56 protein-coding genes, 1 tRNA gene and 1 pseudogene (2 of these 58 running past the window's edge) are annotated in these 56990 nt (G+C 64.1%); 31 read left to right on the forward strand and 27 right to left on the reverse strand.

Annotated elements, in window-relative coordinates; translation table 11 throughout:
* A protein-coding gene (locus RIA72_RS09970) for an acyl-CoA dehydrogenase family protein (RefSeq protein WP_350032029.1) crosses the window boundary here: on the forward strand, positions 1–1095 show its 3' portion. Its footprint begins 69 nt before the window's first position; 1095 of the gene's 1164 nt are visible here — the last part of the coding sequence; its start codon lies beyond the left edge, outside the window; the stop codon is at positions 1093–1095.
* A gap of 174 nt (positions 1096–1269) precedes the next feature.
* Here the strand turns inward: RIA72_RS09970 and RIA72_RS09975 are convergent.
* A tRNA-Ala gene (locus RIA72_RS09975) sits at positions 1270–1345 on the reverse strand.
* A 99-nt stretch (positions 1346–1444) separates the two neighbouring features.
* Between RIA72_RS09975 and RIA72_RS09980 the strand changes: the two genes are divergently transcribed.
* Positions 1445–2458, forward strand: a complete 1014-nt coding sequence (locus RIA72_RS09980) for an NADP-dependent oxidoreductase (RefSeq protein WP_350032030.1) — start codon at positions 1445–1447, stop codon at positions 2456–2458.
* 205 nt (positions 2459–2663) lie between these two features.
* On the opposite strand, the gene RIA72_RS09985 is transcribed toward RIA72_RS09980, so the two are convergent.
* Together RIA72_RS09985 and RIA72_RS09990 are read right to left on the reverse strand one after the other, a co-directional pair.
* Positions 2664–4034: a DEAD/DEAH box helicase gene (locus RIA72_RS09985; protein ID WP_350032031.1), complete on the reverse strand. Its 1371-nt coding sequence runs from the start codon at positions 4032–4034 to the stop codon at positions 2664–2666.
* A 113-nt stretch (positions 4035–4147) separates the two neighbouring features.
* Positions 4148–4663: a hypothetical protein gene (locus RIA72_RS09990; protein WP_350032032.1), complete on the reverse strand. Its 516-nt coding sequence runs from the start codon at positions 4661–4663 to the stop codon at positions 4148–4150.
* Between the two features lie 198 nt (positions 4664–4861).
* On the opposite strand from RIA72_RS09990, the gene RIA72_RS09995 reads away from it, so the two are divergent.
* On the forward strand, positions 4862–6286 hold the full coding sequence (locus RIA72_RS09995; RefSeq protein ID WP_350032033.1) for an FAD-binding oxidoreductase: 1425 nt from the start codon (positions 4862–4864) through the stop codon (positions 6284–6286).
* Between the two features lie 108 nt (positions 6287–6394).
* Positions 6395–7174: a SapC family protein gene (locus RIA72_RS10000; protein ID WP_350032034.1), complete on the forward strand. Its 780-nt coding sequence runs from the start codon at positions 6395–6397 to the stop codon at positions 7172–7174.
* A 54-nt stretch (positions 7175–7228) separates the two neighbouring features.
* Here the strand turns inward: RIA72_RS10000 and RIA72_RS10005 are convergent, their stop codons facing one another.
* Positions 7229–7438 carry a DUF1674 domain-containing protein gene (locus RIA72_RS10005; RefSeq protein ID WP_350032035.1) on the reverse strand — a complete coding sequence of 70 codons (210 nt, stop codon included), beginning with the start codon at positions 7436–7438 and terminating at the stop codon, positions 7229–7231.
* Between the two features lie 52 nt (positions 7439–7490).
* Between RIA72_RS10005 and RIA72_RS10010 the strand changes: the two genes are divergently transcribed.
* A complete protein-coding gene (locus tag RIA72_RS10010) occupies positions 7491–8786 on the forward strand; it encodes an RsmB/NOP family class I SAM-dependent RNA methyltransferase (RefSeq protein WP_350032036.1) in 1296 nt (431 codons plus the stop codon).
* Here the strand turns inward: RIA72_RS10010 and RIA72_RS10015 are convergent.
* Both RIA72_RS10015 and RIA72_RS10020 read right to left on the reverse strand, forming a co-directional pair.
* Positions 8783–10558: an adenylate/guanylate cyclase domain-containing protein gene (locus RIA72_RS10015; protein ID WP_350032037.1), complete on the reverse strand. Its 1776-nt coding sequence runs from the start codon at positions 10556–10558 to the stop codon at positions 8783–8785. The two genes, RIA72_RS10010 and RIA72_RS10015, sit on opposite strands and share 4 nt — an antisense overlap.
* Positions 10555–11736 (reverse strand): TIR domain-containing protein, encoded by a 1182-nt coding sequence (locus RIA72_RS10020; protein ID WP_350032038.1) that lies wholly within the window; start codon positions 11734–11736, stop codon positions 10555–10557. The genes RIA72_RS10015 and RIA72_RS10020 overlap by 4 nt, the downstream gene beginning before the upstream one ends.
* A 114-nt stretch (positions 11737–11850) precedes the next feature.
* Between RIA72_RS10020 and RIA72_RS10025 the strand changes: the two genes are divergently transcribed.
* The 7 genes from RIA72_RS10025 (at position 11851) to RIA72_RS10055 (ending at position 17425) form a co-directional block, all read left to right on the forward strand.
* Positions 11851–13164 carry an MFS transporter gene (locus RIA72_RS10025; RefSeq protein WP_350032039.1) on the forward strand — a complete coding sequence of 438 codons (1314 nt, stop codon included), beginning with the start codon at positions 11851–11853 and terminating at the stop codon, positions 13162–13164.
* Positions 13161–14081, forward strand: coding sequence for a cysteine synthase A (cysK, locus tag RIA72_RS10030; RefSeq protein WP_350032040.1), 921 nt, complete (start codon positions 13161–13163; stop codon positions 14079–14081). Before RIA72_RS10025 ends, cysK begins: the two co-directional genes overlap by 4 nt.
* Before the next feature lie 9 nt (positions 14082–14090).
* Positions 14091–15233 carry a cell wall hydrolase gene (locus RIA72_RS10035; RefSeq protein ID WP_350032041.1) on the forward strand — a complete coding sequence of 381 codons (1143 nt, stop codon included), beginning with the start codon at positions 14091–14093 and terminating at the stop codon, positions 15231–15233.
* Between the two features lie 105 nt (positions 15234–15338).
* On the forward strand, positions 15339–16022 hold the full coding sequence (locus RIA72_RS10040; protein WP_350032042.1) for an RluA family pseudouridine synthase: 684 nt from the start codon (positions 15339–15341) through the stop codon (positions 16020–16022).
* Positions 16015–16416, forward strand: a complete 402-nt coding sequence (gene arfB, locus RIA72_RS10045; RefSeq protein WP_350032043.1) for an alternative ribosome rescue aminoacyl-tRNA hydrolase ArfB — start codon at positions 16015–16017, stop codon at positions 16414–16416. The genes RIA72_RS10040 and arfB overlap by 8 nt, the downstream gene beginning before the upstream one ends.
* 7 nt (positions 16417–16423) lie before the next feature.
* Positions 16424–17011, forward strand: coding sequence for an SOS response-associated peptidase family protein (locus RIA72_RS10050; protein WP_350032044.1), 588 nt, complete (start codon positions 16424–16426; stop codon positions 17009–17011).
* Between the two features lie 84 nt (positions 17012–17095).
* Positions 17096–17425, forward strand: coding sequence for a PilZ domain-containing protein (locus tag RIA72_RS10055; protein ID WP_350032045.1), 330 nt, complete (start codon positions 17096–17098; stop codon positions 17423–17425).
* A 37-nt stretch (positions 17426–17462) separates the two neighbouring features.
* Here RIA72_RS10055 and RIA72_RS10060 read toward each other — a convergent pair whose 3' ends face one another.
* Positions 17463–17888: an EVE domain-containing protein gene (locus tag RIA72_RS10060; RefSeq protein WP_350032046.1), complete on the reverse strand. Its 426-nt coding sequence runs from the start codon at positions 17886–17888 to the stop codon at positions 17463–17465.
* Between the two features lie 131 nt (positions 17889–18019).
* Between RIA72_RS10060 and RIA72_RS10065 the strand changes: the two genes are divergently transcribed.
* Complete coding sequence (locus RIA72_RS10065) at positions 18020–18949, forward strand: isopenicillin N synthase family dioxygenase (protein ID WP_350032047.1); 930 nt, start codon at positions 18020–18022, stop codon at positions 18947–18949.
* Positions 18950–19239: 290 nt separating this feature from the next.
* On the opposite strand, the gene rpsU is transcribed toward RIA72_RS10065, so the two are convergent.
* Positions 19240–19446: a 30S ribosomal protein S21 gene (gene rpsU / locus RIA72_RS10070; protein ID WP_003047635.1), complete on the reverse strand. Its 207-nt coding sequence runs from the start codon at positions 19444–19446 to the stop codon at positions 19240–19242.
* Positions 19447–19723: 277 nt separating this feature from the next.
* Between rpsU and RIA72_RS10075 the strand changes: the two genes are divergently transcribed.
* The 3 genes from RIA72_RS10075 to RIA72_RS10085 all read left to right on the forward strand — a co-directional run bounded on the left by RIA72_RS10075 (position 19724) and on the right by RIA72_RS10085 (position 22078).
* A complete protein-coding gene (locus tag RIA72_RS10075; RefSeq protein ID WP_350032048.1) occupies positions 19724–20488 on the forward strand; it encodes a class II aldolase/adducin family protein in 765 nt (254 codons plus the stop codon).
* A 27-nt stretch (positions 20489–20515) separates the two neighbouring features.
* Positions 20516–21055 (forward strand): (2Fe-2S)-binding protein, encoded by a 540-nt coding sequence (locus RIA72_RS10080; protein WP_350032049.1) that lies wholly within the window; start codon positions 20516–20518, stop codon positions 21053–21055.
* A 111-nt stretch (positions 21056–21166) separates the two neighbouring features.
* Positions 21167–22078: an RcnB family protein gene (locus RIA72_RS10085; RefSeq protein WP_350032050.1), complete on the forward strand. Its 912-nt coding sequence runs from the start codon at positions 21167–21169 to the stop codon at positions 22076–22078.
* Positions 22079–22142: 64 nt separating this feature from the next.
* On the opposite strand, the gene RIA72_RS10090 is transcribed toward RIA72_RS10085, so the two are convergent.
* The 5 genes from RIA72_RS10090 to RIA72_RS10110 all read right to left on the reverse strand — a co-directional run bounded on the left by RIA72_RS10090 (position 22143) and on the right by RIA72_RS10110 (position 25942).
* A complete protein-coding gene (locus RIA72_RS10090; protein ID WP_350032051.1) occupies positions 22143–22547 on the reverse strand; it encodes a ribose-phosphate pyrophosphokinase in 405 nt (134 codons plus the stop codon).
* Entirely contained in the window at positions 22523–23332 is an 810-nt protein-coding gene (locus RIA72_RS10095; protein ID WP_350032052.1) for a DUF1295 domain-containing protein, read from the reverse strand. The genes RIA72_RS10090 and RIA72_RS10095 overlap by 25 nt, the downstream gene beginning before the upstream one ends.
* On the reverse strand, positions 23329–23961 hold the full coding sequence (locus RIA72_RS10100; protein WP_350032053.1) for a 1-acyl-sn-glycerol-3-phosphate acyltransferase: 633 nt from the start codon (positions 23959–23961) through the stop codon (positions 23329–23331). Before RIA72_RS10100 ends, RIA72_RS10095 begins: the two co-directional genes overlap by 4 nt.
* A 183-nt stretch (positions 23962–24144) precedes the next feature.
* Positions 24145–24960, reverse strand: coding sequence for a ferredoxin--NADP reductase (locus RIA72_RS10105; protein ID WP_350032054.1), 816 nt, complete (start codon positions 24958–24960; stop codon positions 24145–24147).
* Positions 24961–25456: 496 nt separating this feature from the next.
* Positions 25457–25942: a YHS domain-containing (seleno)protein gene (locus tag RIA72_RS10110; RefSeq protein ID WP_350032055.1), complete on the reverse strand. Its 486-nt coding sequence runs from the start codon at positions 25940–25942 to the stop codon at positions 25457–25459.
* A 158-nt stretch (positions 25943–26100) separates the two neighbouring features.
* On the opposite strand from RIA72_RS10110, the gene RIA72_RS10115 reads away from it, so the two are divergent.
* From RIA72_RS10115 to RIA72_RS10155, 9 genes are all read left to right on the forward strand, one after another.
* Positions 26101–26508, forward strand: coding sequence for a hypothetical protein (locus tag RIA72_RS10115; protein WP_350032056.1), 408 nt, complete (start codon positions 26101–26103; stop codon positions 26506–26508).
* Between the two features lie 108 nt (positions 26509–26616).
* The gene (locus RIA72_RS10120; protein WP_350032057.1) at positions 26617–27261 is read left to right on the forward strand and encodes a YceI family protein; all 645 of its coding nucleotides are present in this window, start codon (positions 26617–26619) and stop codon (positions 27259–27261) included.
* 112 nt (positions 27262–27373) lie between these two features.
* Positions 27374–27730: a hypothetical protein gene (locus RIA72_RS10125; protein ID WP_350032058.1), complete on the forward strand. Its 357-nt coding sequence runs from the start codon at positions 27374–27376 to the stop codon at positions 27728–27730.
* A gap of 126 nt (positions 27731–27856) precedes the next feature.
* Entirely contained in the window at positions 27857–28342 is a 486-nt protein-coding gene (locus tag RIA72_RS10130) for a rhodanese-like domain-containing protein (protein ID WP_350032059.1), read from the forward strand.
* A gap of 291 nt (positions 28343–28633) precedes the next feature.
* Positions 28634–30310, forward strand: coding sequence for a 2-isopropylmalate synthase (gene leuA / locus RIA72_RS10135; RefSeq protein ID WP_350032060.1), 1677 nt, complete (start codon positions 28634–28636; stop codon positions 30308–30310).
* A 326-nt stretch (positions 30311–30636) separates the two neighbouring features.
* Positions 30637–30843: a cold-shock protein gene (locus RIA72_RS10140; protein ID WP_350032061.1), complete on the forward strand. Its 207-nt coding sequence runs from the start codon at positions 30637–30639 to the stop codon at positions 30841–30843.
* A 2-nt stretch (positions 30844–30845) separates the two neighbouring features.
* A complete protein-coding gene (infA, locus tag RIA72_RS10145; protein WP_350032062.1) occupies positions 30846–31103 on the forward strand; it encodes a translation initiation factor IF-1 in 258 nt (85 codons plus the stop codon).
* Positions 31104–31144: 41 nt separating this feature from the next.
* A complete protein-coding gene (locus tag RIA72_RS10150) occupies positions 31145–31297 on the forward strand; it encodes a hypothetical protein (protein WP_350032063.1) in 153 nt (50 codons plus the stop codon).
* 29 nt (positions 31298–31326) lie between these two features.
* On the forward strand, positions 31327–31524 hold the full coding sequence (locus tag RIA72_RS10155; RefSeq protein WP_350032064.1) for a hypothetical protein: 198 nt from the start codon (positions 31327–31329) through the stop codon (positions 31522–31524).
* A gap of 41 nt (positions 31525–31565) precedes the next feature.
* Here RIA72_RS10155 and RIA72_RS10160 read toward each other — a convergent pair whose 3' ends face one another.
* The 12 genes and pseudogenes from RIA72_RS10160 to RIA72_RS10215 all read right to left on the reverse strand — a co-directional run bounded on the left by RIA72_RS10160 (position 31566) and on the right by RIA72_RS10215 (position 48097).
* Complete coding sequence (locus tag RIA72_RS10160) at positions 31566–31868, reverse strand: hypothetical protein (protein ID WP_350032065.1); 303 nt, start codon at positions 31866–31868, stop codon at positions 31566–31568.
* A gap of 294 nt (positions 31869–32162) precedes the next feature.
* On the reverse strand, positions 32163–33482 hold the full coding sequence (locus tag RIA72_RS10165; protein ID WP_350032066.1) for an RNA polymerase sigma factor: 1320 nt from the start codon (positions 33480–33482) through the stop codon (positions 32163–32165).
* A 68-nt stretch (positions 33483–33550) separates the two neighbouring features.
* A pseudogene (locus RIA72_RS10170) lies at positions 33551–33910 on the reverse strand (YciI family protein); the annotation flags it as partial.
* A 275-nt stretch (positions 33911–34185) separates the two neighbouring features.
* Complete coding sequence (gene rpoC, locus RIA72_RS10175; protein ID WP_350032067.1) at positions 34186–38472, reverse strand: DNA-directed RNA polymerase subunit beta'; 4287 nt, start codon at positions 38470–38472, stop codon at positions 34186–34188.
* A 102-nt stretch (positions 38473–38574) separates the two neighbouring features.
* On the reverse strand, positions 38575–42717 hold the full coding sequence (gene rpoB, locus RIA72_RS10180) for a DNA-directed RNA polymerase subunit beta (protein WP_350032068.1): 4143 nt from the start codon (positions 42715–42717) through the stop codon (positions 38575–38577).
* A gap of 242 nt (positions 42718–42959) precedes the next feature.
* Positions 42960–43340, reverse strand: coding sequence for a 50S ribosomal protein L7/L12 (rplL, locus tag RIA72_RS10185; protein WP_131616269.1), 381 nt, complete (start codon positions 43338–43340; stop codon positions 42960–42962).
* A 59-nt stretch (positions 43341–43399) separates the two neighbouring features.
* Entirely contained in the window at positions 43400–43918 is a 519-nt protein-coding gene (gene rplJ, locus RIA72_RS10190) for a 50S ribosomal protein L10 (RefSeq protein ID WP_350032069.1), read from the reverse strand.
* 353 nt (positions 43919–44271) lie between these two features.
* Positions 44272–44973 (reverse strand): 50S ribosomal protein L1, encoded by a 702-nt coding sequence (gene rplA / locus RIA72_RS10195; protein ID WP_350032070.1) that lies wholly within the window; start codon positions 44971–44973, stop codon positions 44272–44274.
* Positions 44974–44975: 2 nt separating this feature from the next.
* Complete coding sequence (gene rplK / locus RIA72_RS10200; protein WP_131616267.1) at positions 44976–45404, reverse strand: 50S ribosomal protein L11; 429 nt, start codon at positions 45402–45404, stop codon at positions 44976–44978.
* A 143-nt stretch (positions 45405–45547) separates the two neighbouring features.
* On the reverse strand, positions 45548–46078 hold the full coding sequence (gene nusG / locus RIA72_RS10205; protein WP_131617956.1) for a transcription termination/antitermination protein NusG: 531 nt from the start codon (positions 46076–46078) through the stop codon (positions 45548–45550).
* Positions 46079–46112: 34 nt separating this feature from the next.
* Positions 46113–46310 (reverse strand): preprotein translocase subunit SecE, encoded by a 198-nt coding sequence (gene secE, locus RIA72_RS10210; protein WP_109769379.1) that lies wholly within the window; start codon positions 46308–46310, stop codon positions 46113–46115.
* Between the two features lie 1382 nt (positions 46311–47692).
* Complete coding sequence (locus tag RIA72_RS10215; RefSeq protein WP_350032071.1) at positions 47693–48097, reverse strand: hypothetical protein; 405 nt, start codon at positions 48095–48097, stop codon at positions 47693–47695.
* A 107-nt stretch (positions 48098–48204) separates the two neighbouring features.
* On the opposite strand from RIA72_RS10215, the gene RIA72_RS10220 reads away from it, so the two are divergent.
* The 4 genes from RIA72_RS10220 to RIA72_RS10235 are packed head-to-tail and all read left to right on the forward strand — an operon-like array spanning position 48205 to position 52078.
* The gene (locus RIA72_RS10220) at positions 48205–48777 is read left to right on the forward strand and encodes a hypothetical protein (protein WP_350032072.1); all 573 of its coding nucleotides are present in this window, start codon (positions 48205–48207) and stop codon (positions 48775–48777) included.
* Entirely contained in the window at positions 48764–49396 is a 633-nt protein-coding gene (locus tag RIA72_RS10225; RefSeq protein WP_350032073.1) for a hypothetical protein, read from the forward strand. The genes RIA72_RS10220 and RIA72_RS10225 overlap by 14 nt, the downstream gene beginning before the upstream one ends.
* Before the next feature lie 3 nt (positions 49397–49399).
* The gene (locus RIA72_RS10230) at positions 49400–51088 is read left to right on the forward strand and encodes a type IV secretory system conjugative DNA transfer family protein (RefSeq protein ID WP_350032074.1); all 1689 of its coding nucleotides are present in this window, start codon (positions 49400–49402) and stop codon (positions 51086–51088) included.
* A gap of 3 nt (positions 51089–51091) precedes the next feature.
* Entirely contained in the window at positions 51092–52078 is a 987-nt protein-coding gene (locus RIA72_RS10235) for a replication-relaxation family protein (protein ID WP_350032075.1), read from the forward strand.
* A gap of 16 nt (positions 52079–52094) precedes the next feature.
* Here the strand turns inward: RIA72_RS10235 and RIA72_RS10240 are convergent, their stop codons facing one another.
* A complete protein-coding gene (locus RIA72_RS10240; RefSeq protein ID WP_350032076.1) occupies positions 52095–52757 on the reverse strand; it encodes a DUF2971 domain-containing protein in 663 nt (220 codons plus the stop codon).
* Complete coding sequence (locus RIA72_RS10245) at positions 52745–54022, reverse strand: hypothetical protein (protein WP_350032077.1); 1278 nt, start codon at positions 54020–54022, stop codon at positions 52745–52747. The genes RIA72_RS10240 and RIA72_RS10245 overlap by 13 nt, the downstream gene beginning before the upstream one ends.
* Before the next feature lie 61 nt (positions 54023–54083).
* On the opposite strand from RIA72_RS10245, the gene RIA72_RS10250 reads away from it, so the two are divergent.
* Positions 54084–54725, forward strand: coding sequence for an SOS response-associated peptidase family protein (locus RIA72_RS10250; RefSeq protein ID WP_350032078.1), 642 nt, complete (start codon positions 54084–54086; stop codon positions 54723–54725).
* A gap of 244 nt (positions 54726–54969) precedes the next feature.
* A protein-coding gene (locus RIA72_RS10255) for a metallophosphoesterase (RefSeq protein WP_350032079.1) crosses the window boundary here: on the forward strand, positions 54970–56990 show its 5' portion. The gene runs 1081 nt beyond the window's last position; only the first 2021 of its 3102 coding nucleotides appear in the window; it begins with the start codon at positions 54970–54972; its stop codon lies off the right edge, out of view.

The raw sequence follows: 56990 nt of genomic DNA on the forward strand, positions 1-56990 counted from the left end.
GAACGGCTGATCCCTGCCGAAGACCAGCTTGAGGAGCTCGGCCGCGTTCCCGACGATATTCTGGCCGAAATGCGCGACATGGGGCTGTTCGGCGTGACGATGCCCGAAGAGTATGGCGGCGCGGGCATGAACGTCAGCCAATATGTCGGCTTCATCCGCGAACTCGCTTATGCCTCGCCCGCCTATCGCTCGATCGTGTCGATCAACATCGGCATGGTGTGCAAATCGATCCTCGGTTTCGGGACCGAGCAGCAGAAGGCGCATTGGCTGCCGAGGCTCGCAAACGGATCGATCGCCGCCTTCGGCCTGACCGAACCCGACAGCGGGTCGGACAGCGCGGCGATGAAGACGCGCGCGGTGCCCAGCGGCAACGGCTATGTGCTGAACGGCACCAAACGCTACATCACCAACGCGCCCTTTGCCGACGTGATCCTCGTCATGGCGCGCACCAATGCAGAGGCTTTGCCCAAGAACGCGCATGTCAGCGCCTTTCTCGTCCCCCGCGACACGCCGGGCGTGTCGATCGGCAAGCCCGACGGCAAGATGGGCCAGGCGGGGTCGCAGATCGCCGACGTGATTCTCGAGGATGTGCATGTCGACGGCGACGCGCTGCTCGGCGGCGAGGAAGGCATCGGTTTCCGCGCCGCGATGCAGAGCCTCGACAACGGCCGCCTCTCGGTCGCCGCGGCCAGCATCGGCTATGCCAAGCGGATGCTGGACGCGGGGCTCAAATACGCCATGGAGCGCAAGGCGTTCGGCGAACCGATCGCCAATTTCCAGCTGATCCAGGCGATGCTCGCCGACAGCAAGGCCGAAATCTATGCCGCCGACTGTATGCTGAACGACGCCTGCGCGCGCGCCGACCGCGGCGAAAAAATCCTCGTCGAAGCCGCGGCGACCAAGATGTTCGCCAGCGAAATGTGCGGCCGCGTCGCCGACCGGGTTGTCCAGATTCACGGCGGCGCGGGCTATCTTAAGGAATATCTTGCCGAACGCTTTTATCGCGACTGCCGCATTTACCGCATTTATGAAGGGACGACGCAGATCCAGCAGCTAGTCATCGCAAAAAATATGATTCGCGATTACGCGGGCTGAGATCGGGTTGCCGTTCCTGATATTGTCATCGCGAGGACCCCGGACTCGATCCGGGGGACGCGGCAATCCAGAGGGGCGTAAACCGCACCCGGATCGCTTCGCTGCGCTCGCGATGACGCAGTGAGAAATCCGGCGGAGCCCGTCGTTAAAGCTGGGGAAGCGGAAGAAGGTCGCTGGTGGAGCCGAGGGGAATCGAACCCCTGACCTCTGCAGTGCGATTGCAGCGCTCTCCCATCTGAGCTACGGCCCCGCGACCGGCGGGGTCTTAACGGCACTGTCCGGCAGTGGCAACGGCTTTTCTGACCTTGGGCCTCGCCGCTGGGATATTTTGAGGAATGGGGGGATTCCGATGAAAGCCTGGCATTTGACCAGTCGTCCGCAGGGACTGCCGACGATGGACAATTTCGCACTTCGCGACATCGCCGACGCGCCGCTTGAAAAGGACCAGCTTCGCGTTCGCAACCTCTGGCTTTCGGTCGATCCCTATATGCGCGGACGGATGAACGACACCAAAAGCTACGCCGCAAGCTTCCAGCTCGACCAGCCGATGACCGGCGGCGCGATCGGCGAAGTCGTCGAAAGCCGGATGGAAGGGTTCGCGCCGGGCGACCTCATTCTCCACATGGGCGGCTGGCGCGAGGGCGGCGTCATCGGGCTCGACATGATGCCGAACAAGCTGCCGATCGCGCTGCTCGATGCGGGGCTGCCGCCGCAGACCTTCCTGCACAATATGGGGCTGACCGGCGGCACCGCATGGATCGGCCTGCTCCGCGTCGCCGCGGCGAAACCCGGCGACACCGTCTTTGTCTCCGCCGCGGCGGGGGCGGTCGGATCGGCGGTGGTCCAGATCGCCAAGGCGCGCGAGATGACGGTGATCGGATCGGCCGGTGGCAGCGACAAATGCGCCTGGGTCGACGATCTGGGCGCCGATGCGGTGGTCGATTACAAGGCCGGGCCGGTGCTGCCCCAACTCGCCGCCGCGCTCGAACATCTCGGCAAAGCGGGCATCGACGTCTATTTCGACAATGTCGGCGGCGAACATCTCGACGCCGCTTTTGCCGTCGCCAACGACTTCGCACGCTTCGCCATTTGCGGGATGATCGAGGTTTACAACGACGCCAGGCCGCAGGAAATGAAATACCTCATCCGCGCCATCCCCGCGCGTATCCGCATGGAAGGCTTTATCTACACCGACCAGTTCATCGACTGCATGGATGAATTTTACGCCGATATGAGCGGTCTGATCGCCAGCGGCGCAGTGACGATCCGCGAAACGGTGCACGAAGGGATCGACGCCATGCCCGAAGCCTTTCTGGGGCTGTTTTCGGGCGCCAATATCGGCAAGATGCTGGTCCGGCTCTAGGACAGCTGACGGCCGAAATACGACATCCCTTCCAACATCATCCCGGCGAAAGCCGGGATCTCACCCTAACGGTTTGGCGCACCGACGAGATCCCGGCCTTCGCCGGGATGACGGACCTGAAGATGTCCGCTCTCCACCCCAAAGCAGCCGTCGACACAAACCGGCAGCCTTCAAAACAAACCGGATGTCGCCCGGCTGGCCCGGCTCAGCTCCCGAACCCGACCGACAGGAAATCGGGCATCGGGCCGTTCCAGCCGTCATCGGGACCCTCATCGTCCTGCCGCCGCGCGGCGGGCGCCGGCTTGCGGTCCGCATCTTTCTTCCGAGCGGCATCGCTGCGCTTGTCGCCGGGGCGCTTCGTGTCCTTGTCGGCGGCCTTGTCCGACCGGCGCCCGCCGCGCGATGAACGGCTTTCGCCGCGCGACCCGCGCTCTTCGCCGCGATCGGCATTCGCCTCGCCGCCGGCGCCTTCATGGACCGGAATCTGATACCCCGTCAGCTTCTGGATATTGTCGATTGCCTCGTCGTCGGATGGCGTGATCAGCGTGAATGCCCGCCCCTTTGCCCCCGCGCGGCCGGTGCGGCCGATGCGATGGACATAATCGTCGGGATGCCAGGGCGCATCGAAGTTGAAGACGTGGCTGACGCCCTTCACATCCAGCCCGCGCGCCGCAACGTCGGACGCGACGAGGATGTTGATCGTACCGTTCTTGAACCGGTCGAGTTCGGCGATACGGCTCGACTGGTCCATGTCGCCATGAATCTCGCCCGCCTTGTATCCGTGCCGTTGCAGCGATTTCGCCAGCTCGCGCACCGTGGTCTTGCGGTTGCAAAAGATGATCGCGGTTGCCAGATCCTCGGCTTCGATCAGCGACCGCAGCGTGTCGCGCTTGCCGCGTTCAGAGCTTTTCACCACGAACTGTTCGATATTTTCGTTGCGGCTCGCGGGGCGCGCGACCTCGATCGTCTTGGGGTTCGACAGGAATTTGTCGGCCAGCTTCTTGATAGGCGGCGGCATCGTTGCCGAAAAGAGCAGGGTCTGCCGATTCGCGGGCAGCTTGGTGCAGATATTCTCGATGTCGGGGATGAAGCCCATGTCGAGCATCCGGTCCGCTTCGTCGATCACCAACAGGTTGCAGCCGGTGAGCAGGATCTTGCCGCGTTCGAACAGGTCCATCAGTCGGCCCGGCGTCGCGATCAGCACGTCGACACCCTTTTCCAGCGCCTTGACCTGATCCCCCATCTGGACGCCGCCGATCAGCAGCGCCATCGACAGTTTGTGATACTTGCCGTATTTTTCAAAGTTTTCGGCAACTTGCGCAGCAAGCTCGCGCGTCGGCTCCAGGATCAGCGATCGCGGCATCAGCGCGCGGGTGCGCCCGTGCGCCAGAATGTCGATCATCGGCAGCACGAAGGATGCGGTCTTGCCCGTGCCCGTCTGCGCGATGCCGATCATGTCGCGCATCATCAGGACAGAGGGGATCGCCCCCGCCTGGATGGCCGTGGGTTCGTTATAGCCCGATTCGTCGATCGCGCGCAAAAGTTCGTCGGAAAGGCCGAGGTCGGCAAATTTCATGTGGCATCATGTCCGGAAGATAGGGCTACGCTCCGCCGCCCACGCAGGCGAGCGTGCCGCGGCCAATGGGCAAACAGCGACAAAAAGTCAAGGAATGCCGGTGAAAAAGACGTTCAATCGTCGCCCCGGACCGGAACCATCAGCCGAAATTTGTCGATCTCGCACTTCGCGCCGGTGCGCGCGTGAATCTCGTCGCGATCCTCGCAGAGCTTCCCGTCCTTGCTGCCCTGCATGTAAAAGCCCGCATAAAAATCAAGCGCGCGGCACCCGCGGTTGAGCTGTGCGCGCAGCCTTTGCTTCTGCCGGGTGATCAGGTCGATGCTGTCGCGCTGCACCGCGCGCATTCCGACGATGTTGCGCATGGCCACGCATTTCGGGCCCTTCTTTTCTTTCCACTCGACCGGCACCTCGGCGATGCGCGGCGGCGGGGGAGCGGCGAAATTGTTGAGCTGCGACCGCTGCGCGGGGACGCGGATGATCATCTGCCGCTCGATCACCACCTGCCAAAAGGAGCGCGAATCATCGAGCGCCGGAGGCGCGACCGGGGCGAGGACCTCCGGAGCGGCAACCGGCGGCGCCGTATCGGCGGCGGGCGCGGCCATGATCCACAGGAAAGCCGCCGTCAGCACCTTTGCGTCACCGCCGTTTCCACCTTGTCATCCATATCTTGCCCACCCATCTTCTTCGCGTCCGTCCCACAGCCCGTTCCGGCTGGACGTCAGGACCCTATTCGTTCATCGCGGCATTAGCAGATATGATTGAATATCATATGAACTGCCGCGACCGGTCGTCGGCACGGCGATGAGGCAAAAGCGGAACCGAACGCCATGACCAGCGCCCCCCCCCCCCTGTTGCTCGACGCGCTCGCCGCCCGGCTCGGGCCCAAGGGCTTTGCCACCGATGTCGACACGATGGCGCCGTGGCTCACCGACTGGCGCGGCAAATATTATGGCCGCGCCGCCGCGATGCTGTCGCCCGCAACAACCGAGGAGGTCGCCGCCGTGGTGCGCCTTTGCGCCGATGCCAAAGTCGCGCTCGTGCCGCAGGGCGGCAACAGCGGGATGGTCGGCGGCGCGACGCCCGACGCCAGCGGCGACCAGTTGCTGCTCAGCCTCCGCCGCCTGAACCGCATCCGCCATGTCGATGCCGCGGCGCAGATCGCGGTCGCTGAGGCCGGCGTGATCCTCCAGACGTTCCACGAAGCAGTGCTCGCGCACGGCCTGCGCTTCCCGCTCACGCTCGGCGGCAAGGGGTCGGCGACGATCGGCGGGCTCGTCTCGACCAACGCCGGGGGAACGCAGGTGCTGCGCCACGGCACGATGCGCGCGCTCGTTGCCGGGATCGAAGCCGTGCTGCCCGACGGTCAGATCTTCGACGGCCTTGCCCCACTCAAAAAGGATAATCGCGGCTACGACCTCAGGCACCTTCTGTGCGGGGCCGAAGGGACGTTGGGCGTCGTCACCGCGGCGGCGCTGCATCTCGTCCCCGCCGCCGCGGCACGCCGTACCGTGTGGATCGGCGTCGACTCGCCCGAGGTCGCGCTCGCACTGCTCCGCCGTCTCGATGCCGCGATCGGCCGCACGCTCGAGGGGTTCGAGCTTATCCCGCACAGCTGCCTCGACGCCGTGCTGCGCCATATTCCAGGCACCCGCGCGCCGCTCGCCGCCGCACACCCCTGGTATGTCCTCGCCGAACTCGCGGGCGACGACGATGGAGCGCTTGGCGCGATGCTCGAAGCCCAGCTGGCCGCGGCGCTCGACGCCGGGCTGGTACGCGACGTCGCGCTCGCCAAGAACGATCGCGAGAGCGAGGATTTCTGGCGCCTGCGCGATTCGATCTCGGAGGCCGAGCGCACCGACGGCCCCGCGCTGCAACACGACATCAGCGTGCCCGTCGATCGGATGCCGGCCTTTATCGCCGACAATCCCGCGCGGCTCGCCGCGGCCTTTCCCGGCGCGCGGGCATTGTCCTTCGGCCATCTCGGTGACGGCAATGTGCATCACCATGTCCAGCCGCCCCCCGGCGTCGACGGTGCGGCATGGATCGCCGAACATGGCGCCGCGCTCAGCCGCATCGTCTATACCCATGTGATCGAAATGGGCGGGTCGATCTCGGCCGAACATGGCATCGGCCAGATGAAGCGCGACATCCTCGCCGAACTCGACAGCCCCGCCCGGCTTGCGGCGCTCCGCGCGGTGAAGCAGGGCCTCGACCCCGCCGGCCTCTTCAATCCGGGCAAGCTCATTGGCTGAAGCCCCGCCCGCTTCACATCATCGCCCCCTTGCGCCGCGCGCGCCGGGTCAATAAGGCGCTTTATCTTTTTGCGTTCCGCTCGCGGGACAAATTACCGGAGTTCGATCATGGCCACCGCGCCCGCACCTGCCAACCTGCCGCTTTTCTATAAGGACCTCACCCCGCTTTCGAGCGTCGATCACGTCGATTTCCACGCGCGCCCGCTCGACAGCGCCGAATTTCTGGTTGGCCAGCATGCGGTTCCGCTCACCTCGGATGAATTTGTCTCGGCGTGCCGCTTTTACCCGATCGTCTTTTCGGCGGGCGACAACCCCGTTCCGCTCGCGCTGATGGGCCTCAACGAAGGGATCAACACGTTCGTTGACGACGAGGGCAAGCTGATCAACCCGGTCTATGTCCCTGCCTATATCCGCCGCTATCCCTTCCTGCTCGCCAAGCTGCAGCCCAATACCGACGAATTGTCGCTCTGCTTCGACCCGACCTCGGGCGCGATCGGCAAGTTCGACGAAGGCGATGCGCTGTTCGTCGACGGCCAGCCGTCGGACCAGGTCAAGGCGGTGCTCGAATTCTGCAAGAATTTCGAGGAAGCCGGTCAGCGCACCGGCATGTTCATGGAAGAGCTGAAAAAGGCCGACCTGCTCATGGACGGCGAAGTTGCGATCCAGCAGGAAGGCAACGACAAGCCTTATGTCTATCGCGGCTTCCAGATGGTCGACGAAAACAAGCTGCGCGAACTGCGCGGCGACGTGCTGCGCAAGCTGATGCAGAACGGCATTCTCGGTCTGATCTTCGCGCACCTCTTCTCGCTGCAGTTGATGCGCGAAGTTTTCGCCGAGCAGGTCAAGAGCGGCAAGATGCCGCTCGTCACCGAAGCACCGGCCGTCTGATATTCGGAACAAAACCGCCTCGGCATCGCGCCGGGGCGGCTTTTTTTGCTGCGGTCAGAAATCGACCGCGATGCCTTTCAATTCCCAGTCGCCATAACGCACCGGATTGCGCCCGCCCGGCTGGTCCTCGGCGCGCTCTTCGCGGATCGGCGCGGGCGCGGGAACCGCACTGTTCGTCCAGCTTTCGGGCGGTTTTACATGCGCGGGGCGCTTTACAGCGCGCGGCGTTCCGCCGATGGTCATAGTCTCGCCACTCTCGGTCATGCCCGCACTATAGGATCATCGATGCGTTCCGCCAACCATGCCCCGGCCCGCCATGGCTGATCGCCGTTCCGACCGGCGCCGCCGGCCGCGCGCCGCCGCCGATCCGCCCGGCCTCGCGCCGCGCCGCGCCGCGCTGCGGCTGATCGACGCGATTCTGCGCCGCGGCGACCCGCTCGATATCGCGATGCACGCCGCCGCACAGGGGCTTTCCGGTCCGGACCGCGCCTTTGCCGTCGCCATCGTGTCGGAAGCGCTGCGCTGGATGACCGACATCGACGCGCTGATCGACGGCGCGACCGCCGAGCCGCTGCCGGACGACGTCAAATCGCGGGCAGTGCTCCGCCTCGCGCTCGCGCAGCTGCTCCTGCTCGAAACCCCCGGTCACGCCGTCGTTGCGACCGCGTTGCCGCTCGTCGACGGCGGGCCGCGCCGCCTCGTCCACGCGATCCTTTCGCGCGCACAGCAGGAAAAGTGGACGCTGCCCGCGCGCGCGACTCTCCCTGCCCCCGCCGCGGCGCGCTGGGCGGAGCAATGGGGGGACGCAATCGTCGATGCCGCCGCCCAAAGCTGGAGCGCGCCGCCGCCGATCGACCTCAGCTTCGCCGCCGAACCCGGCGCCGACGAATGGCCCGATGCCGCCGCGCTCGCGCCGCGCCACCGCCGCCTGCCGCGCGGCCAGGCGGTCGAGGCGATGCCGGGCTTCGCCGAGGGCGGCTGGTGGGTGCAGGATCTCGCCGCCAGCCTGCCCGCGCGGCTGCTCGGGCCGGGCGAAGGCCGCCGCATCCTCGACCTTTGCGCCGCGCCGGGCGGCAAGACGATGCAGCTTGCCGCGGCCGGATGGGCGGTCACGGCGGTGGATGCCAGCGCCAAGAGGCTGGAGCGTCTACGCGCCAACCTCGCGCGCACCGGTCTCGCCGCCGATGTCGTACAGGGCGACATCCGCAAATGGGAACCCGCCGCCCCGGCCGATGCCGTGCTGCTCGATGCCCCCTGTTCGGCGACGGGCATTTTTCGCCGCCATCCCGATGTCCTCCACCGCATCGAACCGCGCCAGATCGCGGACATGGCGGCGCTGCAATCCGATTTGCTCGCGCGCGCCGCAAGCTGGGTCAAGCCGGGCGGTACGCTCGTCTACGCCACCTGCTCGCTCGAACGCGCCGAGGGGGAGGATCAGGTTGCGGCCTTCGTGGATGACCACTCGGACTGGATCATCGATCCTGCGCGCGCGGACGAGCTTCCCGACGGATGTGCGCCCGATGCCGACGGCTTCGTCCGCACCCTCCCCGGCCAGCTTGCCGATGCCGGCTGGCTCGACGGCTTTTTCATCGCGCGGCTGCGCGCGCCCTAACCGATGCGCTGCGACAGACGATAGAGCGCCAGCTCGCCATAGTCCTTGGCAAGCTGCACCTTGCCGACATAGTCGCACGCGAAATCCGCTTCCTCGCCAAGCGCCAGCATCGCCGCCAGCGGCTGCGTGCAATAGACCTGCCCGACCAGCGTGACCGGCTCGATCCGCGCGGTGCGCGTGACTTCGGTGCCGTACCACAGCTCGCTGCCGACGACCGGATCGGTGCCGCGATAGATCGGGCCGAAATGGATGCCGATGCGCATCCCTGCGCGTGCCCCTTCCAGTTCCAGCTCGGCGGGCAGCACCGCCAGCGCATCCTGCATCGCCAACGCGATCCTTGCCGCCGTCGCGGGCGCGTCGATCACCGCATAGACGGCATCGCCCCAACTGTTGCGGAACAGCACCGCGTCGCCAAAATTGTCGAGGATGCGGCCGATCCGGCCCATCACCTCGCGCGCAAAGACGGGCAATTGGGCCTCGCCAAGCCTGGAAAAACCGGCAAAGTCGGCGAACAATATCGCGTAAAGTCCCCGCCGCGTGCCTTCGGGCGCCTTGGGCGCGGGCGGAAAATCGAGCGCGCGGTCGAGCGCCTCCGCCGTAATCTCGATCGTCTTGCCACCCTGCTGCTGCCACAGGGCGACGTCGGCATTGGTTCCGGCAATTGCTCCGGTCGATCGCGCCGCGCCGTCGATCACCGCGAACTGCACCGCCTCGGTCTCCAACTCGCGCGCGCGGAGCCGCGCCAGCCCCATCATCGTGTGCGATCCCAGGATGAACTGGCAATCGTCGCTGACATAGCGCGCGCTGCTGGCGAAATGGACCGTCGCCGCCGCCGCGCGGCACGCCTCGTAACGCGGAAGCCAGTCGGCACCGCCCGACACGACCGACTGCGCGATGAAATCCTCCTCGGCAAAGGGCAGCACGACCGACAGGTCGATCCCGCGCGCCATCGCGGCCTCGGCGAACAGGATGTCGGCGCCGCACGCCAGCGGACCGATCAGCGCCGACAGCGGCTGCGCGTCGAGCGCCGCCGCAATCGCCGCGCGGGCGTTGGTTTCGCCCGCGCGGCCCGCGCGGAACATCCGCCCGCAATAGACGCCGACCGGCGGCGGACGAAGCTGGTCGAGCACCGCCGCTGCATCGCCCGCGTCGACTGCACCCGCAGCGGCGAGCCGCGCAATCTGGCGGCAGGTCGACGCGCGATCGCCGATGCGCCGCGCGGCCTGCGCCCGTGCTGCCGTGGCCGCGCCGCGCGCCTCCTCGCCGCGGCCGAGCAGCAGCAACGCCTCGGCCAGCGTCGCCTGTTCCCAATAATCGTCGCCTGCCCCGGCGTCGGCGATCGGCGCCGCCAGCGCCGCCGCGCGCACGCGGTCGCCCAGCATCGCATGAAGGCTCGCAGCATTGATCGCCGGGAAATCGGCGTCCGACAGGGCCAGCGCCTTTTCATAGGCCGCGGCGGCGCGCGCCAGCAATTCGGCCCGGCGCGCGCCCGTCTGGTCGAAGGCAGCGTCCTTCCAGATGCGCCCGGCCAGCGCGACGCAATCGACATCGTCCGACGCGTCAAGCCCCAGCCGCTCGTACAGCGCCATCGCGCCCATGCTGTCGCCCGATGCCGCGAGCGAGCGCACCATCAGATAGCGCAGCCGCGCGCTGTCGGCGCCGTCGCGATGCGCCGCCGCGGCGCAGTCAAAGGCGGTCAGCGCGTCGCCCTGCTCCAGCCGCCGCGCAACCTCGGCTTCGGCGGCCGCCACCCGATCGGCGGTGGCCGTCACCGCGCCGCGGCTTCGGCCGATTTCAGCAGCGCGACATTGGCCCTTTCGATGTCCGACAGCTCGACGCTTGCGCGCGCCGGGCGATACCAATCGAAGCGTTCGAAATGCGCGCGTAGCGCGGGATCGCTGAACCGGAAACCGTGCCGCGCAAAAATCTCGTTACGCGCAATCCTGAGTTCGCCCGCGCTGAAATTCCCGAGCTCGCCTGCCGACAGGAATCGCTCAGACGAATCGGGAATGACCACGCCGCTTCCGCCGACCCCTGCGGGCGAAGCGATCGTCGCACGCGCCGCACCGCCTTCGATCAGGCGGATATATTTGCGGTACATGAACCCCGCGGTGCCGTCGGCCTTGCGTACGCGCCACCACGCGCCCGATTGCTGATAGGTCAGAAAGGTTTCACCCTCCAGCACCTTGCCCACGATGGCGTGGTTCGTGCCCCTGCCCGCGCGGATGTTGGTGAACCCGTCGGGGTCGTCGATCACAGCCGCGAGCGTGAACGCCTCGACGGGCGCGCTGGTAGTCGGCGCAGCCGCAGCACCGGACGGTGCGGCGACGGCGTCGGCCTTCTTCTCCGCAACGACCGGTGAAGCATCGGGCGCCGCGGGTGCAGGCTGCAACAGCTTCCACGCGAGCAGCGCCACGGCAATCGCAGCCAGTCCTAGCAAGGCCCAGGGAAGGAAGGAGGCGCGCGGCGCCGCCGACGTCGCGGGGCCGACCACGGGCGGCGTCAGCGGTGGAGTGACCGCCGCGGGCCTTGGTTGCGGCGGCGGCGCGGCCACCGCCGCGCGCCCGCACAGCTCTTCCAGGCTCATCAGCACCTTGCGCCAGCCCCCATGCGCCGGATCGCCGGTCCAGTCGCTGAGGTCGGCGAACTGGATCTGGTTGAACGGCAGCGGCGGCATCACATCGTCGATCGCCGTCTGCACCAGCTTTTTCTGGTTGCGCGCGACATCGGCCTCGGCGCGCACCCATTCGGACTGCGCTGACGCCTGCGACCAGACGACGATCGCCGCCTTCGCGCTGCCGATCTTTTCGGTGATGACGTCGCCATAGGATCGGTGCGGGGGCAGCTCGGCATCCCACCACACATCATATCCCGCCGCGCTCACCGCCGCGGCAATATCGGCCACCCGCGCCTTGTTGTCGCGCGAATAGGAAATGAAAACATCGACCATCGGCTCCCCCTCGCAAAAAGGCTAGCGGCGCAAACGCCGATTCGCCAGCATCTCGGCGTCAGCGATGCACCAAGCCATCTGGACAGCGGCGAAAAGCCGTTTAGGTGAAGCGCGATGGCGACGATCCCTCCCCCCGAAGGCGTAGACCCGGTGATGCCGGAGGCGACGCCCAAAGCGCCCTCGCCGCTCAGCTTTCCCGACTTCCGCTATTTCTGGTTCGCGCGCTTTACCGCGGTGATGGCGACGATCGCGATGGTCGTCGTCATCGGCTACCAGCTCTACGACACCGCGCGCAGCGACTATGGCATGTCGATCAAAGAGGCGTCGTTCCAGCTCGGCCTTCTCGGCCTGTTCCAGTTCGTGCCGCTCGCGCTGCTCACCCCCGTCGCGGGCTGGGCCGCCGACCGGTTCGAGCGGCGGCGCGTCGCGATCTTCTCGAACCTCATCGACCTGCTCATCGCGGCGACGCTCGGCTGGTTCACCTGGACCGATGGGTTGACGCTGTGGCTGCTCTTCGCGCTTGCGGCATTGCACGGCGTCGCGCGCGTCTTTTCGGGCCCGGCGATGAGCGCGATCGCGCCCAACATCGTCCCCGCCGCGGTGCTGCCGCGCGCAATCGCGATGAGCAGCATCGCGTGGCAGTCCGCCTCGGTGATCGGCCCCGCGGCGGGCGGGCTCATCTATGCCGCGCATCCCGCCTCGGTCTATGTCTTCGCCGCCGCGCTCCTGGGCATTTCGGCCCTTACCCTCAGCCGCGTGCGCCCCGTGCAGCCGCCGCCCGCCGAGGTCCGCCGCCACCCGCTGCGCGAAATGGTCGACGGGTTGCAATTCGTGTGGGTCGAACGCTTCCTCTTGGGCACGATCACGCTCGACCTGTTCGCGGTGCTGCTTGCCGGGGCAACCGCCATGTTCCCCGTCTTTGCGCGCGACCTGCTCGATGCGGGACCAGAGGGCGCGGGGCTGATGCGCGCGGCGGTCGCCTTTGGTTCGGTTGCGGTCGCGGTCGGACTCGCGATCCGTCCGATCGAACGCAATGTCGGGGTCAAGATGCTGTGGGCGGTCGCAGTGTTCGGCGCGGCAACCGTCGCCTTCGGCTTCTCCACCAGCCTCCTCCTCTCGCTCGCCCTGCTCGTCGTCATGGGCGCCGCCGACATGTTCTCGGTCTTCGTGCGCGGCACCTTGATCCAGCTCAACACCCCCGACCATATGCGCGGCCGCGTCAGCGCCGCGTCGGGGCTGGCCATCTCGGCCTCGAACGAGCTTGGCGAAATGCGCGCGGGCGCGATGGCCGCGGCGCTGGGTCCGGTGGGCGCGGTGGTGATCGGCGGCGCTGGCGCGATCGGCGTGACGGCGCTATGGGCATGGATATTCCCCGAACTGCGCCGCGCGCGCACCTTTGAACCCCAATTCAAGGCAGGATCGACATGAAAGCCAATTCCATCCTCGAAACGATCGGCAACACGCCGCACATTCGCGTGGCAAAGCTGTTCCCCGACGCCGAAGTCTGGGTGAAGTCCGAACGCAGCAACCCTGGCGGGTCGATCAAGGACCGCATCGGCCTCGCGATGATCGAGGCGGCGGAGCGCGACGGCAACCTCAAGGAAGGCGGCACCATCGTCGAACCGACCTCGGGAAACACGGGCATCGGCCTTGCGATGGCAGCGGCCGTCAAGGGTTACAAGCTCATCCTGGTCATGCCTGAATCGATGTCGGTCGAACGCCGTCGGCTGATGCTCGCCTATGGTGCAACCTTCGACCTCACCCCGCGCGAAAAGGGCATGAAGGGCGCGATCGAACGCGCGATCGAGCTGGTCGAGACGACGCCGGGTGCCTGGATGCCGCAGCAGTTCGAAAATGACGCGAACGTCGACGTCCATGTCCGCACCACCGGCCCCGAAATCCTCGCCGATTTCAAGGATACGCCGATCGACGTGCTGATCACCGGCGTCGGCACCGGCGGCCACATCACCGGCTGCGCGCAATTCCTGAAAGAGCATTGGCCGAACCTCAAGGTTTTCGCGGTCGAACCCGAAGCCTCGCCGGTCATTTCGGGCGGCCAGCCTGCACCGCACCCGATCCAGGGTATCGGCGCCGGTTTCATCCCGCGCAACCTGCACACCGACCTGCTCGACGGGGTGATCAAGGTCGACGCCGCCGCCGCCAAGGATTTTGCGCGCCGCGCCGCGACCGAAGAGGGGATGCTCGTCGGCATCTCGTCGGGCGCGACCCTTGCCGCGATCGCGCAAAAGCTCGCCGAACTGCCGCCGGGCAGCCGCGTGCTCGGGTTCAACTATGACACCGGCGAGCGCTATTTGTCGGTGCCCGACTTCCTGCCGGAAATCTGATCCCGCACCATGGACGCGACAAGCGATCGGTCGGCGTCGTGGCGACGCGACTGGACGGGCTGGCTGTTCGTCCTGCTCGCCGCGTTCGCGATCGGCGCCGTGCTTCATGCAAGCGGCGATCGCGTCGGGCGTATCGCGCAACCGCGCCAGGTCGCGCCGCCCGCCAACGTCGTGCCCGAAGCGCCGCCGATGGTGCTCGCCCCCGTCACCGAAGCCGACGCGCGCGCGCAAAATGCCGCTATCGCGCTCGTCACCCGCGGCTTTGCCGCGCCGCGTCCCTTCGTCTACGCGGGCAACGGCGACGCGCGGGCGCGGGCGCGCGACTGCCTCGCAGCGGCGATGCTCTACGAGGCGGGGGACGACGCGCGCGGGCAGCAGGCGGTGGGCCAGGTTGTGATCAATCGTGCGCGCCACCCCGCCTTTCCCAAATCGATCTGCGGCGTCGTGTTCGAAGGGTCCGAACGCACGACCGGATGCCAGTTCACCTTCACCTGCGACGGCGCGCTCGCGCGGCGCTATTCGGACGCGGCGTGGCAGCGCGCGCGCAATAACGCCGACCTGATGCTGTCGGGCGGCACCTATCCGCGCGTCGGGCTCGCAACGCATTATCACACCGATTGGGTGCGCCCCTATTGGAGCGACAGCCTGGAAAAGATCGCGATCGAGGGCACCCACCTCTTTTTTCGCTGGCCGGGCTTTTGGGGCACGCCGGGCGCGTTTCGCGGCGCGGTGTCGGGCGGCGACGGCCCGGTTGCCAAGCTCGCCGCGATTTCGCCGCTCCACGCGCTCGCGCTCGGCCTGCCCGCGGGTTCGGCCCCTGCCGACGCCAATGCCGCGGTGGGCGAGGCGCGCGTCGTTGCCGGGCTCGGCGATGCCGCGGGCCGCGACACCATCTATATCCAGCTCGACCGCCGCGTCGCGCCCGAAAGCTTCGTCACCACCGCGCTGCGCCTCTGCGGCGAACAGCCCTATTGCAAGTTCATGGGCTGGACCAACCCGATGCTCAAACCCGACAGCGACGCGATGAGCGATACGCAGCGCGCGGCGATGAGCTTTTCCTACCTCCGCGACGACAAGGCCGGGTTTGAAAAAGCACTGTGGAACTGCAGCGAATATAAGCGCGACGACCCGCGCCAGTGCATGAAGCGCTAGGATCAAGTCCCCCCCCCCGTCATCCCGGCGAAGGCCGGGATGACCGGGGGCTGCCCCAATCCCCTTTGCTCTTCCACCCGCGCGCGGCGCATCCTATAGCGCGCCATGCTCCTTTCCGACCGCGTCCTCTTCCTCGACGGCGAAGCGCTTGTCATCGACAAGCCCGCCGGCCTTCCCGTCGACGCCCCGCGCGACGGCAGCCTGGCCCTCGAAAACCATCTCGATACGCTGCGTTTTGGCTTCAAACGCTGGCCGCTCGCCGTCCACCGGCTCGACCGCGACACCTCGGGCTGCCTGCTCCTCGCCCGCAATCCCAAGGCGCACGGCCGCTTCACCCGCGCCTTTGAAAATCGCGAGGTCGAAAAACAATATCTCGCGATCGTCGACGGCGTTCCCGCCGACGACGGCGGGACGATCGACCTGCCGCTCGCCAAGACCTCAACCGCCGAGGCGGGCTGGCGCATGATCGTCGACCCGGCCGGCAAGCCCTCGATCTCGCATTGGGAAAAGCTCGCGGTCGTGGGCGGCCGCGCGCTGCTCCGTTTCCGCCCCGAAACCGGCCGCACGCATCAATTGCGCGTCCACGCGCTCGAGGGGCTGGGCTTCGCGCTCGTCGGCGATCCCGTATACGGCCGCGGCGGCGCCCGCGATCGCACCCTGCTCCACGCCGAACGGCTGGTCGTCAAACGTGACGTCAAGCCGCCAGTAATCGCCGAAGCGCCCTTCCCCGACGTCTTTGCCGCGCTGGGGTTCGCGGCGCCCGAGGGTGCGGCGCCGACCCGTGGCTGATATCCCCGAACATGCGATCCGCGAGAAGTTTCTCGCGGGGTCGGGACCGGGTGGCCAGAATGTCAACAAGGTCGCGACCGCGTGCCAGCTTCGCGTCGACGTCTACGCGCTCGGCCTCGCCCCCGACGCCTTTCGCCGGCTGAAAGCGCTCGCGGGCAGTCGGCTCACCGGCGACGGCGAGCTTGTCATACTCGCGCGCCGTTTCCGTACGCAGGAGGCGAACCGCGCCGACGCACGCGCGCGCCTCTCCGAACTCATCGATGCCGCGCTCATCCGCCCCGAACGCCGGATCAAGACCAAGCCGAGCAAGGCGGCCAAGGCACGCCGCGTCGACAGCAAGAAGGCGCGCAGCGCGGTCAAGGCCGGGCGCGGACGCGTGCGCCCGGCCGACTGACTGGCGGGTGTCCAGTCACTACCGACTCGACGCCCCGGCGGCGCGGATCGCCGCGGTTTTCGGCGCCGAAGCGGGCGATGATCCCTGGACCGGCGACTATGTGACGCCCGGCCGCCCCGCGCCGGTGATCGTCAGCGACGGGCGCGGCGGATCGCGGCGTCATCTCCGCCCGGCGCTATGGGGCGTCCCGCCGCCGCCGCAGGGCGACCGGCGCTTCACCCGTGTGCGCAACCTGACGAGCCCCTTCTGGATCGGCACGCTGCGCCATGCCGAACTGCGCGTCCTGATTCCCGCGACCGCCTTCGCGCTCTGGTCGGGCCCTGAAGGGAGCCGGCAACAGCGCTGGTTTTCGGTGCCCGATCAGCCACTTTTCGCCTTCGCGGGCATCCTCCGCCCGACCGAGGATTGGCCCTGTTTTGCGATGCTTACCACCGATGCCAACCGCCTCGTCGCCCAATATCGGCCCCAGGGAATGCCGGCGATCCTGGCGGCCGCCGATCATGCGGCATGGCTCACCGGCGAGTGGCGCGCCGCGCTCGCGCTCATCCGTCCCTTTCCGGGACAGTTTATGACGGTCGGCGACCACCCCGCATAAGCGCTCTTCACCATATCTTTTCACTTTGCGCTAACCAACGCGGCCGTAAAAGCATCGTGTCGATAGCGATGCAGGAATCAATCTGTGCTGGGGAATCACACCGCCGAAGTCAGCGCCAGACCCAAGGCCGCCCGCGGCGCCGAACGCGCGCCCGTCCGCGCCCGCGCCCGCTATCGCGAACCGGGGCTCAACCCTTTCGACGTCGAATTGCACGACCTGTCGTCGACCGGCTTTCGCATGATCACCTTCTTCCGGCCGCAAATCGGCAAGCGAATCTGGGTGAACCTCCCCGGCCTCCAGCCGCTCGAAGCTATCGTCCGCCGTTCTGACGGCAATAATTACGGCTGCGAATTTCTCCACCCGCTCCACCCGGCGGTGGCGGCGCATCTGCAAGCGAAATTGCGCGAAGGCTGAGACTTCCTTCCTGTCGCGCGGGGATGGGGAGGAAAAATCAGCCCTCGGACTTTTCCGACATCTTCAAAATCAGCTTCCACTCGGCCGCGGTCACGCGCCCGACCGACAGGCGCGACTGGCGGATCAGGTCCATGTCGGCCAGGCGCGGCTCGGCCTTGATCGCCGCCAGCGTGACCGGATGCGCCAGCGCACGCATCGGCGCGACGCGCACTACGACCCACGGCGATCCTTCGTCGGCGGTGGGGTCGGGAAAGCTTTCTTCGGTGATCTCCATGATCCCGACGCATTCCTTGCCGATATTGCTATGATAAAACAGCGCTTCGTCGCCCTTTTTCATCGCCATCATATTGAGCTTCGCGGTGTGGTTGCGCACCCCGTCCCAGATGCCGGTGCCGTCCTTGACGAGCTGGTCCCACGCATAGGCGTCGGGTTCGGATTTCATCAGCCAATATTGCTTTGCCATACGCGGGGCTTAGCCGAGCCGCGCGGCCGACGGAACTGCCTTTTTCCCTTTAACCCGCGCGCCTCAGCGCCTAAATCGCGAGTCATGATGCGCTACGTGGCGCCGCCCCTTATCGAATGGACTTTCATCGCATGACCGCTGCCGTTCCCGTCATTTCCATGTCGCTCCCCGCCGACCGGTTCGCGGCTGATTTCGGGGGGTCGTTCGAACGCTTCGGCTTCGCGATGATCACCGATCACGGCATCGACCCCGCACTGATCGACGACGCCTGGGCGAAAGCCAAGGCTTTCTTTGCGCTGCCGGAAGAGGTGAAGCGCGCCTATCATATCCCCGGCGGCGGCGGCGCGCGCGGCTATACGCCCTTCGGCACCGAAATCGCCAAGGGCGCGAAAGAAGTCGATCTTAAGGAATTCTGGCACGTCGGGCGCGACCTGCCGCCCGGCCACCCGCTTGCCGCGCAGCAACCGAACAATGTCTGGCCGGAGGAGATCGCGGGATTCCGCGCCGTCTATGACACGCTCTTTGCCGAATTCGACCGCGTCGGCGGCCAACTCCTTGCGGGCATTGCGCGCTATCTCGGCCTTGCGCCCGATTTCTTCGACGACACGGTGCGCGACGGCAACAGCGTGATGCGCCTCCTCCACTATCCGCCGGTCGAGGGTCCCGCGAAGGGCATCCGCGCTGAAGCGCATGAGGACATCAACACGATCACGCTGCTGCTCGGCGCCGAGGAAGCGGGGCTCGAAATTCTCGACAAGGACGGCAGCTGGCTTCCCGTCTCGCCGCCGCCGGGCGCGATGGCGGTGAATGTCGGCGACATGCTCCAGCGGCTGACCAACAACCGCCTGCCCTCGACGACGCACCGCGTCCGCAACCCCGACGCCGGCCGCGCCGGCATCGCGCGCTATTCGATGCCCTTTTTCCTCCATTTCCGTTCGGACTATCTGATCGAAACGCTCGAAAACTGCATCGACGCCGACCACCCGAACCTTTACCCGGCGCCGATCACCGCCGACGATTATCTGCAACAACGCCTGCGCGAGATCGGGCTGAAGAAATAGGGCATCACCATTCCTCCCTGTCGCGGAGCGATGGGGTGGTGGCAGCCGCAAGGTCGCTGACGGAGGGGCAAGGGATGCCACGGCTGCATAGAACGCTGACCAATTTTCTCCAATTGTCATCCCGGCCAAGGCCGGGATCTCGCCGCCGCGTCAAGAAGCCAAGGGCGAGATTCCGGCCTTCGCCGGAATGACGGAAGGTGAGAACATTAGCCCGCCGCCCCCAAACGAAAAAGGGCGCCGCGTTGCCGCAGCGCCCTCTGTCCGAACTGGATCCCCAACGGGAACGGGTCTTATTTGATCCCGTCGCGCTCCATCCGCTTGCGCTCCATCTTGCGGGCGCGGCGGACAGCGGCGGCGCGCTCGCGGGCGCGCTTTTCGCTGGGCTTTTCGTAATGACGGCGCAGCTTCATTTCGCGATACACGCCCTCACGCTGCAGCTTCTTCTTGAGCGCGCGAAGGGCCTGGTCGACATTATTGTCGCGAACGATGATCTGCATACGCCGTGTCGTCTCCTGTTCGTCAAAACGGTTTTGGCCACCGGGTCATCCGGCCCACCGCAAACCGCCGATACTCGGGCAATAAAAAGAGCGCCGCGAAAACGCGACGTTCCGGTTGAGGGCGGACTAAAGGGATTCGCGCCGAAATGCAAGCATAAAGGCGGCGAAGCGCCTCGGCGCCGCGGTGGCTTTGCTCGGGCTACCCGCGGGATTGTGCCGACCGGGTGGCTTGTGGCATAGGTGGCAGGACGAAACCAATCATCCAAGGGACAGGAACATGGCGACCCAGCTCAAGCGCAACAGCAAATATAGCGAAGCCGAATGGACGGCACGGCAGGAGCTTGCCGCGTGCTACCGCATCTTTGCGATGATGGGCTGGGACGAGATGATCTTCAACCATATCACGGTCAAGCTTCCCGATCAGGAAGGCGCCTTCCTCATCAACCCCTATGGCCTGCATTTCAGCGAGGTTTGTGCGTCGAACCTGATCAAGATCGACATCGACGGCAACAAGCTGGACGAGGATAATCCCTGGCACGTCAACAAGGCGGGTTTTGTCCAGCACAGCCTGTTCCACCGCGTACTGCCCGACGCGCACGCGATCATCCACACGCACACCACCGCGACGATGGCGGTCTGCGGGCTCGAGGGCGGGCTGCAACCGACCAATTTCTATGCCTGCAACTTCATGGGCCAGCTTGCCTATCATGATTTCGAGGGCGTGACGGTGCGCGAGGAAGAGGGAGAGCGGCTCGTCAAGAATCTCGGCGACAAGCGCATCCTGATGCTCAAGAATCACGGCCCCGTCGTCATGGGCAAGTCTCTCACCGACGCCTTCATCAAATATTGGGCGCTCCAGCGCGCGTGCGAAATCCAGCTCGCAACGATGAGCATGGGCAAGCCCGTCCTCGTCGGCGAAGACGTCATCAAGGTCCACCAGCGCGACCTTTATATGGCGGCCATCCCCGGCCAGTCGGGCAAGGCCGAATTCGATGCGATGGTGCGCAAGGTCGACAAGATCGACACAAGCTGGCGTGACTAATCCGCTCGCTGCGCTAACAGGGGCGGCATGACGCGATTCTCGGTCAACGACCGCCCGGTCGAATATCGCATGGACCCCGAAACGCCGCTCTTGTGGGCGCTGCGCGACGCGTCGAACCTGACCGGCACCAAATATGGCTGCGGCACGGGCGAATGCGGCGCGTGCACCGTCGACATCGACGGCGAGGCGATCCGCAGCTGCCTCGTCACCATCGCCGAATGCGAGGGCCGCTTCGTCACGACGATCGAGGGACTTGCACGCGACCGCAGCCATCCGGTGCAACAGGCGTGGGTTGCCGAGCAGGTGCCGCAATGCGGTTTCTGCCAGTCGGGGATGATCATGGCGGCGGCCGCGCTGCTTCGCAAGAACAGCAACCCCAGCGATGCCGAGGTCGATGCCGCGATCACCAATATCTGCCGCTGCGGCACCTATCCGCGCGTCCGCACCGCGATCCGGCTCGCGGCGCGGGTGATGCGCGGCGAGGAACGCATCGCCGCCGCGCCGCCCCCGGGCATCCGTCCCGAAGACGCCGCGCGCGCCGTCCCGGCGCTCCGCCCCAAAAGCTGAACCGCAGGCAACGGCGCGGTCAGTAAGCGATCAGCTTGCCGCTGGTAAGACTCGATTCATCATCCCGGCTGGCGTCTCCAGCAAACGGGACACGAGTTGGAGAATGGCGAGATGAAACAGATGTTCGGAGGGTTGCTCCTGGCCGCAACGATCCTGACGCCGATCGCGCCCGCCGCCGCACAGGCATCGGGCGAACGGGTCCAGATCGCGCAGCGCGGCGACGGCGAGCGGACGCATCGCGGCGACCGCGGACCGCGCGGTCCCGAAGTGCGCCGCGGCGGCAATCGCGGCGGCGAGGCCCGCCCGCAACAGCGCAGCGAAATGCGCGCCGAGCGGCGCAGCGAGCAACGCCGGCAATGGCAGGGCCGCGGCGACGACCGGCAACGCCAGGCGCAGCGCCAGCAATGGCAGCAGCAGCGCGAAGCGCGCCAGGCGGAGCGCAATCGCGGCAACGCCTATGACCGCAACCGCGACGGCCGCACCGACCGCCGCTGGGACCGCAACCGCGATGGCCAGGTCGATCGCCAGTGGGACCGCAACAACAACAATCGCGTCGACCGGCGCTGGGATCGCAACCGCGACGGCGAACTCGACCGGCGCTGGGATCGCAACGACGACAATCGCGTCGACCGACGCTGGGACCGCAACCGCAACGGCTATGTCGACCGGCGTTATCGCGACGGACGCCACGACCGCTGGGACCGGAATCACAATCGCTGGAACCGCGACTGGCGCAGCGACCGCCGCTACGACTGGCGCAGCTACCGTGACCGGCACCGCAGCTATTACCGGATGCCGCGCTATTACAATCCCTATCGCGGCTATAACTACACGCGCTTCAGCATCGGTTTCACGCTGGGTTCGCTGTTCTACAGCCCGCGCTACTGGATCAACGACCCCGGCTATTACCGCCTGCCGCCCGCCTATGGGGGCTATCGCTGGATCCGCTATTATGACGACGCGCTGCTCGTCGACACCTACAGCGGCGAGGTCGTCGACGTGATCTATGATTTCTTCTGGTAAATTTCCTTTCGATTACCGGAAAGACAAACTGGGGGCCGGTTCGCCGGCCCCCTTTTTCCTGGGATCAGCGCTCCTTCCAATAATCGAACACCGCCTGCTGCTGCTCGCGGATGAAGCGCGCCGCCGCCGCGCCCTCCCACGGCCCGTCATAGCCGAGGAGCAGCGCCGTCCCGCCGACCCACCACCCCTGCCCCGGCAACCGGTCGCTCTCGCGCACCACCAGCACGGCAAGGTCGGGCTCGCCGTCCGCCGCGCACAGCCGGTCGACTTCGCCCAGCGTCTTGCACAGCGCGCGCATCTTGGGCCGCGTAAAGCGGAACCCCAGTTCGCCAAGCAGGTCCGAATAGCTGACGCTGCGCCCCGCGCGCGCCGCGCGCGTCAGAATCGCACGGATGCGCGGCGCATCGCCCAGCGCCGCCGCATCGGCCGCGGTCGCCGCGCCGCCTAACCCTTCGTCTTTGGCGGCCATGGCACAAACCCCGATGTGCGCGCGACATAGGCGGCATAATGTGGCCGCGTCTTGTGCAGCCCCTTTTCGAGCAGCGCCTTGCCCGACCATTTGGTCAGCGTGAAGGTCAGGAAGGCCGGGCCGATCAGGCTCGCCAGCGCCGGCTGCCAGCCGATGTCGAGCACGACGATCCACATCCCCCACCAGCTCAGCGCATCGCCGAAATAATTGGGATGGCGCGTGTAACGCCACAGCCCCGTGTCGAGCACCTGCCCCTTGTTCGCGGGATTCTGACGAAAGGCATGGAGCTGCGCGTCGCCGATGCTTTCGAACGCGATGCCCGTCAGCGCCGCCGCCGCGCCGACCCAGCCGAGGATGCCGACGCTGTCGCCCCCGCTCGCCCAGATGCCGATCTGCGAAGGCAAACAGGTGATGAACAGCAGCGGCGCCTGCGTCAGGAACACGGTCAGCAGCGCCGCCTTCGCCCAGCTCCACCCGCGCTTCTCCATCGTCGCCGCCAGAATCTTGGCATAACGCGGGTCCTCGCCCTCGCGCACCCAGCGGCGCGCGAGGTGGATCGCGAGCCGCAGTCCCCATAGCGAGGTCAGGCCAAGGAGCAGCTTCGCATGGCCGCCCTCGATCCCCGCCTGCCACGCGCTTCCCCACGCCAGCAGCACCATGCCGAACGCCCAGAAGGCGTCGATGAACGACACGTCGCGGATCGTCACCGCAAGCGCCCAGAGCAGCAGGATCACCGCAAGCAGCCCCGCAAAATTGACCGCCAGAAGTCCAAAGGCCTCGCTCATCTCTGCCCATCCCTTTCCGCGTCGGCACCGACGATGTCCTCGATCGAACGCACCGCGCGCTCGGGATATTTGGGGATACAGCTTTTATAGACCGCAAGCACCTTTTGCATGTCGGCGCGAAAATCGCCCGTCGGCCAGATCAGCGGGCCCAGCCCCCCGGTCTTGGTGCCATAATCCATCAGCCCGACAACCAGCGGCACCTTGGCGGCGAGCGCGATCTGGTAAAATCCGGTGCGCCATTTCGCCGACTTGCCGCGCGTCCCCTCGGGCGCGACGGTCAGCATGAACTCGCTTCGCCGCGCAAATTCGGCGACTATCTGCGCGACGACATCGCCGCCGCCGCGCCGGTCGACCGGAACGCCGCCCATCTGACGGATAAAGCCGCCGATCGGCCAGCGGAACAGCGACAGCTTCGCCATGAAATAGGGCCGGAGCTTAAGGTCTGCGGTCAGTCCCAGGAAATTGACGAAGTCCCAATTGCTCGTGTGCGGCGCTGCGATGATGATGAACCGCCGCGGCTCGGGCACCACGCCGACGGCCTTCCACCCGCGTGCGCGGTACAGCAACAGCAGCAGGCGGCGCACGCCGCGCGCCAGCAACCCCGGCGGATTGTCGTCGATCCTCGTCACGCCGGCTCCCTCTCCCCCACCCGATTGCGCGAAAGCCGCGCCCGGTGCAAGGGGGAGGAGAGCGCGCGGCGTCCCACCGTCCACCACCGCGCCCCTGCGAAGGCACGGGCCCATCGCCCGGCGTAGCGGACTACACAAAGGGTAGGTCTGGGACGTCTTGAGCAGAAGCCAACCGTGGGCTGATTACCCCACGAACGCGCGCTCGATCACGAAATCGCCCGGCGACGCATTCGATCCTTCGTTGAACCCCAGCGCCTCGAAACGCGCTTGCAGGTCGCGGATCATCGCCATGCTGCCGCACATCATGATGCGGTCGGCCGCGGGGTCGAACTGCGCGGGGCCGGTCAGCGGATGGCCGAACAGCGATCCATCGTCGATCAGCGCGTCGATGCGTCCCGTGGTGCGGAACGGCTCGCGCGTCACGGTGGGCAGATAATGGAATTGCAGCAGCGCCTGATCCTGCACCAGCGGATCGCCCGCCAGCTGGCTTTCCAGCTCGTCGCGGAACGCCAGGTCGCTGACCTGTCGTACGCAATGGACAAGCTGAATCTGGTTGAAACGGTCGTAAATATCGGGATCGCGCGCCAGGCTCAGGAAAGGCGCAAGCCCCGTGCCGGTCGACAGCATGAACAGCCGCTTGCCGGGGAGCAACGCGTCGGCAACCAGCGTTCCCGTCGGCTTGCGGCCGAGATAGACGGGATCGCCCGGCTCGATCAGCTGAAGCCGCGAGGTCAGCGGGCCGCCCGGCACCTTGATCGACAGAAATTCCAGCTCGTCGGCATAGGCGGGGCTGGCGATCGAATAGGCGCGCAGCAACGGCCGCCCCTCGCCCGGCAGCCCGATCATCACAAATTCGCCCGACCGGAAGCGAAAGCTTGGCGGCCGCGTGATCGTGAAGCTGAACAGATGTTCGTTCCAGTGGCGCACCGACCGCACCTGCTCGACGGTCAGCGAGGCGGAGGGGGCCAGCTTGGCGGCGGCGGCAATACGGTCACTCATGTCGTTTAACGGCTTTCCTGATAATCGTCGCACCGGCCGCACCCGAAAATCGGCACGGCTCCGGCGTTGGCGATGCCCAAAGCGGAATTCCGGCGCCGGGTCCACGCAGAATTGCTTGCGCCCCTGAAACCGAAAAGCAGCGGCGAATCTGCCCGCAGCGTGTGGCACTTATATGTTAGTGCAAATCATTTGCAATAGCGGATTAAGCCGGATCAGGGCCTGTGGATCGAATGACAGGCACCGCCCGATTGCTACCGCCCAATCCTCCCCATCGCTGCGCGACAGGGAGGATCGATTGCTACTCCTCAACCCGTTTGCACTGTTCGCCGCGGTCTGGGCCGAATGACCGGAATCGACCGAAAGCGGACCCTTCTCTCATTGTCATCCCGGCGAAGGCCGGGATCTCACCCCGTCGTTTTGCCGCACCGGCGAGATCCCGGCCTGCGCCGGGATGACGGAACTGAAGATGTCGGCCTTCCACCCCAATCCCGCCCCATCACCCTCCGAACTTCGCATCCTCCGGCATCGCCGCCCAATTCTTTTCCGCCGCCGCGATAAAGCCGGCGCGATCGGCGTCCCACTTCGTCTTCACTGCCTGGTTGAAATTCAGGTACAGCTTGCCGTCGACAACCGCATAGGCCAGCGGGTCGCCAGGCGCGAGATAGCCGCGTGCCATCGCCCACGCGCAGTGCCCGCCATATTGCGGTACAAACGCCCCGGGATCGGCAGCGAAGCGCGCGGCATTCACGGCGCTCGCAAAATGATAGACCGCGCCGTCGTGCTCGACCGCGAAGTCGGCGCTCCCCTTCACCGGCACGCCGTCGCCGATGAGATAGCTCACCGCGTCATAACCGCTCACCGCAACATTGCCGCCCTCGACCCCGATATAGACGGGTTTCGCAGCGGCATTGGGTGCCACCACGATCAGCGACAGAGGAGCGAACGCGGCAGCCGCCCGCAGCAACGGGGCATTGTATTTCATCTTCCAATCTCCACTTCGGCCCCTTCGACATCATGCCGGTCGCGGTCGCCCAATCCGGGTTCGGCGCGCGGCGCCAGTGGGTTACGCCGCCGGTTCGGCTTAGGTTCATCTTCGCGGGCGATGGTGGCTGCGGGGTAGCGGGGCGCGGGAATGCGAGAATGATGACAAGAACCGGCGCGCTTCTCCTGCCCTTTGCGGCCATGCTCTCCGTCCCCGGGCTGGCGCAGGGGAACGAAAGCCTCGCGCAATCGAGCGAGCCGCCGCAGCGCACCTCGGTCCTCTATACCTTCGGCGATGAACCCTGCCCCGAACCGCAGGAGGGCGAGATCATCGTGTGCGCGCAGCGGCCCGAGGGCGATCGCTATCGCGTGCCCCAGGAATTGCGCGAGGAGCTCAAGGACGACGCCCCCGCGGGCGGCGGCAGCTGGGCCTCGGCGGTCGAGGGGTATGAAAATATCGCGCGCCAGACGCGCCCCGACAGCTGCTCGCCCGTCGGCAGCTACGGCTATACCGGCTGCGCCGCGCTTGCGCTGCGGCAGTGGTTCGAGGCGCGCCGCGCGCGCTGATCGGGCCCAGGGTCAGGGCCTTGGTGAAACCCAGCGTTTCTCGAACGCTGGTTGACGCAGGGCGGCCCGCGCGCCTAGCCTTTTCCTTCCCCAACAGGAGATTTGCTCATGCGTCGCCCCCTCCCCCTTGTCGCCTTCGCGCTCGCCGCCGCCGTCGTGACGCCCATCGTCGTCGCACAAGGCGGCTCGGCGCCCGGCGCCCCCGACAAGTCGCGCGTCACCGCCGGCACCTACGCGGCCGATCCGGGACACACGATGGTCGTGTGGGAAGTCGACCATTTCGGCTTCAGCAAATATAGCGGCATTTTCGGCGACGTCGCGGGTACGCTCGTCATTGACCCCGCGAATCCGGCCGCGGCGAAGGTCGACGTGACGATCCCCGTCGCCAAAGTCACCACCGCCAGCGCCGGGCTGACCGGCCATCTGCTGCGCGCGGGCAAGGACGGCGGCAAGCCCGACTTTTTCGGCGCCGCCCCCGCCGACGCCAAATTCGTGTCGACCGCCGTTGTACTCGACGATGACGGCGACGAGGCCAAGGTCACGGGCAATCTGACGCTGAACGGCGTGACCAGACCCGTCACGCTCGACGTCGACTTCCACGGCGCCGGGACCAATCCCTTCAACAAGAAGGAGACCGTCGGCTTCCAGGCCGAAGCGACGATCAAGCGCAGCGATTTCGGCATCAGCTACGGCATTCCGGCGGTCAGCGACGAAGTCGAGCTCGAAATCCACGCCGCGTTCGAAAAGCAGTAAGCGCTTCGCAAGAAAGGGCGGCACCGGCCCGCTCCCCAATCTGTCACATGCGCCGCGTAAAAGGGGGCGGGACCAGCGCCGGTCCCGCCCCTTTTCGTACAGGAGCCGTGTGATGAGCGAACTGGTACGCGAAATTGTCGAAGTCACCGCCTTCATCGGCGGCGACGAGGAAAACCCGCTGCTGACCGTCGAGGCCGAGGGGCTTGTCCCCACCGCGGGCTGGAGCCGCGTCCGGCTCGACCCGCATGTCTATATCACCCCGCCCGACGACGGGGTGCAGGATTTCGACCTCGTCGGCGATCGCCCGTCCGACGCGGGTGCCGACGCGCTCACAGCGGTCGAGGCCGCGTGGGAAGGCCCGCTTGACGACTGGTGCATCGGCGTGCGGGTCCACGCCGTCGACAACATGATCGAGGACGAGATCTACGAACCCTGGGACGAGGACGACGACGCCAGCGAAGCCGCCTGAGCCTCCCGCGACGATCCCCTGCCCTGCGCCGGGCGGCGCGTCTCGTGCACCGCCCGGCGGCATTTTCCCGTTCATCGCAGGGCCAGCCCGCGCGGCGTAGCGTCCCCTCCTTGAAGGGAGGATCATATGCGCCATACCCTGCTTCTCGCCCTCACCGCCGCCGCGCCCGCGCTGGCACAGGCAAATCCGCAGATCGATTATCCGGCGTTCGAGGCGCTCACCGCCAGCGTCGCGCCGCAGCGCGCGCAGCGCCTGCTCGCCTTCGACGCCTTCAAGGCCGCGGCGGCGCGTCCCGGCACGCTGCTCCTCGACGCGCGCTCGAAAGACGCCTTTCAGCGCGGCCATATCAGGGGCGCGGTCAACCTGCCGCTCACCGATTTCACCGCCGACAGCCTCGCCGCGGTGATCGGCCCCGACGCGAACCGCCCGGTCCTCATCTATTGCAACAATAATTTTTCGAACAACCAAAGCCCGGTGCCGGTCAAGGCCGCGGCGCTCGCGCTCAATATCCAGACCTTCATCAACCTCGTCGGCTATGGCTACCCCAACGTCAGCGAACTCGCCGACGTGGTCGACTTCCATGATCCCAGGGTCGAATGGGTGACGGGCTGACCCCTCTATTCGTCATCCCGGCGAAGGCCGGGATCTCGCCGGTGCGTCCTTGCCATAAGTCGGGATCCCGGCCTTCGCCGGGATGGCGGAAGCATGGTCACACGCAATTTTCACACTCCCCCCTTGCCAAGCGCGACATTTTGCATCACTAGGGCGCCCATGCGTACGGGCGCCCTTCTTCTTCTGCGACTTACACGCCCTTGGGCGTGACAGTGGCTGCGCAGCTGTCGCGGCCACCCGCTCAAGGGTCCGACCGACACCGACGCAACCACCAGAAGAAGTTATACCGACATGACCATGCTCCGCGACCCTTCGGTCAAGTACAGCGCCTTCCCGCAGGTTCCCCTGGCGACCCGCGAATGGCCCTCCCGCGTCACCACAAAGGCCCCGATCTGGCTCTCGACCGACCTGCGCGACGGCAACCAGTCGCTGATCGACCCGATGGATGCCGAGAAAAAGACGCGCTTCTTCGACCTCTTGGTCAAGGCTGGGTTCAAGGAAATCGAGGTCGGCTTTCCGGCCAGCGGCGCGACCGACTTCGACTATATCCAGGGTCTCGTCCGATCGGGCCGCATCCCCGACGATGTGACGCCGCAGGTGCTGACGCAAAGCCGCGCCGACCTCATCCGCACCAGCTTCGACAGCCTGGAGGGCGCAAAAACCGCGATCGTCCACGTCTATAACGCCGTCGCGCCTGCGTGGCGCAAGATCGTGTTCGGCATGGACAAGGCCGACATCAAGGCGATCGCGATCGAGGGCGCAAAGCAGCTGCGCGACAATGCCGCGCGCCTGCCCGGCACCGACTGGCGTTTTCAATACAGCCCCGAATGCTTCTCGACCACCGAACTCGATTTCAGCCTCGAATGCTGCGAGGCGGTGATGGACATTCTCCATCCCACGGCCGAAAACCCGATCATCCTCAACCTCCCCGCGACGGTTGAGGCGGCGACGCCGAACATTTACGCCGATCAGATCGAATATTTCGCAAAGAACCTGCCCAATCGCGACGCCGCGATCATATCCTTGCACACCCACAACGACCGCGGCACCGGCGTCGCGGCGGCCGAACTCGGCCTGCTCGCGGGCGCCGACCGCGTCGAGGGCTGTTTGTTCGGCAATGGCGAGCGCACCGGCAACACCTGCCTCGTCACTGTCGCGCTCAACATGTACACGCAGGGCGTCGACCCCGGGCTCGACTTCTCGAACATCGACGAAGTCATCGCGACGGTCGAATATTGCAACAATCTGCCCGTCCACCCGCGCCACCCCTATGGCGGCGAGCTCGTCTACACCGCCTTTTCGGGCAGTCATCAGGACGCGATCAAAAAGGGCTTCGCCGCGCGCGAACGCCAGAATGACGAACGCTGGGAAGTCCCTTACCTGCCCATCGACCCCGCCGATCTGGGGCGCAGCTATGAAGCGGTGATCCGCGTCAACAGCCAGTCGGGCAAGGGCGGCGTCGCGTGGGTGCTCGAACAGGACAAGGGGCTGAAACTGCCCAAGAAGATGCAGGCAAGCTTCAGCCACGTCGTCCAGGCGCTCGCCGACAGTAGCAGCCGCGAACTCGGCGCCGAGGACATCTGGCAGGCGTTCGAGCGCACCTATCTCGCCACGTCGGGCAAGCGCTTCCAGCTCGTCGACTGGTCGGAGACGCACGGCACGGGTTCCGGGGGCACCGACCGCATCTTCGCGGGCAAGCTCACCATCGACGGCGCCCCCCGCAGCGTCAGCGGCCGCGGCAACGGCCTGATGAGCAGCGTCATCGCCGCGCTCGCCGAGTCGGGAGGCCCGGTCATGGACATCGTCGATTACAGCGAGCACGCGATTGGCCAGGGCAGCAATGTCCAGGCCGCGGCTTATGTCGAATGCCGCACGGCGGACGGGAAAAGCCTGTTCGGCTGCGGGCTCGACACGGACGTTGCGACGGCGAGCGTGCGGGCAATTTTGAGCGCCGCCAACGGAGCCTGAACAATCCTCCCTGTGGCCGAAGGCTATGGGGAGGTGGCAGCGCGGAGGGGACGCTGGCGCGTCGTCGTCGCCCCTCCACCACGCCCTGCGGATGCGCTATGCGGTGGTTTATCCGGAGTGGCTGGCGAGCCAGCCGAAGGGGCACAGGGAGGGTCTAAAATCCGCCACCCTTGACTTTTCAAGGAAAACCGCCATATTCGGGAAGCTAACGTCGCCTGCGACGGAATTTGACGGCCCCTTGGGGCAGACTTTTCCCTTCACATGCTACCAGCTCCGCCGGTGCTTTTGCCGGGGGATTTCCCGTTTTCGTGAAAGGAAACACTCTCATGGCCATCGGCACCGTAAAATTCTTCAATCAGGACAAGGGTTATGGCTTCATCGAAAATGAAGACGGCTCGGGCGACAGCTTCGTCCACATCACTGCGGTCCAGGCCGCGGGCATGGCCACGTTGAACAAGGAACAGCGCGTCTCCTACGACCTCGAAACCGGCAAGAATGGCAAGGTTTCGGCGATCAACCTCCAGTCGGCCTGATCTTGGCCAAGGAGGAACTGATGACCTTTGAGGGGCAGGTCGACGAAGTCCTGCCCGACGGGCGCTTCGGCGTCACGCTCGAAAATGGTCATCAGGTCGTCGTCTATACGGCCGGCCGGATGCGGCGTTTCCGCATCCGGACGGTCGTTGGCGATGCGGTCCGCGTCGAAATGACGCCTTACGACCTGACCAAAGGTCGCCTCGTCTACCGCGAACGCGGTGGTGGGCCGACCACACCGGGACAGCGCCGATCGCGCTGACCGGGCCTAACTCAAGTAACGAAAAATCAAAGATAAAGATGATGAATTTATTTCGAAACAATCCTTCGATCATTCCCGCACTGCCTGCGTTGTCGCTGGCCGGAAAGGCCATGGCGGCGACGCCGTCGCGCCGCCGCCGCCCGACGCTTTCGCGGCGCGAACTCCGGCGATTGATCGCCGATATGGTCGACTGACCCCAAACCCTTTTTCAGGAGCGCAGTCTGTGTCGGCCACCACCGAATTCTACCTCACCCAGGCGCAGCGTTGCACCGCAGAAGCCGAGGCTTCCGGGCTCGACCGCGTCCGCGAACGCAACTTGCGCGCCGCCGCGGCGTGGCAGGCGATGGCCGACAAGCTGCTCCACACCGAAAAATTGCGCGCCGAGAAGGACCGGCTCGCCGCTGCCGCTGCGGCGCAATAAACACCCGTGTCGGCGCACCTATGCGCGCGCCGCTCGCTCGTTCAATCGGCGACCCAATAATCCACCGCATCGCCGGGTTCGCCGCCGCGGCGGCAAATGACGACGCCATCCTGCGACAATTCGGCCCAGCGTCCGATCGGTTCATGCTCGATCAGGGCCAGCGCGGTTGCGGTGTCGGGTGCGTCGAACACGACGCGCTTCTCGATGCCGAACCAGCGATCCTCGTACCGCAGGACAAAGGCCGGCGTCGGTGCGGGCGATGCGGGCGTATCGGCGCTTTCGCGTCGCGGCGGAGGGGGCAGGCAATCGCAGCCGCCAGCGGCTGCATTCGGGGGAGGGGTCACTACGGATCACCTTCGATTGGGGGAAAAAGCGAAGGGGCAACCGGCACGATCTGGTCCAGCGTGAGGGGCGCCGAGGCGAGGCAATATCTCCTGAACAGACCAAATGGCAAAGGTCCCGGCGTCCGCAAGGGGGCGAACGACCGCGGCGACCATGACGCAAAAAATGAAGCATTCTAACTATTGTTTCGACGAGCGGGCGTCCCCCATCGACAAGCGACAGTCAGCGATACGCAACCTTCCACTGCAATTCCTGATACTTAGAGCGCGGCGGCATGAAATGCACTAGCCGCCTTCTCAGCCGCAGGCGGCGGCGCGCGCAAGCAGCCAGTCGCGCTCGCGCTCGTTCGCCGACAGTGCCGCGGCCGCCTCGAACGCGTGGCGGGCTTCGGCCAGGCGCCCGGCGCGCAGCAGGAAATCGCCGCGCGCCGCGGGAAGCGGGGCATAATTGCGCAGCGCCGCGTCACCCGCGATTGCATCGATCAGCGCCAGCCCCGCCTCGGGGCCGAACGCCATGCTGTGCGCGACCGCGCGGTTGAGCTCGACCACCGGGGACGGCATCACCTGCCGCAGCCGGTCGTATAGTGCGGCGATGCGCCGCCAGTCGGTGTCCTCCGCGCGCCGCGCCCGAGCGTGGCACGCCGCGAGCGCCGCCTGCAACGCATAGGGTCCGTCGGCGCCGGCCAGCGCCTCGGCTCGCGCCAGCGCGTTCAGCCCGCGGCGGATCAACAGCTGGTCCCAGCGCGCGCGGTTCTGTTCGGTCAGGGGCACGAACTTGCCATCGGGCCCGGCGCGCGCCGCCAGCCGCGACGCCTGGATCTCCATCAGCGCGAGCAGCCCCAGGACTTCAGGTTCGCCCGGCATCAGCCCGGCCAGGATGCGCCCCAGCCGCTGCGCCTCGGCGCAGAGCGGCGGGCGGACCAGCGACGCTCCGCTCGTGGCGGCATAACCTTCGTTGAAGATCAGATAGACGACCTCCAGCACCGACGGCAGCCGCGCCGCCAGCTCGGCGCCGCGCGGCACCTCGAACGCCACGCCCGCCTTGGCGATCGCCTTTTTGGCGCGGGTAATCCGCGCCGCAATCGCCGCCTCGTTCGACAGAAAGGCGCGCGCAATCTCCTCCACCGTCAGCCCGCCGACCAGCCGCAGCGTCAGCGCGGCGCGCGCTTCGGGCGAAATCACCGGATGGCACGCCGCAAAGATCAGGCCGAGCAGTTCGTCGCCCAGCGGATCGTCCAGCGCTGCCTCGACCGCCTCGGCGCTCATGCCCTGCTCCTCGTCCAGTTCGCGGGCCACCTCGGCATGTTTGCGCTCGCGCATCGCCGCATGGCGGATGCCGTCGATGGCCCGCCGTTTCGCCGCGGCCATCAGCCACGCCCCGGGCTTGTCCGGGACGCCGCTTTTCGGCCATTCGGTCAGCGCGGTGAGCAGCGCATCCTGCGCCAGCTCCTCGGCGCGGTCGACGTCGCGCACGACACGCGCTAGGCCGGCAATCAGCCTGGCGCGCTCGATCCGATAGGCCGCCTCGATGGCCCGGTGGGTGTCGTCGGCTACCATGCCCGCCTTGTCCGCCAACTCCGGCGGCGAGGCAAGCATGGCCGCTGACATGGGCGTCATTCGCCGCCGAGCTTTTCGCGCAGGCGCTGCTCATGCTCGGCGATTTCGGGCGTCACCGCGTCGCCGAAATCTTCCAGTTCATAGAAGGGGCGGATTTCAAGGTCGCTCGGCCCGATCATCGGATTGGGGCAACGCTTCGCCCAGGCGACCGCCTCATCGATGTCCTTGACTTCCCAGATCCAGTAACCGGCAACCAGTTCGCGCGCTTCGGCGAACGGACCGTCGATCACGGTGCGGTTCGGGCCGTCGAAGTGGATGCGCTTGCCGTGCGACGACGGCTTCAGCCCGTCGCCCGCGACCATCACGCCGGCGTTGACGAGTTCCTCGTTGAACTTGCCCATCGCCTCGAACATCTCGGTCATTTCGGCCGTCGGCGGCAGGCCCTTTTCGCTGTCCTCGGTCGCCTTCACAAACACCATCACACGCATTGGTCATCTCCTTGATTGGCGGGGCCAACAGCGGCCCTCTATGCTGACGACGAACGAGCCCGACCGGAATCGACAGGTGGCAGAAAAAATCGCATCATCGTGCGTCCTTATCACGGACGTCCGCCCGCCCGGCGATTACCTTTCGCATAATGGCGGCGGATCGTCGCAAAGCCGATTTCCGGGGCAGCACCTGAATCCGCTGCTCATACGAAAAAGCCCCGCCGGATCGCTCCGGCGGGGCCTTGTCTGTCGAGTTCCCTGAAAGGATCGGAAAGTTATTCCTCGCCTTCCGCGCCGGGGCGCTCCTCGACCATCACATCGTCGGTCGTGAAGTCTTCGCCTTGCACCTTGCCCAGCGGATCGTCGCCGATCGCCGCTTCGGGGCCCTGCGCCAGTTCGGCTTCATGTTCTTCGGCCGCGGTTGCCGGCGCGATCAGATGTTCCTGATTCGCGGCGCGCATCGCGGCGCGGAGCGCTGCATCCTTCGACGAGGCGGTAACGCGGACGCGGTTCATGGCAGCGCCGGTACCCGCCGGGATCAGGCGGCCGACGATGACATTTTCCTTGAGGCCCTGCAGCGAGTCGATCTTGCCCTGCACCGACGCTTCGGTGAGAACGCGGGTCGTCTCCTGGAACGATGCCGCCGAAACGAAGCTGCGCGTTTGCAGCGACGCCTTGGTGATGCCCAGCAGGACCGGGCGGCCCTCCGCAGGCACGCCATTCTTCGGCAGCTTGGCGTTATATTCCATCATCTCCAGATAATCGAGCTGTTCGCCCGGCAGCAGCGTCGTGTCGCCGCCCGACGTGATCTCGACCTTCTGCAGCATCTGGCGAACGATCACCTCGATGTGCTTGTCGTTGATCTTCACGCCCTGCAGTCGATAGACTTCCTGGATTTCCGCGACCAGATATTCGGCCAGCGCCTCGACGCCCATGACGTCGAGAATGTCATGCGGGTTCGGCGAGCCCGAGATCAGCGCGTCGCCGCGCTTGACCATGTCGCCTTCCTGCACTTCCAGAACCTTCGACTTGGGAATGAGATACTCGATCGGGTCGCCTTCCTCCGGAACGATCGCGATCTTGCGCTTCGCCTTGTAGTCCTTGACGAACTCAATACGGCCGCTGATCTTCGCGATGACGCTGTTGTCCTTCGGAATACGCGCTTCGAACAGCTCGGCAACACGCGGCAGACCGCCGGTGATGTCGCGCGTTTTCGACGCTTCGCGGCTGACGCGCGCCAGCACGTCGCCCGCCTGCACTTCCTGCCCGTCCTCGACCGAGATCATCGTGCCGACCGCGAGCAGATAGCGCGCGGCTTCACCCGACGCATCGTCGAGCAGGGTCAGGCGCGGCTGAAGGTCTTCCTTCTTGCTGCGTCCCGCGGCGCGATATTCGATCACGACGCGCTGGGCGATACCCGTCGCTTCGTCGACCTGCTCGGTCAGCGTCTTGCCGTCGAGCAGATCCTGATATTTCACGACGCCCTGCTTTTCGGTGATCAGCGGCATGGTGAACGGATCCCATTCGGCAATCCGGTCGCCCTTCTTCACCTTTTCGCCGTCCTTGTGCATGATCTGCGCACCATAGGGCAGCTTGTGCGACGCGCGCTCGCGGCCTTCGCTGTCGATGATCGCGATTTCGCCCGAACGCGACAGCGCCAGACGGCGGCCGCGCTGGTCGACGATCGTGGCCATGTCGCGATATTCGATCGTGCCGTCCGAAATCGCTTCGGCATTCGACTGCTCGTTGACGGACGCCGCACCGCCGATGTGGAAGGTCCGCATCGTCAGCTGCGTGCCGGGCTCACCGATCGACTGCGCGGCAATGACGCCGACGGCTTCGCCGATGTTCACCGGCGTACCGCGGGCCAGGTCGCGGCCATAGCATTTGCCGCAAACGCCCAGCGTCGCTTCGCAGACCAGCGGCGAACGGATCTTGACCGACTGGACTTCGGCATCTTCGATGCGCTGCGTCGTCGCTTCGTCGAGCAAAGTCCCGACGGGCGCGATGACATTGCCGTCCTTGTCGACAACATCTTCCAGCGTCGTGCGGCCCAATATGCGCTCGCCGAGCGAAGCGATGGTCGAACCGCCCTGCACGATCGCGCGCATTTCCATGCCGCGGGTCGTGCCGCAATCTTCCTCGATCACGACGCAATCCTGCGACACATCGACCAGACGGCGGGTCAGATAACCCGAGTTCGCCGTCTTGAGCGCCGTGTCGGCCAGACCCTTGCGCGCGCCGTGGGTCGAGTTGAAGTACTCAAGGACGGTCAGGCCTTCCTTGAAGTTCGAGATGATCGGGGTTTCGATGATCTCGCCCGACGGCTTGGCCATCAGGCCGCGCATACCCGCGAGCTGCTTCATCTGCGCCTGGCTACCACGCGCACCCGAATGCGCCATCATATAGATGGAGTTGATCGGGGCGAGCCGTCCGTCGTCGAGCTTCGGCGTCGCACGGATTTCGTCCATCATCGCGTTCGCGACCTTGTCGCCACACTGCGACCAGGCGTCGATCGCCTTGTTGTACTTCTCCTGCTGCGTGATCAGGCCGTCCTGATACTGCTGCTCGAAATCCTTCACGAGCGCACGAGTTTCGTCGACCATCTGCTCCTTCGACGCCGGGATGATCATGTCGTCCTTGCCGAACGAAATGCCCGCCTTGAACGCGTGGCGGAAGCCCAGCGCCATGATGGCGTCGGCGAACAGCACCGTCTCTTTCTGCCCCGTGTGGCGATAGACCTGATCGATAACGTCGCCGATTTCCTTCTTGGTGAGAAGGCGGTTGACGACGTCGAAGGGCACGGTGTGCGACTTCGGCAGGCATTCGCCGATGAGCATGCGGCCCGGCGTGGTTTCGAACCGCTTCAGATATTCATTGCCATCCTCGTCGGTCTGCGGGACGCGGCTGACGATTTTCGAGTGCAGCGTGACCGCGCCAACGTGGAGCGCCTGATGCACTTCGGCCATGTCCGCGAGCATCATGCCCTCGCCCGGTTCGCCTTCGCGTTCGAGCGACAGATAATAGAGGCCGAGGACCATGTCCTGCGACGGCACGATGATCGGCTTGCCGTTCGCGGGGCTGAGGATGTTGTTGGTCGACATCATCAGCACGCGCGCCTCGAGCTGCGCTTCCAGCGACAGCGGAACGTGCACGGCCATCTGGTCGCCGTCGAAGTCGGCGTTGAACGCGGTGCAGACCAGCGGGTGAAGCTGGATCGCCTTGCCCTCGATCAGCACCGGCTCGAACGCCTGGATGCCCAGCCGGTGCAGCGTCGGCGCGCGGTTGAGCAGCACCGGATGCTCGCGGATCACCTCGTCGAGAATGTCCCAGACTTCCGGCTTTTCCTTCTCGACCAGCTTCTTGGCCTGCTTGACGGTGGACGAATAGCCCTTGGCGTCAAGCCGCGCATAGATGAACGGCTTGAACAGTTCGAGCGCCATCTTCTTGGGCAGGCCGCACTGGTGCAGCTTCAGTTCGGGGCCGGTCACGATGACCGAACGGCCCGAATAGTCCACGCGCTTGCCGAGCAGGTTCTGGCGGAACCGGCCCTGCTTGCCCTTGAGCATGTCGCTGAGCGACTTCAGCGGACGCTTGTTGGCGCCGGTGATGACGCGGCCGCGCCGGCCATTGTCGAACAGCGCGTCGACCGACTCCTGCAGCATCCGCTTCTCGTTGCGGATGATGATGCCCGGCGCGCGCAGTTCCATCAGCCGCTTGAGGCGGTTGTTGCGGTTGATGACGCGGCGGTAGAGATCGTTGAGGTCCGAGGTCGCAAAGCGGCCGCCGTCCAGCGGCACCAGCGGCCGCAGGTCGGGCGGGATCACCGGGATGATGCTCATGATCATCCATTCGGGACGGTTGCCCGAATCGATGAAGTTCTCAACGACCTTGAGCCGCTTCATCAGCTTCTTGGTCTTCAGCTCGGATGATGTGGCGTCCAGTTCCTCGCGCAGATCGACCGCCGTCTTGGGCAGGTCGAGCGTGCGCAGGATCTCCTGGATCGCCTCGGCGCCGATCATGGCGGTGAACTGGTCCTCGCCATACTCCTCGGCCGCAAGCATGTACTCCTCCTCGCTCAGGAGCTGGTGCTCCTTGAGCGGGGTCAGGCCCGGTTCGGTGACGATGTAGTTCTCGAAATACAGAACCCGCTCGATGTCCTTGAGCGTCATGTCGAGCAGCGTGGCGATGCGGCTCGGCAGCGATTTCAGGAACCAGATGTGCGCGACGGGCGCCGCCAGTTCGATGTGGCCCATGCGCTCGCGGCGTACGCGCGACAGGGTGACCTCGACGCCGCACTTCTCGCAGATGATGCCCTTGTACTTCATCCGCTTGTACTTGCCGCACAGGCACTCATAGTCCTTGATCGGACCGAAGATGCGCGCGCAGAAAAGGCCGTCACGTTCGGGCTTGAACGTGCGGTAGTTGATCGTTTCGGGCTTTTTGATCTCACCGAACGACCAGGACATGATCTTTTCCGGGCTCGCGATGGAGATCCGGATGGAGTCGAAATTCTGCGAAGTGGCCTGAGGATTGAAGAGATTGGCGATCTCTTGGTTCATGCCGTTCTCCTTGTGGGCATAGCGCCCTTTGCAAATGGTGGCAGGTCAGCCACCGGAAACGTACGGGTGCGGCGGGCCGGCTTCGAGCCGGCCCCGCCTTGATCATTCGGCCGCGTCGGGCAGCATTTGCGCGTCGTCGTCGACCAGCGGACGGGTCGAGGACAGTTCGACGTTCAGGCCCAGCGAGCGCATCTCCTTGACGAGCACGTTGAAGCTCTCGGGAATGCCCGCCTCGAACGTGTCGTCGCCGCGCACGATCGCCTCGTAGACCTTGGTGCGGCCGGCCACGTCGTCCGACTTGACCGTCAGCATCTCCTGCAGCGTGTAGGCGGCGCCATAGGCTTCGAGCGCCCAGACCTCCATCTCGCCGAAGCGCTGGCCGCCGAACTGCGCCTTGCCGCCCAGCGGCTGCTGGGTGACGAGCGAGTACGGACCGATCGAACGGGCGTGGATCTTGTCGTCGACCAGGTGGTGCAGCTTGAGCATGTAGATGTAGCCCACCGTCACCGGCCGGTCGAACGCCTCGCCCGTGCGCCCGTCGAAAAGCGTCGACTGGCCGCTCTGGTTGAGGCCCGCCTTCTCCAGCATGGCGTTGATCTCGGGCTCGATCGCACCGTCGAAGACCGGGGTCGCGATCGTTACGCCGTTGGCGAACTGCTCGCCGACCTTGACCAGGCTGTCATCGTCCATCTTCCGGATCGGCTCGTTGCGGTTGTTGTCCGGAATGATGTCCTCGAGCGTGGCGCGAAGCGGCTTGATGTCGCCGGCCTCGCGATAGGCCTCCAGCATCTCGCCGATCTTCCTGCCCATGCCGGCGCAGGCCCAACCCAGATGGGTCTCCAGGATCTGGCCGACATTCATGCGCGAGGGCACGCCGAGCGGGTTGAGCACGATGTCCACATGGGTGCCGTCATCGAGGAACGGCATGTCCTCGTTGGGCAGGATGCGGCTGACCACGCCCTTGTTGCCGTGGCGGCCGGCCATTTTGTCGCCGGGCTGGATCTTGCGCTTGACCGCGACGAAGACCTTGACGGTCTTCATGACGCCCGGAGGCATCTCGTCGCCGCGCTGGACCTTCTCGACCTTGTCCATGAAGCGCTGCTCGAGCTGCTTCTTGGTCTCGTCGTACTGGTTGCGCAGCTGTTCGAGACCGTCCTGACGCTTCTCGTCGGCGACGGCGAACTGCCACCAGTTCGAACGCGGATAGCTGTCCAGCACCTCCTGATCGATTTTGGTGCCCTTCTTGAAGCCCTTGGGACCGGCGATCGCCTCCTGCCCCGTCAGCATCTCGGCCAGACGGCTGTAGGTGTTGCGGTCGAGGATCGACTGCTCGTCGTCGCGGTCCTTGGCAAGACGCTCGATCTCCTCGCGTTCGATCGCCATGGCGCGTTCGTCCTTTTCGACGCCATGCCGGTTGAACACGCGCACCTCGACCACGGTTCCGAAGCCGCCGGGCGGCATCCGCATGGAGGTGTCGCGAACGTCCGAGGCCTTCTCGCCGAAGATGGCGCGCAGGAGCTTCTCCTCCGGCGTCATCGGGCTTTCGCCCTTCGGCGTGATCTTGCCGACCAGTATGTCACCCGGTCCGACCTCGGCACCGATGTAGACGATGCCGGCCTCGTCGAGGTTCTTGAGCGCCTCTTCCGACACGTTCGGGATGTCGCGCGTGATCTCCTCGGGACCGAGCTTGGTGTCGCGGGCGTTGACCTCGTATTCCTCAAGGTGGATCGAGGTGAAGACGTCGTCGCGCACGACGCGCTCGGACAGAAGGATCGAGTCCTCGTAGTTGTAGCCGTTCCAGGGCATGAACGCGACGAGCACGTTGCGGCCGAGCGCGAGGTCGCCGAGGTCGGTGGACGGACCGTCGGCGATGATGTCGCCCTTGTCGATCCGGTCGCCCACCTTCACCAGCGGACGCTGGTTGATGCAGGTCGACTGGTTCGAACGCTGGAACTTCTGCAGCCGGTAGATGTCGACGCCCGGTTCGCCCGGATCGAGCTCGTCGGTGGCGCGGATGACGATGCGCATCGCGTCGACCTGGTCGACCACGCCCGACCGGCGCGCGGCGATCGCCGCACCGGAGTCGCGGGCGACGATCGGCTCCATGCCGGTGCCGACATAGGGCGCCTCGGCGCGCACCAGCGGCACGGCCTGACGCTGCATGTTCGAGCCCATCAGCGCGCGGTTGGCGTCGTCGTTCTCAAGGAACGGGATCAGCGCGGCGGCGACCGAGACGAGCTGCTTGGGCGAGACGTCCATCAGGTCGATGTTCTCGCGCGGGGCCATCATCACGTCGCCGGCATGGCGGGCGATGACGAATTCGCTGGTCAGTTCGCCATTGTCGCCGATCTCGGCGTTGGCCTGGGCCACGTGGTGCTTGGCCTCTTCCATCGCCGACAGGTAGACGACCTCGTCGGTCACCTTGCCGTCGACGACCTTGCGGTACGGGCTTTCGATGAAGCCGTACTTGTTGACGCGGGCGAAGGTGGCGAGCGAGTTGATCAGGCCGATGTTCGGGCCTTCCGGCGTCTCGATCGGGCAGATGCGGCCATAGTGCGTCGGGTGCACGTCGCGCACCTCGAAGCCCGCCCGCTCGCGGGTGAGACCGCCCGGTCCGAGCGCCGAAAGCCGGCGCTTGTGGGTGATCTCGCTGAGCGGGTTGGTCTGGTCCATGAACTGCGAGAGCTGGGACGAACCGAAGAACTCGCGCACGGCGGCGGCCGCCGGCTTGGCGTTGATCAGGTCCTGCGGCATGACCGTGTCGATGTCGATCGAGGACATGCGCTCCTTGATCGCGCGCTCCATGCGCAGAAGGCCGACGCGGTACTGGTTCTCCATCAATTCGCCGACCGAGCGCACGCGCCGGTTGCCGAGATTGTCGATGTCGTCGACTTCGCCCTTGCCGTCGCGCAGGTCGATCAGCGTGCGGACCACCTCGATGATGTCGTCCTTGCGCACGACGCGCACCGTGTCGTCGGCATCAAGACCAAGGCGCATGTTCATCTTGACCCGGCCGACGGCCGAAAGGTCGTAGCGCTCGGAATCGAAGAACAGCGAATGGAACATGGCCTCGGCCGTTTCCATGGTCGGCGGCTCGCCCGGGCGCATCACCCGGTAGATGTCGAACAGCGCGTCCTGGCGGCTCTCGTTCTTGTCGGCGGCCAGCGTGTTGCGGATGTACGGCCCCACGTTGACATGGTCGATGTCGAGGATCGGGAAGCTGGTCTGGCCGCTCTCGATGAGCACCTTGAGTGTCTTCTCGTCGATCTCGTCGCCGGCCTCGAGATAGATCTCGCCGGTTTCGGGATTGACGATGTCCTCGGCCAGATAGGAGCCGTAAAGGTCCTCGTCGGTGGCCTTGAGCGCCTTGACGCCCTTTTCCTCAAGCTGCTTGACCGCGCGCGCGGTCACCTTCTTGCCGGCCTCGATGACGATTTCGCCGGAATCAGCGTCGACCAGATCGGTCGTCGGCTTCTGACCCTTCAGACGCTCGGCCGAGAACGGGATGCGCCAGGTCTCTCCGTCACGCTCGTAGGTGACGAAGTTGTAGTAGGTCGAAAGGATTTCCTCGGGATCCATGCCGAGCGCCATCAGCAGCGACGTCACCGGGATCTTGCGGCGGCGGTCGATGCGCGCGTGCACGATGTCCTTGGCGTCGAACTCGATGTCGAGCCACGAGCCGCGATAGGGAATGACGCGGGCAGCGAACAGCAGCTTGCCCGAGGAATGGGTCTTGCCCTTGTCGTGATCGAAGAAGACGCCCGGCGAGCGGTGCATCTGGGAGACGATCACGCGCTCGGTGCCGTTGACGATGAAGGTGCCGTTGGACGTCATCAGCGGCATTTCGCCCATGTAGACGTCCTGCTCCTTGATGTCCTTGATCGACTGGGCGCCGGTGTCCTCGTCGACATCGAACACGATCAGGCGCAGCGTCACCTTCAGCGGCGCCGAATAGGTCAGGTCGCGCTGGCGGCACTCCTCGACGTCGAACTTGGGCGCCTCGTAATCGTAGCGCACGAACTCGAGCTGTGCCGTGCCGGCGAAATCCTTGATCGGGAAGACCGACTTGAACGCGGCCTGAAGACCCTCGTCGGGGCGCCCGCCATCGGGCTCGTCCATCATCAGGAACTGATCGTAGGAGGCCTTCTGCACCTCGATCAGGTTGGGCATCTCGGCGACGTCCGGAATCTCGCCGAAGAACTTGCGTACACGTTTGCGACCGTTGAAAGTAATGGTCTGAGCCATTGCCGCTCCTCGTCATCTCGCCCTGGCCGGGCGGTCATGTCCATGCCGGGCGGTCACCACACCGCGCCCGGCCAAACGGTGGGGCGGAACCCATGCGCCCGGTCCCGCCACCTCAAAACGGATAAAACCCGTTTCCGGAAACCTGCCTTCAGGCTTCAGGAAAAGGGTTCACGCACTAAACAAGGCCTGCCCACATGGGTGAGCGGCGGGCGCGCGATCGCGCCCGCCAGAGCCCTGAACGCTTACTTCATCGACGCCTTGGCGCCGGCTTCCTCGAGCTTCTTGACGATTTCCTCGGCTTCGCCCTTGGAAACGGCTTCCTTGACCGGCTTGGGCGCGCCTTCGACCAGATCCTTGGCTTCCTTCAGGCCCAGACCGGTGATGGTGCGCACTTCCTTGATGACGTTGATCTTCTTGTCGCCTGCCGACTCCAGGATCACGTCGAACTCGTCCTTTTCCTCTTCAGGAGCAGCTTCGGCGGCACCGGCGCCACCGGCGGCCGCGACGGCAACCGGAGCGGCGGCGGAAACGCCCCACTTCTCTTCGAGCATCTTGGACAGTTCGGCCGCTTCCATCACGGTCAGCGACGACAGGTCATCTACGATTTTGGCGAGATCAGCCATTTTTCATCTTCCTTCGGATATCAGGTTCGAACAGTTGGTTTGACGGTTCAAAGACAGCCTCACGCGGCTTCGTCCTTCTTGGCATAGGCGCCGAACACGCGGGCCAGCTGGCCGGCCGGCGCGCTCGTGACCTGGGCAAGGCGGGTCGCCGGCGTCTGGATCATGCCGACGAGCTTGGCCCGCAGTTCATCAAGCGAGGGCAGTTCGGCCAGAGCCTTCACGCCACCCGCATCGAGAACAGTGGGGCCGAGCGCTCCGCCAAGAACGACGAGCTTGTCGTTGCTCTTGGCGAACTCGCTTGCCACTTTCGGAGCCGTCACCGGATCTTCGGCATAGGCAATCAGCGTCTGACCCTGGAACAGGTCGGACATGCCCTCGGCTTCCGTGCCTTGAAGAGCGATCTTGGCGAGGCGGTTCTTCGCAACCTTCACGGTGCCGCCCGCATCACGCATCCGGGTGCGCAAGTCACCCATCTGCGCGACGGTCAGACCCGTGTAGTGGGCCACCACCACCGAACCGGACTGCTTGAAGACCGAGTTCAGCTGGGTGACGAATTCGCGTTTTTCCGCTCTATCCACTTCGTCTCTCCGTCGTGCGATGGAAGGCTCGGCCTGCCATCGCGGTTTGCCTTTGCCGCGCCCCGGGTTTGGACCCCGCGCCGCGACGCTCGAGGATCCTGCCCCCTTACGCCTCAGGCGCCCGACGGGCCCCTTGCGGCACAAGGCAATACGGTTCGAACCGTTCTCCGCCCGTCCCGTCGCCGGTTCGGGCATGAAACGTCCGCACCCGTCTCATGCAGGCTCATGCGAATTAAGGCGAGCCGCCTGCAATCTCGGACAGGGACCGGTTTCCCGGCCATCCGGTCCCGCCAGGCGGAGCCGGAATTCTTGAAGGGAACCAACTGCTTATCGCGACCGGTTCCGAATTCGATTCACTCGGCGGCCGAAAGGCTCGCCGGATCGATCTTGACGCCCGGACCCATCGTCGAGGTCAGCGCGACCTTGCGCACATAGGTGCCCTTGGCGCCGGCCGGCTTGGCCTTCTGCACCGCATCGGCAAACGCGCGCACGTTATCGGCGATCGCCTTGGCATCGAAGGAGGCCTTGCCGACGCCGGCATGAACGATGCCGGCCTTTTCGACGCGGAACTGCACGGCGCCGCCCTTGGCGGACTTCACCGCGGCGGCCACGTCGGGCGTGACGGTGCCGACCTTGGGGTTCGGCATCAGGCCGCGCGGACCGAGCACCTTGCCCAGACGGCCGACCAGCGGCATCATGTCCGGCGTCGCGATGCAGCGGTCGAAGTCGATCTGGCCGTTCTGCACCGTCTCCACCAGGTCCTCGGCGCCAACGATGTCGGCACCGGCGGCCTTGGCTTCCTCGGCCTTGTCGCCACGGGCGAACACGGCGACCTTGACGTCGCGCCCGGTGCCGTTGGGCAGGTTGACCACGCCGCGGACCATCTGGTCGGCATGGCGCGGATCGACGCCCAGGTTCATCGCGAGCTCGATCGTCTCGTCGAACTTGGCGGTGGCCCGCTGCTTGATCATCTCGACGGCTTCCTCGAGCGGCAGCACGGCGTTGCGGTCGATGCCCTCGCGCAGCGCGCGGGTGCGTTTTCCAAGCTTTGCCATGGTCAGCCCTCCACCTTCAGGCCCATGGCCCGCGCCGAACCCTCGATCTGGCGCATGGCGCCTTCGATGTCGGCTGCGTTGAGGTCCTTCATCTTCAGTTCGGCGATCTCGCGCACCTTGTCGCGGCTGATCGAGCCGGCCGATTCCTTGCCCGGCGCCTTGGAGCCCGACTTCAGGTTCGCGGCCTTCTTGAGCAGGAACGCGGCGGGCGGCGTCTTCGTCTTGAAGGTGAACGACTTGTCCTGATAGTAGGTGATCGTCGTCGGAATCGGCGCGCCTTTTTCCATTTCCTGCGTGGCGGCATTGAACGCCTTGCAGAATTCCATGATGTTGATGCCGCGCTGACCGAGCGCCGGCCCGATGGGCGGCGACGGGTTGGCGGCTCCTGCGGGGACCTGCAGCTTGAGCAGGCCTGCAACCTTCTTGGCCATTTGTCGTCTTTCCTTCCAAGGCCGGCGTCACCCGGCGGTTGAGACGTCGGTGGTGCGGCTTCGGCGCGCCCGGCTCAGGCGCGCCTGCCTCCCACCTTTGCGACCGGTCCGTGAACCCGAAAGTCCCCGACCGGCACTTCGGACTAGCCCTTCTCGACCATCCCGAATTCCAGATCGACCGGGGTCGCCCGGCCGAAGATCGACACTTCCACCTTCAGGCGCGAACGTTCCTCGTCCACTTCCTGAACGATGCCGTTAAACGAGGCGAACGAGCCCTCGGTGACGCGCACGCTCTCGCCGACCTCGAAGGAGACCGACGGCTTGGGGTGCTCGACGCCTTCCTGGATCTGGCCCAGGATCTGCTCGGCCTCGCGATCGGAGATCGGCACGGGCTTGTTGTCGGAGCCCAGAAAGCCGGTCACCTTCGGCGTGTTCTTGATCAGGTGATAGACATCGTCGGTCAGATGGGCGCGCACCATCACGTAACCGGGAAAGAACTTGCGCTCGGCATCGACCTTGCGGCCCTTGCGCACCTCGATCACCTTCTCGACGGGCACGAGAATCTGCTCGAACCGGTCCCACAGCCCCTTGGCCTTGGCGTTCTCCTCGATCGCCTCGGCCACCTTCTTTTCGAAGTTGGAGTAGGCATGAACAATGTACCAGCGCGCCGTCATCAGCGTCGGAACCACCCGTGATCTTGTTTTTCGTTTATCGTGCCGGACCGAAGATCAGGTCGAAGACCCAGGAATAGATCTGGTCGACCGTGAAAAAGAACAGTGCCGCGATCACCACCATGATCAGCACCATGATCGTCGAGATCAGCGTCTCGCGGCGCGACGGCCAGGTCACCTTGGCCGTTTCCGCGCGCACCTGCTGAATGAAGGTGAACGGATTGGTGCGTGCCATCTAGATCGTCCGGTCCGTGGCGGCGAAATGCGCCCGCGCCGCCTTTCCTGCTGCGTAACGGGGTGATCTTCGACACGCAAAGGGATGCGCCGTCGATGTCAGTTCCCGTTCGTGTTGGTGAAAGCGCAACCCGCCCGCAAGGGCAATTCCAGCGCAGGAGATCATCTAGCGGCGATTCGGGGCGAGATCAAGGGCGCACGGCAAAAAAGTCAAGCGCCGCCCGGAGCCCTGTGACCGGCGTGCCGCGAACCTCTGGCAGGGGCACACGGGCTCGAACCGTGGACCTTCGGTTTTGGAGACCGACTTGTGATTCGATAACTTATTGATAAATATATTGAAAAGCTGATGGTGTGAAGGATTGTGCATTGATTTGTGCAAGGGATTTGTCGACGAATCGGTCGAAAATCGGCGGTTTTGACGGTGTCAAACCTGCCCTGGGTCGGCCCGTGTCCAGAATGGCCACAGCCATCTCTTTGCCTGTCTGTTTCTAGAAACAGACAGGCTGAAACTCTGGCGACAAAGCCTATCGGCTTGATTACTTGCCAGAATTCGTTCCCCCGTGTTGTCTTCGCTGCGCTCGACCCCCTACGGTCTTCCTCGCGAAGTCATATGTCCTGATCGGAGCATTGACTTCTAGCTCGGACTGCGCACCTTCCGCCCTTCTCTCACGGATGTTTTGAAGGGCGTCGATGCTTGGGTTTGGCCGCCCGATGGATGTCGGTTTACGGGCGGCCGGCACCAGACCGAAGGGGGTCGAGCGCACGACGAGCGAGACCCACGGCCTGCGTAGCAGACACGTCTCATAGTCCGGTTGGGCTATGAGAGCATGTCCGGTACGTCGGCCAATTGTGGGTCTCTTGCTCTGTCGGCGTCCGACAACACGGGGGAACATGGGGCGGCAGAATGCCGCCGGTATTGCACAGCCGTGCAATGGGGGCAGTGACCCTGCCCCATGGACGCCAGCAAGAGTGCTGGCGGCACGATTTCCTCGTGCCCGAGGGTGAAGATGGCGGTGCCTAGCAGTCCCGCCCAGTCTACGGGACGCCCTCTGCCGTCAAGCCGCAGTCGCGTTGACGGTGAGCCTCCTCTTCCCGTCGCGTGGGCGTGTCCAACTGGCACCGCGCCAACTGGAGAATACGCGCTGACGAGTATTGAAACTAACCCCGCCGCTGGCGGGGTTCTTCAAATTTGCGCGTTTGAATGGCCCGCTGCTGGCGGGCTGGCATGACGCCGGGAAACGTGGGTTTCCCGCTGCCGCTTCGGCGCATGCGCGCCGCCCCGCTCCCGGCAGTCGTAGGACTGCCGGGTAGCATCTTGGTCTATCGCTTTGCACCGTGCCTGGTTGAAAAACCCCCGGACAGAGTTGTCCGGGGGGTGATGGTTTAAGCCTCACGAGAGAGGCTGCAACGTTGTAAGGCGGCATCGACAATCGAGCCGCCGTAGCGAGCGTCCATGACGCTAAGGAACTGGTTCCAAGCCATCGCAAACGCGCGCTGGTGCTTCGTGTGCTCGCGCTGATCGTCACGCAGGCTTTGAGTGAGGCGTTCGGCCAATTTGCTCCGGGCCGAAGTGATCTCGTCGGCGCAGTGTTGAACCTGCGCTTCGCGCTGGCGAAGTCGGGCCAGTGCTTTCCACTGACGTTTTTTCACGTCCTCGTAGAGCGCATCCGTGGCTGACCGCGGCACCGGGTTGTACGCGACATTGCCGGTGACACGAACTGATGCGGTGCGACGCAAAATCCAAATGAAAATGGCGCCGGTGATCAGTAGAAAGAGCAATAAATCCATTGTATCCTCTCGCACATACACCACGCTCGGAGGAAGTTCCGGGCGCTGTTCACGCGCGAGAGAAGTAGTTCTTCATGAATTATATCATAGAATCAATAGGTTAGCAAATGCCGCTCCTGGAATTCGTTGGTGGCATCATCGTTCTTGGGATCGCTCTGGTCATCATTGTCGGTGGGGCCGCCGTTTACGGCGGCGCACTGGTGATCTTCGGCGCGATCTTGCTCAGCACCGGTTGGATTCCGATCCTGATGTGTGCGACGGACGTCCACATGAGCATTGGCGAAGGGTTCGTCGGGACGTGGGCACTATGGTCATGGTGGCTCTATTTGGCGGCGACTATCGGCGTGATCGTCGTCATGATCGTTCGACCGGACCCGGATGGCCTGCCGCCAGCGCTTAAGTTCGTGGCCATGTTCTACACCTACGACACGGTCCGAGCCGTGAAGGGCGTCAGTGTCGATGCCGCCGGTTTCGTCCGGGCGGCCAAACAGCGCGCCTCGTCTGTCTATGATGCGCGCCTGGAAGAACGCGCCATGCGTCAAGAGGAGGTGCGTATTCGGGCCGAGGCAAAACGAACCAAGGCCGCTGCCGTTCTGGCCGAAGCAGCCATCGAGCGCGAAGAACAGCGGGCGCGGCAAAGAACATATGAGGGAGAGGAAACGAACGATGAGCAGCGATAACAAGGAGCCAAGGGCGCTTGAAGGTGAAGTGGTGGCGCAGAACGAGCCGCTCGCCACTGTTCCGATGACCCCTACCCTCGGGTTCATGGCGCTGAGCGCCAAGTGGTTGGAACGCCGCGGTCTGGAAGCCGAGGCTCGCGTTGAGCGGGCGAGGGCTGACAAGGTGAGAGCAGAAACTGAGTACACCGACGCCGTTGTTGATCTGGAGATTTCATCCACTCGCCTCAACAATCTGGCCGACATCAGGGCGTTAGTGGCCGAAGGCATCAAGGCCGATTTGGCAGAAAAGCGGCAACGGACGGCGGCGGCCAACCGTGCGCTGAGCCACGAAGAGAAGCTGGCGGCCGCCGAGGCGTCCGAGTTGGAGGCCCGCCAGATGGAGGCGGAGCTGAAAAAGATGCGGTTGCAGGCGAAACTTGATCGCACTGCGCCTGATCTGGATACACTGATAACAGCTGGGAAGGCCGAGCGTCAGCGGGTCATGGATGAGTGGGCAGAGCGTCGTCAGTCCGGGGCTGGAGTGACCGAAGCCGAAGAAGACGCCTATTCGCAGAAGATTCGATCCCTGACGGATCGCATTGCGACGTTGGAGCAGAAGAAGGCTGAGGACGACGACTAATCCATGAGCGCGATCAGCCTGGCTCGCAGTGGCGGTCAATCAATCCGGCTGTACGATGACGCCCGCAGCACGCACATGCACGTCATGGGCGCGTCGGGCCAAGGCAAGAGTTTCTTCCTAGAACACCTTATCCGGGAGGACGTGATCCGGGGCCGCGGCGTGTGTGTGATCGACCCGCACGGCGAACTCTATAGCAACGTGCTCAACTGGCTGGTGTCCGAAGGCTGGTCTCGCGTCAAAACCATACACCTTCTCAATCCGTCCGATCCAACCTACACCTTCGGCTTCAATCCGCTGGTCGTCGACAATGGCACGCCGATTGGCTACCGCGTTGATGCCATGGTAGACGCCTGCCTCAAGGTGTGGGGTGGCACGGACCTGACACAGACGCCACGCTTGGCGAAGTGCTTGCGGGCTGTGTTCCATGTGCTGGCCGAACACAAGCTCTCACTGGCCGAGGCCCGGTTTTTGATCTTCCGCCAGCACCGCGACGAGGCGCTACAACTGACGAGCACGCTCACCAACCCCGAATACCGAGCCGTCTGGGAGGACCTGCTCGACGCCGGTGGCCGCGAGTTTCGCGAGTACCTCGACAGTACGGTCAGCCGACTGCTGGCGTTTGTGGGTGACGAGACCATCAAAGACATCGTGGGTCAGACGGAAAACGTCATCGATTTCCGCCGCTGTATGGATAAAGGCCACATCGTTTTGGTCAACCTCTCGCGCGGCGGGGTCATTTCCGGTGAAGCGTCCCGTCTGCTGGGCGCCCTCATCACCAACGATCTCTATACCACCGCCTTTGCCCGCGATCTGGACCGAGCAAAACGGCGGCCCTTCTACTGCTACATCGATGAATGCGCCGACTATCTGACCGAGGATGTCGTCAAGTCTCTCGATCAGACCCGCAAGTTTGGTCTGCATATGGTGCTCTCGCACCAGCGGCTTGACCAACTCCGAGACTATGGCGACAATTTCTACAACGCCGTCATGGCCGGGGCGCAGCTCAAAGTCGTGTTTAACCCCAATGATGACGACGCCGCTGAAGTGCTGTCGCGCCACTTCTTCCGCACCAGCTTCGATTTGGAGTTGCCGAAGCGCAGCATGGATAAGCCGTTTGTCGTCGCCTACCACGTGCGCTGGTTCGAGAGCGAGGCGGCCACGACGACCGAGATTCACGGGAGCGGCACGGCTGCCGCCAGTGGCGCCGGAACCATGACGGGAATGTCCCAACTGTATGACGCGAACGGCAACGCAATTGGCGGACAAATCGTGCAGGACACATCGAGCTCCATGCAGCTGGATAGTAGCAATCGATTCAGCGCAGGTGGCGAAAGCCAGTCCTACGGACGCAGCGAGGGCCTGGAACCGGAACTGGCGGTTCTACCGACCGAGCTTCACAAGCTTGATGAGTTGATTCATCTTGGGATGGTTGAACTGCTGCGTTTACAGCCGCGCCAAGCGTGGGTGTGTAGTCCGACCGTGGCCCCGATGAAAATCACGACCTACGACGTCAAGCCCGGCACGCTCCTGCCTGAGTTCGTTCCCGCGCGTATCGCGCGGCTGAATGAGGCCAGCCCGGTCGTGTCGCCACGCACTGAGGTGCGAGCCGGGATGAAGCGCCGAGCCGAGGGTGTCGTGGCCTCGACCAACGCCGTAGCCTTTGACCCGGAAGACGACGGCTTGGGCGTCTAGCCGATGTCTGGGCGTGGAACACCGCATTTCAAACTTAAGGCCGAAACGCCTCGGCTCGTCGTCACGGCCGATGATGAGGCCATCTTCTTGGCGATCTATCGGCACCAACTGCTTGATGCGGCAACGATCCGGCAGTTGCTCCCGGAGCGTAGCCCCGACCGGCTCGGCAAACGACTGCGGCAGTTGGTCGATGCTGGGTATCTGGTGCGACCGTTGCAGCAGCGCAAGTTGCGGCGGCTGGAAGGTGGCAGCTGGCCGCTGGCCTACACCCTCGGCAATCGCGCTGCACGCCACATCAAGGATCGGTTCAGTCTGCCGGTTCGTACCGACCGCTGGGCCAGTTCGGGCGAGCGATTGTCGCCGCTTCATATCGAGCACACGCTCGAACAAGGGCGACTTCTCGTCCAATTGCAAACATCGGTTCGTCGCCACGCACCGCGCCTCGACTTTGAGTACCCCGACCAAATCCTCACTCGGCTGCGACCCGATCTGCTCAAAGGCACGCGGTTGCCGTATCGCTTCACCACACGGGTCGATTGGCATGGCTGGCGAGAAGTTGAGGGCCTGATACCGGACGGCTGGTGCGCCATCCGCTATCTCGATGCCCCGAAGAACAAGCGGAGTCGCTACCTCTTCATTGAGTTGGACCGGGGCACGGAGACCATCGAGCCGTCAGCACGGCGATTGCAAAGTCGAAAGTTTTGGCAGGGCAACTCGGTGTTGCGCAAGCTCGTCATCTACAGCCAGGGTTTCAAAAACGAATCCCATACCAAGATTTTCGGCATCCCCACGTTTCAGGTTCTGTTCGTGACGACGACGGCAGTGCGGGTGAAAACCATGATCGCGGCCTACCAAGCGCATTTGGCGCAAACGGTGTCGCCGGTGCGGTTTCTGTTCACTGATCAAGAGGCGCTTGCCGCCAACGACGGTGACGTGCTTGCGGCACCGGTCAAGGACGCCAGCGGCTCGCCTATGGCACTTGCCGGATAGGTTTGCGCGGGTGCTACTATTCGAGACCTAAGCGTTGCGACGTCACTCTGAAACTCTTGAATGCTAACCTGGCCTTAATCAGTTTGGGCTGTTGCTCATAGCCTGAAACCAACGGGTGGAGATCGGAACTCGTTACCTTGCACAATGGCCCGACGATGATCTCGGCCAACCTTAGCTCATCATCGAACTCATGGAAGTAGAGTTGCCTGCCCTCAACTTCGCATGGCTGATCAAGCCTGCTCCAAACGCGCCACTCGTCTTCATATTGCCAGTCGGTTGATTTCAACGATGCAAATCGTTGCATATCGGTCACGGTGGGCAGGTGCGATAGGTCGATGCCCGGGCGATTTTGCGTGTATTCGACCTGATTGACCTTAGATTCGGGGATATCAAATCCCAAACACACCCCTTTGTGCTTGTCAGCGTAGTGGCTCCACATAACGACGTTGCGCCAATGTGGACAAAAACAGAGCATTCCGAGCGTGGCACTCATGTCGGAGCGCCACTTGTCCCAAATAGCGCGTTCTTGACGACTTGAAAGCCGAGGCGCCCGAAGGTCGAATGGATCATTGAGATCGGCAATTTGCGCGATCTTTAGCCGCCGGTGCTTGATGTTACTGAGCGCATATCCCGCCGACGTGAAGTGATAGAGTCGTTTTGTTTTGCCTAGCGCGCCCAAAGGTTTTCCACCCCGTCACGAAACTCGCCCATCCCAACAAATCCCGCCTCTCGCAAGACATTCAGTGTTTCTTGGCAGCTGCCAAGCTGTCGGTCGAAGTTGATGAGGCGCAGATGAGTTGTGCCACGGTCACCGATATACGCAATGCCGTTGCCATGGGTGGCGCGCGCGACGATATGGCGGCCACCGGCGCCCATAGATTGCACGCTGAGGCACTCGCGGGGATCGTCAATGATGTAGCGCTGTCGCGGTTGCAGTCGTGGTTCGTGTAGTGTGAATGTACCGGCCAGCGCGGCCTGCATGACTTTCCTGGTGTCTTCTGGCTTGGCTGTGAGACGGGTGTTTTGTGTCGGTGCCGCAGTCGTTGACCGTGGTGGAATACCTCGTGGCAGCGCGGACACTTCCTCAACCCGAGCACCATCAAAGACAGTCCGATTCACCAGTCCTGCGACTAGTAGTCGGTTAAGCGTGCGTTGGCATGATTGGTCGTGGACATCAAAGTGTAGTACTTCGAGCAGAACATCGTTCCGATTAGCCTGATAGGTAACCTGTCCATCGTGAACCCAGCGACTGAGATCGTCCGGTGCGAGCGCGTCCCCATAGGTACCTCTGGATTGGGTGGCCACACAGTCGCGGGCCGGGGCAATCTCTTCTCGCTCGCCGCTCGCAAGCGACGACACGAGAACGGCGAACGATGACGCTAGATCCCCACGCTGCGTGGTGCGCGGCCCAGCCGCTTCTTCGGCGTCACGCTGGATGCGTTGTTGTTCAGCAACAGCGTCAGGGGGGCGCTGGTGCTTCGGCCAACCTGCCAAGATCGACTCGCATGAAACGTTGTAACTTTTGCGTCCAAGACGAAATACATGGCCTGACCGTTCAACAAAAACGTACCCTGGACGATCCATCGCTAAACTAATTACCGGACAGTCGCTCGTATTGGAGCACCCGCCTGGCAACTCCACCCGCTCATCGCGGCGGAGTTCCCGGTACATAGTCACGTTAGCGTCGTGGGGATCTGTGCGATAGCGGAAGCATCGCCCACCAACCGTGATGCGTTCGGTGGGCTCTCCAGCATTGACGCGAAAGATTTGGGTGTGATCGTGCGGCCTCCAGTTTAGTTCGCGCTCCCAACGTGCCTCGCGGTGTTTCTCCCAGACAAATGTGATGCTAGCGAGGGCGGTGATCAAAAACAGCGGTATCAACACCAGCAGCGATTGCCGATTTATAAAATAGATACCTTCTTCCTTGATTGGCTGATCGTCCAACGTCTCCTCCTCGCCATAGCCAGTTAACTGCAAGAGACAGAGCCCTGGCAACTGCCGGTGGTTGCCGCTGATCGAAAAACGGTCAAACGGAACAAAAAGCGACCATTCGAGTGGGAAAGCGGTGCGACGGTCCGCCTCACAGTCAAAGATCGACGATCAAGCTTTTCCGATTTGCGTCAAGTTCACCACGCCTGACCGAGGCTTTGGCAACCGCCTCATCGATCTCCACGACTGGCTGGAAACTGAGGTCGGCCGAGGTCACTACGCCACCCATCCGGCTCCGGCGCTCGGCAGCGGCGCCTTGGGTATCTATTTGCGCGACATTGAACTGACCCGCGCGTTCGTGCTTTCCTTTTCGGACCAGGAGCTTGCTTGCGGAACCGACAACAGCACATACTCCTTCCCAGCTCAGTGGTTGAACTGGCAGGGGGAGGACATTTTCGGCGTGTGCAACCTGTATTCCATGACCAAAGGGCAGGCTGCTATTCGGGACCTGGTCAAGGTGTGGCAGGATCGCACCGGCAATATGCCGCCCCTGCCGGGCATCTTTCCCAATCAACATGCTCCAGTAGTCTGGAACGACGACGGTGGCCGGGTGCTGTCGATGATGCGCTGGGGGATGCCGTCTCCGGCCTTTGTGCTGAAGAACCGCAAGACCGATAGCGGTGTCACCAATGTGCGCAATATCAAGTCACCACACTAGCGGCGCTGGCTTGGGGTCGAGCATCGCTGCGTGGTACCGTTCACCAGCTTTGCGGGCAGCGGAGAGGCACGCGCCGAACTGCGCGCGGGCGTCTCCGCTGCCCGCAAATTGTCTGGCAGCTTCCAAGAACAGATAAGCCCCACGACTCTAAATCCAATCGTTGCCTATGGCCTGCTCTGGCGCCACAAGGTAACTTGGACGCCAGCGATTCCGATCACAAGTCAGAACAGATTGGTGAGGATGAATGGAATACTCGATTGTTCATTTGAGTGATCTTCACTTCAGAAACGACGTAGAAAACCGTTTTCGAATTGAGAAATTGCGAGATGACCTAAAAAGACTGCCACTTGGATCGAACACTATCACCGCCTTCTCTGGCGATCTCGTGCAGTCAGGCGACCAGGAGCAGTACGATGTTCTCTTCGAGCTTCTTCTTATACCTTTGATCGAATCCGATCACCAAATCGTCGTTGTCCCTGGTAATCATGACATCCAAAGAGACCTTACCGACGCTCAACAGGCTGCAAATTTCCTAAATGATCGCGCAAGCAGCTACCTCTTCTCCGGAAACAAACTCGTCGCATCACCATTCGGCGCTGACGCAGATGGACCGCTTCAGAACTACAAAACACTCGAGGGTTTATTTGCTCCGTATGTGGAGCAATCATTCTACGGCTACATCAAACAAATCGGCGACATTTCAATTGTCGGTATGAATTCCACTTGGCTCTCCCTTCAGCGTGACAAGGATGATAGCGATCGTGGCAAGCTTAGGGTCGAGCCGCACATTCTCTCGACTTATGCAAACAAGCTACCTACTGAAGGTTTTCGGGTTCTATTGTTGCACCATCCATTCGATTGGCTGGAAGAGGTGACCCGCGATGCGGTCACTTCGATTGCGACTGAAAAGTTCGATCTAGTCTTGTATGGCCATGTGCATACAGCGGACATGACCCAACTCATACGAAATCGATCAGGCGCCAGCTTCATACAGTCGCCACCACTTCGCGCAGATTGGTCAAAGGGTACAAACGGCTATGCAATTATTCGCTGTAATACTCGGAGTAAGGCATCTGAAATTAGCTACCGATCATACTCAAAAAGCCAGCGCCTATTTGTAGTGGGAGAGGATTTCGCTCGTGGAGGCGTCGCATATCCAAAAGAAGCTGACCGCGATTTCTTCCAGAAATCCCCATCTCTGCCTGCACTAACACAGCGATTTCTGAGTGATATGCCACATGATTTTGTCGATTGGCATAGGCGCAATGTTCGAGCGAAGTCGACGTACATTGAGAGCTTCATTACTCCGCAAATAGGAAAGGTGGCGTTTAATGAAGAAGAGCAATGGTTAGAAGCGCCTGTGGCGCTCTCCGTTTTGTACGAGGAAAGCTCTAGGGACAGGTTTCTGATCGCGCCCGCTGACTCGGGGCTAAGCACATCAGCATTTCTTACGTTCAAGGGCATTGCGGAGAGAGTTGCGACTACCGGCGTGTTCCCAGTCTTTTTTGATGCTGGAGAAGCGAGCGTGAACAGGGCATCGATTATTCGGTCAATGGTACAAACCTGTTTGACGCGTTTCTCAAATTCTGAAATGGAGCACCTTGCTCAGCAGGGGGCGGTCCGCTTGATCGTGGATGGATTGAACCTAAGCAACGCGGAGCACTTTAACAATTTTCGCCAAACTATGCGCCGGTTCTTCCCGAAGGTTCGCATCACCGCGTTTGTTCGGACAGAGAAGGTTGGTCAAGCCGTTTCAAGCGCTGACTACCCTGCGATGTCTCTGATCGACGATGATGTCTATGAACTGGGCGAATTAGGTGTGGCAGATATAAGGGAAGTCATTTCTACGCACCGACAAAAAATAACGGACGACGCAATCATTGATCGGCTCGCAAATCACGCAGTTGAATCCTTGTCACAAATCAATGAACCAGTTTTCCCAAGCACCGTTGCGGTCCTTGTTGAGACGCTTGTACAGGATCATGATTTTCGACCAATAAACAAAGCAAGACTTCTGGATCGCTATGTGGAGTGCCTTCTAGGCCGCTTTGAATTAGAAGATGTAAGAGAAGGTACTTTCTCATCGCACGATAAGATCGAGTTCTTGAGTTTTGTTGCTCGCCAGATACTTGAAAGAAACAATGGGGGGCTTTCGGATAGTGAGTGGGAGCAGGTCAGCAGTGAGTACGAGTCAAATTACCTGATGGAGCTACCGCGAGGGTTGCTCAAAGAGTTTGAAGAAAAAGGCATATTGGTGAGCGAAGA

Origin of the sequence: Sphingopyxis sp. (assembly GCF_040216815.1) — a bacterium.
Classification (GTDB): Bacteria; Pseudomonadota; Alphaproteobacteria; order Sphingomonadales; family Sphingomonadaceae; genus Sphingopyxis.

Coding starts and splice junctions, on each gene's coding strand:
- RIA72_RS10090 (WP_350032051.1), bottom strand. CDS start 22,547: ATGGCCGCCAAAGACGAAGGGTTAGGCGGCGCGGCGACCGCGGCCGAT.
- RIA72_RS10010 (WP_350032036.1), top strand. CDS start 7,491: ATGGCTGATCGCCGTTCCGACCGGCGCCGCCGGCCGCGCGCCGCCGCC.
- RIA72_RS09995 (WP_350032033.1), top strand. CDS start 4,862: ATGACCAGCGCCCCCCCCCCCCTGTTGCTCGACGCGCTCGCCGCCCGG.
- RIA72_RS10105 (WP_350032054.1), bottom strand. CDS start 24,960: ATGAGTGACCGTATTGCCGCCGCCGCCAAGCTGGCCCCCTCCGCCTCG.
- RIA72_RS10130 (WP_350032059.1), top strand. CDS start 27,857: ATGCGCCATACCCTGCTTCTCGCCCTCACCGCCGCCGCGCCCGCGCTG.
- RIA72_RS10150 (WP_350032063.1), top strand. CDS start 31,145: ATGAATTTATTTCGAAACAATCCTTCGATCATTCCCGCACTGCCTGCG.
- secE (WP_109769379.1), bottom strand. CDS start 46,310: ATGGCACGCACCAATCCGTTCACCTTCATTCAGCAGGTGCGCGCGGAA.
- RIA72_RS10115 (WP_350032056.1), top strand. CDS start 26,101: ATGATGACAAGAACCGGCGCGCTTCTCCTGCCCTTTGCGGCCATGCTC.
- rpoC (WP_350032067.1), bottom strand. CDS start 38,472: ATGAACCAAGAGATCGCCAATCTCTTCAATCCTCAGGCCACTTCGCAG.
- leuA (WP_350032060.1), top strand. CDS start 28,634: ATGACCATGCTCCGCGACCCTTCGGTCAAGTACAGCGCCTTCCCGCAG.
- cysK (WP_350032040.1), top strand. CDS start 13,161: ATGAAAGCCAATTCCATCCTCGAAACGATCGGCAACACGCCGCACATT.
- RIA72_RS10235 (WP_350032075.1), top strand. CDS start 51,092: ATGTCTGGGCGTGGAACACCGCATTTCAAACTTAAGGCCGAAACGCCT.
- rpoB (WP_350032068.1), bottom strand. CDS start 42,717: ATGGCTCAGACCATTACTTTCAACGGTCGCAAACGTGTACGCAAGTTC.
- RIA72_RS10220 (WP_350032072.1), top strand. CDS start 48,205: ATGCCGCTCCTGGAATTCGTTGGTGGCATCATCGTTCTTGGGATCGCT.
- nusG (WP_131617956.1), bottom strand. CDS start 46,078: ATGACGGCGCGCTGGTACATTGTTCATGCCTACTCCAACTTCGAAAAG.
- RIA72_RS10020 (WP_350032038.1), bottom strand. CDS start 11,736: ATGGTCGATGTTTTCATTTCCTATTCGCGCGACAACAAGGCGCGGGTG.
- RIA72_RS09980 (WP_350032030.1), top strand. CDS start 1,445: ATGAAAGCCTGGCATTTGACCAGTCGTCCGCAGGGACTGCCGACGATG.
- RIA72_RS10035 (WP_350032041.1), top strand. CDS start 14,091: ATGGACGCGACAAGCGATCGGTCGGCGTCGTGGCGACGCGACTGGACG.
- RIA72_RS10225 (WP_350032073.1), top strand. CDS start 48,764: ATGAGCAGCGATAACAAGGAGCCAAGGGCGCTTGAAGGTGAAGTGGTG.
- RIA72_RS10040 (WP_350032042.1), top strand. CDS start 15,339: ATGCTCCTTTCCGACCGCGTCCTCTTCCTCGACGGCGAAGCGCTTGTC.
- RIA72_RS10215 (WP_350032071.1), bottom strand. CDS start 48,097: ATGGATTTATTGCTCTTTCTACTGATCACCGGCGCCATTTTCATTTGG.
- RIA72_RS10065 (WP_350032047.1), top strand. CDS start 18,020: ATGACCGCTGCCGTTCCCGTCATTTCCATGTCGCTCCCCGCCGACCGG.
- RIA72_RS10165 (WP_350032066.1), bottom strand. CDS start 33,482: ATGACGCCCATGTCAGCGGCCATGCTTGCCTCGCCGCCGGAGTTGGCG.
- RIA72_RS10120 (WP_350032057.1), top strand. CDS start 26,617: ATGCGTCGCCCCCTCCCCCTTGTCGCCTTCGCGCTCGCCGCCGCCGTC.
- rplL (WP_131616269.1), bottom strand. CDS start 43,340: ATGGCTGATCTCGCCAAAATCGTAGATGACCTGTCGTCGCTGACCGTG.
- RIA72_RS10075 (WP_350032048.1), top strand. CDS start 19,724: ATGGCGACCCAGCTCAAGCGCAACAGCAAATATAGCGAAGCCGAATGG.
- RIA72_RS10025 (WP_350032039.1), top strand. CDS start 11,851: ATGGCGACGATCCCTCCCCCCGAAGGCGTAGACCCGGTGATGCCGGAG.
- RIA72_RS10140 (WP_350032061.1), top strand. CDS start 30,637: ATGGCCATCGGCACCGTAAAATTCTTCAATCAGGACAAGGGTTATGGC.
- RIA72_RS10080 (WP_350032049.1), top strand. CDS start 20,516: ATGACGCGATTCTCGGTCAACGACCGCCCGGTCGAATATCGCATGGAC.
- rplA (WP_350032070.1), bottom strand. CDS start 44,973: ATGGCAAAGCTTGGAAAACGCACCCGCGCGCTGCGCGAGGGCATCGAC.
- RIA72_RS10005 (WP_350032035.1), bottom strand. CDS start 7,438: ATGACCGAGAGTGGCGAGACTATGACCATCGGCGGAACGCCGCGCGCT.
- RIA72_RS10000 (WP_350032034.1), top strand. CDS start 6,395: ATGGCCACCGCGCCCGCACCTGCCAACCTGCCGCTTTTCTATAAGGAC.
- RIA72_RS10125 (WP_350032058.1), top strand. CDS start 27,374: ATGAGCGAACTGGTACGCGAAATTGTCGAAGTCACCGCCTTCATCGGC.
- RIA72_RS10095 (WP_350032052.1), bottom strand. CDS start 23,332: ATGAGCGAGGCCTTTGGACTTCTGGCGGTCAATTTTGCGGGGCTGCTT.
- RIA72_RS10060 (WP_350032046.1), bottom strand. CDS start 17,888: ATGGCAAAGCAATATTGGCTGATGAAATCCGAACCCGACGCCTATGCG.
- RIA72_RS09985 (WP_350032031.1), bottom strand. CDS start 4,034: ATGAAATTTGCCGACCTCGGCCTTTCCGACGAACTTTTGCGCGCGATC.
- RIA72_RS10110 (WP_350032055.1), bottom strand. CDS start 25,942: ATGAAATACAATGCCCCGTTGCTGCGGGCGGCTGCCGCGTTCGCTCCT.
- RIA72_RS10230 (WP_350032074.1), top strand. CDS start 49,400: ATGAGCGCGATCAGCCTGGCTCGCAGTGGCGGTCAATCAATCCGGCTG.
- rpsU (WP_003047635.1), bottom strand. CDS start 19,446: ATGCAGATCATCGTTCGCGACAATAATGTCGACCAGGCCCTTCGCGCG.
- RIA72_RS10085 (WP_350032050.1), top strand. CDS start 21,167: ATGAAACAGATGTTCGGAGGGTTGCTCCTGGCCGCAACGATCCTGACG.
- rplK (WP_131616267.1), bottom strand. CDS start 45,404: ATGGCCAAGAAGGTTGCAGGCCTGCTCAAGCTGCAGGTCCCCGCAGGA.